35 protein-coding genes and 1 rRNA gene are annotated in these 45260 nt (G+C 73.5%); 18 read left to right on the top strand and 18 right to left on the bottom strand.

The features are described from left to right. The 3 genes from ACIQWA_RS38915 to ACIQWA_RS38905 form a co-directional block, all read left to right on the top strand. Positions 1–96 (top strand): acyl-CoA dehydrogenase family protein (locus tag ACIQWA_RS38915; RefSeq protein WP_157849844.1); only part of this gene is annotated, 96 nt, incomplete at its 5' end. A gap of 214 nt (positions 97–310) precedes the next feature. Further along, positions 311–1177, top strand: coding sequence for an oxidoreductase (locus ACIQWA_RS38910; protein WP_402491360.1), 867 nt, complete (start codon positions 311–313; stop codon positions 1175–1177). A gap of 127 nt (positions 1178–1304) precedes the next feature. Then, entirely contained in the window at positions 1305–1772 is a 468-nt protein-coding gene (locus ACIQWA_RS38905) for a GNAT family N-acetyltransferase (protein ID WP_402491357.1), read from the top strand. Positions 1773–1875: 103 nt separating this feature from the next. On the opposite strand, the gene ACIQWA_RS38900 is transcribed toward ACIQWA_RS38905, so the two are convergent. After that, a complete protein-coding gene (locus tag ACIQWA_RS38900; protein WP_402491354.1) occupies positions 1876–2472 on the bottom strand; it encodes an NAD(P)H-dependent oxidoreductase in 597 nt (198 codons plus the stop codon). Positions 2473–2605: 133 nt separating this feature from the next. Here ACIQWA_RS38900 and ACIQWA_RS38895 point away from each other — a divergent pair, with 133 nt between their 5' ends. Further along, on the top strand, positions 2606–3055 hold the full coding sequence (locus ACIQWA_RS38895) for a MarR family winged helix-turn-helix transcriptional regulator (RefSeq protein WP_402491351.1): 450 nt from the start codon (positions 2606–2608) through the stop codon (positions 3053–3055). A gap of 21 nt (positions 3056–3076) precedes the next feature. Here ACIQWA_RS38895 and ACIQWA_RS38890 read toward each other — a convergent pair whose 3' ends face one another. After that, on the bottom strand, positions 3077–3448 hold the full coding sequence (locus ACIQWA_RS38890) for a MerR family transcriptional regulator (protein ID WP_402491349.1): 372 nt from the start codon (positions 3446–3448) through the stop codon (positions 3077–3079). 82 nt (positions 3449–3530) lie between these two features. On the opposite strand from ACIQWA_RS38890, the gene ACIQWA_RS38885 reads away from it, so the two are divergent. The 3 genes from ACIQWA_RS38885 to ACIQWA_RS38875 all read left to right on the top strand — a co-directional run bounded on the left by ACIQWA_RS38885 (position 3531) and on the right by ACIQWA_RS38875 (position 6215). Continuing rightward, the gene (locus ACIQWA_RS38885) at positions 3531–4634 is read left to right on the top strand and encodes an alkene reductase (RefSeq protein ID WP_402491346.1); all 1104 of its coding nucleotides are present in this window, start codon (positions 3531–3533) and stop codon (positions 4632–4634) included. Between the two features lie 73 nt (positions 4635–4707). Continuing rightward, entirely contained in the window at positions 4708–5208 is a 501-nt protein-coding gene (locus ACIQWA_RS38880; RefSeq protein ID WP_402491343.1) for a peptidylprolyl isomerase, read from the top strand. 173 nt (positions 5209–5381) lie between these two features. Further along, positions 5382–6215 (top strand): arylamine N-acetyltransferase, encoded by an 834-nt coding sequence (locus ACIQWA_RS38875; RefSeq protein WP_402491340.1) that lies wholly within the window; start codon positions 5382–5384, stop codon positions 6213–6215. Positions 6216–6254: 39 nt separating this feature from the next. On the opposite strand, the gene ACIQWA_RS38870 is transcribed toward ACIQWA_RS38875, so the two are convergent. Then, complete coding sequence (locus tag ACIQWA_RS38870) at positions 6255–7538, bottom strand: LCP family protein (RefSeq protein ID WP_402491337.1); 1284 nt, start codon at positions 7536–7538, stop codon at positions 6255–6257. Between the two features lie 179 nt (positions 7539–7717). Between ACIQWA_RS38870 and ACIQWA_RS38865 the strand changes: the two genes are divergently transcribed. The 6 genes from ACIQWA_RS38865 (at position 7718) to ACIQWA_RS38840 (ending at position 14004) form a co-directional block, all read left to right on the top strand. Further along, positions 7718–7795 (top strand): putative leader peptide, encoded by a 78-nt coding sequence (locus ACIQWA_RS38865; RefSeq protein WP_350509645.1) that lies wholly within the window; start codon positions 7718–7720, stop codon positions 7793–7795. A 48-nt stretch (positions 7796–7843) separates the two neighbouring features. After that, positions 7844–8398, top strand: coding sequence for an NADPH-dependent FMN reductase (gene ssuE / locus ACIQWA_RS38860; protein ID WP_360244294.1), 555 nt, complete (start codon positions 7844–7846; stop codon positions 8396–8398). A gap of 255 nt (positions 8399–8653) precedes the next feature. Next, positions 8654–9439 (top strand): ABC transporter ATP-binding protein, encoded by a 786-nt coding sequence (locus ACIQWA_RS38855; RefSeq protein ID WP_402491333.1) that lies wholly within the window; start codon positions 8654–8656, stop codon positions 9437–9439. Positions 9440–9458: 19 nt separating this feature from the next. Then, positions 9459–12026 carry an ABC transporter permease gene (locus tag ACIQWA_RS38850; RefSeq protein ID WP_402491330.1) on the top strand — a complete coding sequence of 856 codons (2568 nt, stop codon included), beginning with the start codon at positions 9459–9461 and terminating at the stop codon, positions 12024–12026. Positions 12027–12321: 295 nt separating this feature from the next. Continuing rightward, positions 12322–13362 carry a glycosyltransferase family 2 protein gene (locus tag ACIQWA_RS38845; protein WP_402491327.1) on the top strand — a complete coding sequence of 347 codons (1041 nt, stop codon included), beginning with the start codon at positions 12322–12324 and terminating at the stop codon, positions 13360–13362. Between the two features lie 27 nt (positions 13363–13389). Then, positions 13390–14004, top strand: coding sequence for an acyltransferase (locus ACIQWA_RS38840; RefSeq protein WP_402491324.1), 615 nt, complete (start codon positions 13390–13392; stop codon positions 14002–14004). Here the strand turns inward: ACIQWA_RS38840 and ACIQWA_RS38835 are convergent, their stop codons facing one another. The 3 genes from ACIQWA_RS38835 to ACIQWA_RS38825 all read right to left on the bottom strand — a co-directional run bounded on the left by ACIQWA_RS38835 (position 14005) and on the right by ACIQWA_RS38825 (position 17761). Next, entirely contained in the window at positions 14005–15516 is a 1512-nt protein-coding gene (locus ACIQWA_RS38835) for an LCP family protein (protein ID WP_402491321.1), read from the bottom strand. Between the two features lie 149 nt (positions 15517–15665). Then, positions 15666–16934 carry an LCP family protein gene (locus ACIQWA_RS38830; RefSeq protein ID WP_402491318.1) on the bottom strand — a complete coding sequence of 423 codons (1269 nt, stop codon included), beginning with the start codon at positions 16932–16934 and terminating at the stop codon, positions 15666–15668. 35 nt (positions 16935–16969) lie between these two features. Next, positions 16970–17761 (bottom strand): TIGR03089 family protein, encoded by a 792-nt coding sequence (locus ACIQWA_RS38825; RefSeq protein WP_360244315.1) that lies wholly within the window; start codon positions 17759–17761, stop codon positions 16970–16972. A 104-nt stretch (positions 17762–17865) separates the two neighbouring features. On the opposite strand from ACIQWA_RS38825, the gene ACIQWA_RS38820 reads away from it, so the two are divergent. Continuing rightward, positions 17866–19011: a peptidoglycan recognition protein gene (locus ACIQWA_RS38820; protein WP_402491315.1), complete on the top strand. Its 1146-nt coding sequence runs from the start codon at positions 17866–17868 to the stop codon at positions 19009–19011. 72 nt (positions 19012–19083) lie between these two features. Beyond that, on the top strand, positions 19084–20004 hold the full coding sequence (locus ACIQWA_RS38815) for a DNA-3-methyladenine glycosylase family protein (protein ID WP_402491312.1): 921 nt from the start codon (positions 19084–19086) through the stop codon (positions 20002–20004). A gap of 327 nt (positions 20005–20331) precedes the next feature. Here the strand turns inward: ACIQWA_RS38815 and ACIQWA_RS38810 are convergent, their stop codons facing one another. After that, the gene (locus tag ACIQWA_RS38810; protein ID WP_402491309.1) at positions 20332–21912 is read right to left on the bottom strand and encodes a S8 family serine peptidase; all 1581 of its coding nucleotides are present in this window, start codon (positions 21910–21912) and stop codon (positions 20332–20334) included. A gap of 266 nt (positions 21913–22178) precedes the next feature. On the opposite strand from ACIQWA_RS38810, the gene ACIQWA_RS38805 reads away from it, so the two are divergent. Continuing rightward, the gene (locus ACIQWA_RS38805) at positions 22179–26906 is read left to right on the top strand and encodes an ATP-dependent helicase (protein WP_402491306.1); all 4728 of its coding nucleotides are present in this window, start codon (positions 22179–22181) and stop codon (positions 26904–26906) included. Between the two features lie 97 nt (positions 26907–27003). On the opposite strand, the gene ACIQWA_RS38800 is transcribed toward ACIQWA_RS38805, so the two are convergent. The 9 genes from ACIQWA_RS38800 to ACIQWA_RS38760 form a co-directional block, all read right to left on the bottom strand. Then, positions 27004–27264, bottom strand: a complete 261-nt coding sequence (locus tag ACIQWA_RS38800; RefSeq protein ID WP_402491303.1) for a hypothetical protein — start codon at positions 27262–27264, stop codon at positions 27004–27006. A gap of 102 nt (positions 27265–27366) precedes the next feature. After that, the gene (locus ACIQWA_RS38795; protein ID WP_030290911.1) at positions 27367–27735 is read right to left on the bottom strand and encodes a helix-turn-helix domain-containing protein; all 369 of its coding nucleotides are present in this window, start codon (positions 27733–27735) and stop codon (positions 27367–27369) included. A 318-nt stretch (positions 27736–28053) separates the two neighbouring features. Beyond that, positions 28054–28539, bottom strand: a complete 486-nt coding sequence (locus tag ACIQWA_RS38790) for a CinA family protein (protein WP_402491300.1) — start codon at positions 28537–28539, stop codon at positions 28054–28056. An 18-nt stretch (positions 28540–28557) separates the two neighbouring features. Further along, positions 28558–29196, bottom strand: a complete 639-nt coding sequence (gene pgsA / locus ACIQWA_RS38785) for a CDP-diacylglycerol--glycerol-3-phosphate 3-phosphatidyltransferase (protein WP_360245498.1) — start codon at positions 29194–29196, stop codon at positions 28558–28560. Continuing rightward, complete coding sequence (gene rimO / locus ACIQWA_RS38780; RefSeq protein WP_360245495.1) at positions 29193–30698, bottom strand: 30S ribosomal protein S12 methylthiotransferase RimO; 1506 nt, start codon at positions 30696–30698, stop codon at positions 29193–29195. The genes pgsA and rimO overlap by 4 nt, the downstream gene beginning before the upstream one ends. 97 nt (positions 30699–30795) lie before the next feature. Beyond that, positions 30796–31656: a helix-turn-helix domain-containing protein gene (locus tag ACIQWA_RS38775; protein ID WP_402491297.1), complete on the bottom strand. Its 861-nt coding sequence runs from the start codon at positions 31654–31656 to the stop codon at positions 30796–30798. Positions 31657–31975: 319 nt separating this feature from the next. Beyond that, positions 31976–34672: a DNA translocase FtsK gene (locus ACIQWA_RS38770; protein ID WP_402491294.1), complete on the bottom strand. Its 2697-nt coding sequence runs from the start codon at positions 34670–34672 to the stop codon at positions 31976–31978. A gap of 149 nt (positions 34673–34821) precedes the next feature. After that, positions 34822–35457 carry a response regulator gene (locus ACIQWA_RS38765; protein WP_360245486.1) on the bottom strand — a complete coding sequence of 212 codons (636 nt, stop codon included), beginning with the start codon at positions 35455–35457 and terminating at the stop codon, positions 34822–34824. Between the two features lie 297 nt (positions 35458–35754). Beyond that, positions 35755–40275 (bottom strand): HAMP domain-containing protein, encoded by a 4521-nt coding sequence (locus ACIQWA_RS38760; RefSeq protein ID WP_402491363.1) that lies wholly within the window; start codon positions 40273–40275, stop codon positions 35755–35757. A 588-nt stretch (positions 40276–40863) separates the two neighbouring features. Here ACIQWA_RS38760 and ACIQWA_RS38755 point away from each other — a divergent pair. Together ACIQWA_RS38755 and ACIQWA_RS38750 are read left to right on the top strand one after the other, a co-directional pair. Then, positions 40864–43425: a SpoIIE family protein phosphatase gene (locus tag ACIQWA_RS38755; protein ID WP_402491290.1), complete on the top strand. Its 2562-nt coding sequence runs from the start codon at positions 40864–40866 to the stop codon at positions 43423–43425. A 266-nt stretch (positions 43426–43691) separates the two neighbouring features. Continuing rightward, on the top strand, positions 43692–44255 hold the full coding sequence (locus tag ACIQWA_RS38750; RefSeq protein ID WP_360245480.1) for a GPR1/FUN34/YaaH family transporter: 564 nt from the start codon (positions 43692–43694) through the stop codon (positions 44253–44255). 11 nt (positions 44256–44266) lie between these two features. Here the strand turns inward: ACIQWA_RS38750 and ACIQWA_RS38745 are convergent, their stop codons facing one another. Both ACIQWA_RS38745 and rrf read right to left on the bottom strand, forming a co-directional pair. Beyond that, positions 44267–45112, bottom strand: coding sequence for a phosphatase PAP2 family protein (locus ACIQWA_RS38745; protein ID WP_402491287.1), 846 nt, complete (start codon positions 45110–45112; stop codon positions 44267–44269). 61 nt (positions 45113–45173) lie between these two features. Next, a 5S ribosomal RNA gene (gene rrf, locus ACIQWA_RS38740) occupies positions 45174–45260 on the bottom strand; the annotation flags it as partial.

Genomic DNA, 45260 nt, shown 5'->3' with positions numbered 1-45260 from the left:
CCGGTGGAGCGGATGATGCGGGACGCGAAGATCACCCAGATCTACGAGGGCACCAACCAGGTCCAGCGGATCGTGATGGCCCGCAACCTGCCGTAGCCGTCCGGTACTTCGCAACGGCCCCCGACCGCCGCCGTGCGGTCGGGGGCCGTTCGTCGTCCGGCTGTTGGTCCGGCCCTGGTCCGGCTGTTGGTCCGGCCCTGGTCCGGCTGTTGGTCCGGCATCCGACTCTCCTGGACGAACGGGTCGCCGAATGTCATAAATGATCGTCAACTCGTTTGCCGAGCACGATCATTGCGGGAGACCACGGATCATGAGCAGCACCCCCGGGCAGCGCACCGACGCCAAGGTCTGGCTGATCACCGGCGCCAACTCCGGCTTCGGCCAGGCGATCGCCGAGGCCGCGCTGGCGGCCGGCGACACCGTCGTCGCGGCGGCCCGCCGCCCCGAGACGCTGGCCGAACTGGCCGCCGCCCACCCGGGCCGGCTGGTCCCGGTGCAGCTGGACGTCACCGACCAGGAGCGGATCCCCGCCGTGGTCGCCGAGACCGTGCAGCGGCACGGGCGGATCGACGTGCTGGTCAACAACGCCGGGCGCGGCCTGATCGGCGCCGTCGAGGAGACCACTGACGCGGAGCTGCGCGACCTCATGGAGCTGCACTTCTTCGGCCCGGCCGCGCTCACCCGGTCCGTGCTGCCGCACATGCGGGCCCGGGGCACCGGCGCCGTGGTGCAGATGAGCAGCATGGGCGGCCGCTTCTCCTTCCCCGGCGTCGGCGCCTACTCGGCCACCAAGTTCGCCCTGGAGGGGCTGTCCGAGGCGCTGGCCCAGGAGGTGGCCGGCTTCGGGATCAAGGTGCTGGTCGTCGAACCGGGCGCGTTCCGGACCGGTTTTGCGGGCGGTGGCGCGCTGGCCCACTCCGCCCCGATCGAGGCCTACGAGCCGCTGGTCGGCCCGGTCCGCACCGGCCTGCCGGACTCCGACGGCAAGCAGCCGGGCGACCCGGCGAAGGCCGCCGCGGCGATCCTGACCGCCCTGGCCGCCGAGCGGACCCCGCTGCGGCTGGCGCTCGGCACCGACGCGGTGGACGCCGTCCTCGGCCACCTGGACGGCGCCCGCCAGGAGACCGAGGCCTGGGCGGCGGTCGGCCGCGGCACCGACTTCCCGGCCGGGGCCTGATCCCCGTCCGGGCCGCCGTCGGGTCTGGATCCCCGCCCGGCGGCCCGCCGGGTCTGAATCCCCGCCCCGGCGGCCGCCGGGGAAATTCGGGCGACGGCGGGCAGCCCGGCTGCCTAGGCTGCCCGCCATGTCCGACAAGATCAGCCTCGCCCGGCTCACCCCCGAGAACATCGACGCCGCCCTCGCCCTGCGGGTCCGCCCCGACCAGGAGGGCCTGGTCGCCCCGGTGGCGAAGTCGCTGGCCGAGGCGTACGTGTACGGGGACGCGGCCTGGCCCCGGCTGATCGTGGACGGCGGCCGGCCGGTCGGCTTCGTGATGGCCTTCTTCGACCTCCGCTTCCACCCCGAGCGGCCCGACGACCGCCTCCGCTCCGGCCTGTGGCGCCTGCTGGTCGACGCCGGGCAGCAGGGCGGCGGCTACGGCCGGTTCGCGGTCGAGCAGGTCTGCGCGGAGATCCGCCGCCGAGGCGGCACCCGGGCGACGGTCACCTACCACCCGGGCCCGGACGGCCCCGCCGGGTTCTACGCCCGGCTGGGCTTCCGCCCGACCGGCGAGCTGAGCGGCGACCAGGCCGTGGCGGAGCTCGACCTGTAGCCGCGTCGCCCGAGCCCCTTCGCCCGAGCCCCTTCGCCCGAGCCCCTTCGCCCGAGCCCCCTCGCCCGAGCGCCTTCGCCCGAGCCCCCGCGCCCGGGCCGGCTCAGTCGAGCAGCGCGGCCGCCTGCTCCCGGGCCTGCCGCAGCCATTCGGCGCGCTCGGCGGCGGGGGCGCCGGTGACGGTGCGGAACACCGTCCGCCGTACGTCGGTGACGCCGACGTACGGCAGCACGCAGGCCGCCCAGATCCGCTCCAGCGGGTCGCCGAACTCCTCGCGCTCCCGGGTCTCGGGGGTGTCCGAGGTGTTCAGCACCAGGGCCCGCCCGGCGCGCAGCAGTCCGGCGGGTTCGCCGTCGGCGGTGCCGAGCTTGTACGCGACGCCGGGGACCAGCACCCGTTGCACCCAGCCCGCCAGGACCGCGGGCGGCATGCCCCACCAGTTGGGGTGGATCAGCACCAGGGCGTCCAGGGTGGCCACCTCGGCGCGGTGCGCGGCGAGTTGCGGGTCGGTGGCGGCCCCGGCGTCGTCGACCGTGCCGGTCTCCCCGGCGGTGAGCAGCGGCGCGAACCCGTCGGCGTACAGGTCGTGCGCCCGGACCTCGCAGCCGCGCCCGCGCAGTTCGTCCACCACGGCCTGGTACAGCGCGTGGTTGAAGCTGCCCGGCCGCGGATGCGCCAGGTAGACCCCGATCCGTGTCATGTTCCGCCCCCCTCAGGCTGGTTGGAGGCCGATGCTACTGGTCGGCCGTTCCGGTGGCGGCCTGCGGCCCGCGGGGCGCCCGTCGACCCCGGCACTGTGTGCACACGCACGCAACCTCGGTACGATGAACGGCATGGACCGCGCCGATCTCTCCCTGGGCCCCCTGTCGGAGCAGGACCACGCCTTCTACGGCCTGGTCTGGGCCGGCACCACGCTGGCCGCCCGGGTGGACCGGGAGCTCGCCCGGGTACACGGGCTGCCGCTGTCCTGGTTCGAGGTGATGCTCTGGCTGGCCGGGCAGCGGGAGCCGGTGGCGGCCTCCGACCTCGGCGCCAAGACCATGCTGAGCCGCAGCCAGGTCTCCCGGGTGGTGGACGCCCTGGCCGGGCGCGGGCTGGTGGCCCGTACGCCCTCGGCCTCGGACGCGCGCTCGGTGCGGATCGAGCTGACCGAGCAGGGCCGTGCGCTCTTCGCCGAGGCGGACGCCACCCGGCGGGCCGTCCTGGCCCCGGTGTTCACCGACCGGCTGGACGCGGCGGACATCGCCGCCCTGGAGACGGTGTGGCGCAAGCTCAAGGCCTGAGCCCCGCCAGGGGGCGGGCGGCTACGCGGCGGCGGACCGTCCGGCGGCGCCGGCGATCACCTCGTCCAGCACCTCGCGGGAGCGCAGCAGATCGGTGATCATCCGGTCGATCCGGTCCCGCTCCGACGTGAGCTCCTCGACCAGCAGCGGGGTGGCGATCTCGTTCGGGCCGCCGTCGGAGTCCCGCATGCAGGGGAGGATCTTCTGGATGGTGCGGCTGTTCAACCCGGCGGCGAACAGCTCCTGGATGTGCACCACCCGGTCCACCGCCATCTCCGGGTACTCCCGGTGGCCGCCCGTGGTGCGCCGGGCGGCCAGCAGGCCCTGCTGCTCGTAGTAGCGCAGTGAGCGCTCGCTGACGCCGGTACGCCGGGCCAGTTCGCCGATCCGCATGCCGTCACCCCGCCGTTCCTGCCGAGGGCCTGAGAGCCGAAGCCTTGAACCTGACACCGATGTTAGCTTCTACCGTTCCGGCATGACGACGAACACGGAAACCAGCAGCCTCTTCCAGCCCACCCGCCTCGGCCCGCTGTCGCTCCCCAACCGCCTGGTGATGGCCCCGATGACCCGCACCCGGGCCGACGCCGACGGGGTCCCCGGCCCGCTGATGGCCACCTACTACCGGCAGCGCGCCGGCGCCGGGCTGATCATCGCCGAGGCCGCCACCCCGAACCCGGTCGGCCGGACCTACGCCAACATCCCCGCCGCGTACGCCCCCGAGCATGTCGCCGGCTGGCGCGGAGTGACCGGTGCGGTGGCCGGGGCCGGTGGCCGGATGTTCCTCCAGCTCCAGCACGGCGGTCGGATCGGCCACCCGGACAACAGCGGGCTGCACCCGGTGGCGCCCTCACCGGTCGCACTCCCGGAGCCGATCCACACCCCGGGCGGGCCGCGCGAGTCCGTCGTCCCGAGGGAGCTCACCGTCGAGGAGATCCGGCGGACCGTGGCCGATTTCGCGGCCGCCGCCCGCAACGCCGTCGAGGCGGGCTTCGCCGGGGTCGAGGTGCACGGCGCCAACGGCTACCTGCTGCACCAGTTCCTCGCGGCGAACACCAACCGGCGCACCGACGCCTACGGCGGCCCGGTCGCGCACCGGATCCGCTTCGTCGTCGAGGTGGTCCGGGCGGTCGCCGCCGAGATCGGCCCCGAGCGGGTCGGCCTGCGGCTCTCGCCCGGCAGCACCCTCCAGGGCATCGCCGAGGGCGACACCGCCGAGCTCTACCGCGCCCTGGTCGGCGAACTCGCCGGGGACGGCCTGGCCTACCTGCACCTGGTATTCGCCGACCCGGCGGACGCCGTCTTCCAGGAGATCCGCAAGACCTGGCCCGGTGCCCTGATCGCCAACCCCGCGCTCGGCTGGGGTGGGCCGCTGCCCGAGGACGGCGGCCGGGCCGCCGCCGAGGCGCTGCTCGCGGCCGGCGCCGACCTGATCTCCTTCGGCCGGGGCTTCCTGGCCAACCCCGACCTGGTCGAGCGCCTGCGCACCGGCGCCGCGCTCAACCCGCTCCGCGACGGGCTGATGTACTCCGACGGCCCCGAGGGCTACACCGACTACCCCGCGCTGGACGGACGAGTCTGATAACACGCCGCCGTGACCTCGCGCCCTACGGGGGTGGCGCGCGACGCGCGGCCGCTCGTGCCATGATCCCTGCATGGGTTCCAACGTTTTCTTCGACATCACCATCAACGACGAGCCGGCGGGCCGCATCGTCTTCAAGCTGTTCGACGACGTCGTCCCGAAGACCGCCCGCAACTTCCGCGAGCTGGCCACCGGCCAGAACGGCTTCGGCTACGAGGGCTCCGGCTTCCACCGTGTGATCCCCGCCTTCATGCTGCAGGGCGGTGACTTCACCAACCACAACGGCACCGGTGGCAAGAGCATCTACGGCGAGAAGTTCGCGGACGAGAACTTCCAGCTCAAGCACGACCGCCCGGGCCTGCTGTCGATGGCCAACGCGGGCCGGAACACCAACGGCTCGCAGTTCTTCATCACCACCATCGTCACCGACTGGCTGGACGGCAAGCACGTCGTCTTCGGCGAGGTCGTCGAGGGCATGGACATCGTGAAGAAGATCGAGGGCCTCGGCTCGCAGAGCGGCCGCACCTCGGCCACCATCAAGATCGCCAAGTCCGGCGTGGTCGAGTCCGTCTGACCGCAGCCCTCCTGGGCCCCTGACGCACACCACCGCCCCGGAGCGGGGAGTCGGATCTGCCGATCTCCCGCTCCGGGGCGGTGGTGTCTCCCGGTGCTGTCTCTCCCGGGGGTGCGCGCCCTAGGCCGAAGGACCGATGCCGGCAGCCCGCCGACCGGGTGGAGAATGGCCGGGTGGATCATGAAAACGCGTACGAGGAACTGCCCCCGGCCGTACGGGCGGCCTACCTGGAGCGGATCGGGGTGCCGGATCCCGGGGCGCCGTCGGCGGCGGGCCTGGCGCGCTTGCAGGAGGCCCATCTGCGGGCCGTCCCGTTCGAGAACCTGAGCGTCCACCTCGGCGAGCCGATCGTGCTGGACCCGGCGGCGCTGGTGGCGAAGGTCGTGGACCGTCGGCGCGGCGGCTTCTGCTACGAACTCAACGGCGCCTTCGCCGAGTTGCTGCGCTCGCTGGGGTACCGGGTGAGCCTGCTGGCCGCCCGGGTCTTCGGCGGGGAGCAGCCCGGGCCGCCGTTCGACCACCTGGCGCTGCGGGTCGACCTGGACGAGCCCTGGCTGGCCGACGTGGGGTTCGGCCGGTTCACCCGGCTCCCGGTGCGCCTGGACGGGCGCGCCGAGCAGTCCGACCCGCACGGCACGGTGCTGCTGCGGCCGTACGGCGACGACGGCGACCTGGACGTCCTGCTGGACGGGGTGCCGCAGTACCGGATCGGCCGACGCCCGTACCCGCTGGCCGACTTCGTGCCGACCTGCTGGTGGCACGCCACCTCGCCGAAGTCCCCGTTCGCCCGGGGGACCACCTGCTCGATGCTCACCGCGGACGGCGGCCGCGCCACCCTCAACGGCACCCGGCTGGTCCGCACCGCCCCCGACGGCACCCGCACCGAGGAGGAACTCACCGAGGCCGCCGCGCTGTCCGCGTACCGCGAGCACTTCGGCATCGTGCTCGACCGGCTGCCGGTGGCCGCCTCCGCCGGAACGAGCGGCAGCCCGACGGGCCCGGCCTGACGGCCGCCGGGGCCTGTCCGACGGACAGGCCCCGGGCGGCTACTTGAACTCGGGCACCGCGGTGTCGTTCTTGAAGGCCTCGAAGACCTGCTTGGACTTGGCCGCGTCCCACTGCACCGCCGACTCGCCGGTCTTGGTGTGGAAGTCGGCGTTGCCGATCGGGACGGTCATGCTCCTGCCGCCGCCGCCGTTGACGTCCTTCATGGCGAGGAAGAGCGAGCCCAGGTCGGTCAGTCCGCAGTCGTCGTCGACGATCAGGGTGCCGAGCGCCGAGTCGACCAGCGGGTAGAAGGTGAACGGGTTGAGCACGGTGCCCGGGGAGGCGGCCTGGTGGGCGAGGGCGCCGAGGAACTTCTGCTGGTTGCGCATCCGGCCGAGGTCCTGGTCGGCCATCTGGTGGCGCTGGCGGACGAAGGCCAGGGCCTGGGTGCCGTTGAGGGTCTGGTCGCCGGCCTTGAGGTCGAGGCCGGAGTCCTTGTCCTTGATGTCCTGGTCGATGTGCAGCTGGACGCCGCCGACGGAGTCGACGATGCCCGCGAACCCGGCGAAGCCGATCTCGGCGTAGTGGTCGATGCGGATGCCGGTGTTCACTTCGACGGTCTGCACCAGGAGCCGGCCGTTGCCGGTGGCGAAGGCCGAGTTGATCTTCGAGGTGGTGGCCTTGACGGTCTTCCCGGCGCTCGTCCTGAACTCGGGGATCGGCACCCAGGAGTCGCGCGGGATGCTCATCAGCGTGTTCCCGTGGTCCCCGATGTGCAGGATCATCATCGAGTCGCTGCGCTTGCCCTCGACGTCGTGGCCGGTGTGCATGGTGTCCATCTGGGACTCGCTGAGGCCCTCGCGGCTGTCGGAGCCGACGATCAGCCAGTTGGTGCCCTTGCCGGCGGCCGGGCGGCCCGGGTAGTCGGCCAGCACGTTCTCGTGGTTGAGCTTGGAGTCCGCCCAGAACCAGGTGGAGACGCCGGTCACCATGACGGCGATCAGCAGGCCGAAGACCGTCCACTTGACGATCCGCCGCCGCGGCCAGCGCCGGGCCTGCGTACCGCCCGGCCGCGCACCGGCGGGGCCGCCGGGTCCACCGGGGCCGCCGGGCCGGCCCGGTCCGCCCGGGCCGCCGGGGCCCGGCCGTCCGGGACCGCCGGGGGTGCCCTGCGGCGGGACGCCGCCGAGGCGGTGCGGCGGTTCCGGCTGCCGGGGGGCGGGCGCGCCGGCCCCGCGCGGGTTGAGGGAGGCCGGCAGCGGTGGCTCGGACGCCGCGCCGCCGCCGTTGCCTCCGTAGGGGTTGCCTCCGCCGCCCGGGCGGCCCTCCTGCCACGTGTTCATGCCGTCGAGGATGCCCGACCCCGGTCCGGCTGACTCCCCCCGGGGGGCCCGGCCGGGCCTCTTGTAGCAGTTTTGATGCACGTACCGGATCGTTCCGGCGTGAAACGCGCCCGTCACCGTCGTTCCGGCTGCCGAAACGATTCTTGACCGGTTCGAACGCACCGTGTTTGCATTTCGACATGGATCAGAGTTGGGCACTCACGCGTCGGCGCCACGTCGACCTCCAGCGTGTGTCCGGTTCGCTCTGTCGTCGTTGAAGCGCGCCCGTCGAGACCACCGACCCGCTTCCAGCCAGAGGTGAACCCATGGCCACCGTCCTGTCCGTTTCCGGCTCCCCGTCCGCCACCTCCCGTACCACCCGGCTGCTGCGCCACGTCGACGCGCGCCTGGTGGACCGCGGCCACCACGTCATCCCCTTCGAGGCCCGCAGCCTGCCCGCGCAGGCCCTGCTGTCCGGCGACTTCGACCACCCCGGGATCGTCGCCGTCACCGAGCTGTTCGCCCGCGCCGACGGCGTCGTCATCGGCACCCCCGTCTACAAGGCCGCCTACTCGGGCCTGCTCAAGGCCCTGCTCGACGTGCTCCCGCAGTACGCGCTGGCCGGCAAGGCCGTCCTGCCACTGGCCACCGGCGGCTCGCCCGCCCACGTCCTCGCCGTCGACTACGCGCTGCGCCCGGTGCTCAGCTCGATGGGCGCCGGCCACATCACCCAGGGCTGGTTCGTGCTCGACCGCCACATCACCGCCGGGGAGGACGGCCGGACCCTCGTCGAGTGCGAGACCGACGCCCAACTCGTCCCCGTCGTGGAGGGGTTCGCCGACGCCCTGGAACGGCTGGCCGCACCGGTGCTGACCGGCTGACCCGCCGCCGGCCCGACCCCGTACGGGGCGCCCCCGAGAAGGCTCGCGGCACCCCCTAGGGGAAAGGGGTGCCGCACCCGTAGAACCTTGGTTGCAGCGCTTCATTCCGACGGAGGACGAGCCGTCCGGGACCGGCTCCTAACGTGGTTCCTACATCCCCGCCCCACACAAGGCGGCCCGATCCGATCGGGTCCGCCGGCCGACCGCATCGGGAGGGTGGGGGTCGACGGGTGGGCCACTTCTTAGGAGACTCCAGTGACGACGGCAGCAGCCGTGTACGACCCCCAGCTTCCCGGCGGAGCGTCCGCCGTCGCCGCCTCGGCCCGCCAGGTGACCAAGGCCTACGGTTCGGGCGAGACCAGGGTGACCGCGCTCGACGCGGTCGACGTGGACATCCAGCGCGGCCGCTTCACCGCGATCATGGGCCCCTCCGGCTCCGGCAAGTCGACCCTCATGCACTGCCTGGCCGGGCTGGACACGGTCACCAGCGGTCAGATCCGGATCGGCGACACCGAGATCACCGGCCTCAAGGACAAGCAGCTGACCCGCCTGCGCCGGGACAAGATCGGCTTCATCTTCCAGGCGTTCAACCTGCTGCCGACCCTGAACGCGCTGGAGAACATCACGCTGCCGATGGACATCGCCGGCCGCAGACCCGACCAGGCCTGGCTGGACCAGGTGGTGGAGACCGTCGGCCTGGCCGGCCGGCTCAAGCACCGCCCCACCCAGCTCTCCGGCGGCCAGCAGCAGCGCGTCGCGGTGGCCCGCGCCCTGGCCGCCCGCCCCGAGATCATCTTCGGTGACGAGCCCACCGGGAACCTGGACTCCCGGGCCGGCGCCGAGGTGCTGACCTTCCTGCGCCGCTCGGTGGACGAACTGGGCCAGACCATGGTCATGGTCACCCACGACCCGGTCGCCGCCGGCTACGCGGACCGCGTGCTCTTCCTCGCCGACGGCGTGATCGTCGACGAGATGCACGCGCCGACCGCCGACTCCGTCCTCGAACGCATGCGCCGTTTCGACGGCAAGCGCACCAGCTGAGCGGCGGGACGACGAAACCATGCTGCTCAAGACCTCACTGCGGAGCTTCTTCGCCCACAAGGGCCGGATGGCGCTCTCGCTGATCGCCGTCGTGCTGTCGGTCGCCTTCGTGTCCGGCACCCTGGTGTTCTCCAACACCGCCACCAGCACCTTCTCCAAGCTGTTCGCCGCGACCGCCTCCGACGTCTCGGTCCAGCCGCCCAAGCCGGCCGAGGACGAGGATCCGCAGCCGGGGAGCAAGCCCGCCACCGTCCCTGCCGCGCTCGCCCAGCAGGTGGCCGCGCTGCCCGGCGTGAAGACCGCCGTCGGCCAGGTCATGGTCGGCAACGCGATCCTGGTCAACCCGGCCACGGACAAGCTGGTCGGCCCGACCAGCGGCGCGCCGACCCTGGTCGGCAACTGGACCGACACCCCGCGCAACGCGGTGAAGCTCACCTCCGGGCACGTCCCGCAGGGCTCCGGCGAACTGGTGCTGGACGCGGACACCGCCAAGAAGGCCAAGCTGGCCGTCGGCGACCGGATCCGGGTCGACAACGCGGGCGGCCAGCACCCGTACACGATCGTCGGCATCGCCACCTTCACCACCACCAACCCCGGTGCGGCGCTGGCCTTCCTGGACACCCCGACCGCCCAGCAGGTGCTGCTCGGCGAGCCGGCCTTCACCTCCGTCGAGGCCTACGGCGACGGCAGCCGCACCGACGACCAGCTCAAGGCCGACGCCCTCGCCAAGGTCGGCGGCGGCTACCAGGTCAAGACCGCGGCCGAGCAGAAGGACGAGAACACCAAGGCCATCGGCAGCGGCCTCGACTTCATGAAGTACGCGATGCTCGGCTTCGCCGGGATCTCGCTGATCGTCGGCGGCTTCCTGATCATCAACACCTTCTCGATGCTGGTCGCCCAGCGCACCCGTGAGATCGGCCTGCTGCGCGCCATCGGCGGCAGCCGCGCCCAGGTGAACGGCTCGGTGCTGGTCGAGGCGCTGATCCTGGGCGTGCTCGGCTCGACCCTCGGGGTGGCGGTCGGCCTCGGCGTCGCCGTCGGCCTGATCAAGCTGATGAACGCGATCGGCATGGACCTCAAGGCCAGCGACCTGGTGATCGGGCCCGACGTCTTCGTGGCCGGCTACGCGGTCGGCATCCTGATCACCGTCGTCGCCGCCTGGATCCCGGCCCGCCGGGCCAGCCGGATCGCCCCGATGGCGGCCCTGCGCGACCACGGCACCCCGGCCGAGGCCCGCTCCAACGTCGTCCGGACGATCCTCGGCCTGCTGCTCACCGGCGGCGGCGCCGGCCTGCTGGTGCTCGCCGGCCAGTCGGACAAGGCGGGCACCGGCGGGCAGCTCCTGGGCCTGGGCCTGCTGCTCACCCTGATCGGCTTCGTGGTGCTCGGCCCGCTGCTGGCCACCGTCGTCATCAAGGTGCTCGGCGCCCTGCTCCCGGCCCTGTTCGGGCCCTCCGGCAAGCTCGCCCAGCGCAACGCGATGCGCAACCCGCGCCGGACCGGTGCCACCGCCGCCGCGCTGATGATCGGTCTGGCGCTGGTGATCGGCTCCTCGGTGTTCAGTTCCTCGGCGGTGACCTCGGCGAGCGAGCAGATCGACCGCTCGGTGGGCGTGGACTACATCATCTCCGGCGGCCCGACCGGCGTCACCGGGGAGATGATCGACGCGGTGAAGCGGACCCCGGGCATCGACCACGTCACCACCCAGGTCGGGTTCGACAACGGGCGGATCCGGCTGGCCGACGGCCAGAAGGCGCGGACCAGGCTGACCGCGGTGCCGGCCGGCTTCTTCGGCACCGACTTCCACGCCACGGCCGTCGCCGGCTCGGTGGACTCGATCGGGACCGGCTCGCTGGGGATCGGCGAGACCTTCGCCAAGGACCACAACCTGAGGCTCGGCGACCAGGTCACCGTCGACTACGGCAGCGGCCGCACCCAGCAGCTCCCGGTCGGCGTGGTCTTCAAGAAGGGCGAGCTGTTCGGGGACGGCTCCTTCGTCGGCCTCGACACCGCGACCAAGGTGGTCCCGGCCGCCGACCAGACGGTCGGAACCTTCTTCGCCAAGGCCACCCCGGGCACCGACGTCGCCAAGACGCTCACCGCCCTGGAGGACGCGCTGCGGCAGTACCCGCAGCTGACCGTCAAGGACCAGGCCGGCTACAAGGAGCTCGTGCAGTCCCAGGTCAACACCCTGCTCTACCTGATCTACGGCCTGGTCGGCCTGTCGATCACCGTCGCGGTGCTCGGCGTGGTCAACACCCTGGCCCTCTCGGTGGTGGAGCGGACCCGCGAGATCGGCCTGCTGCGGGCGATCGGGCTCTCCCGCCGCCAGCTGCGCCGGATGATCCGGCTGGAGTCCGTGGTGATCGCCCTGTTCGGCGCGGTGCTCGGCACCGGGCTGGGGCTGGCCTGGGGCGTCACCGCCCAGCGGGTGCTGCGGGACCAGGGCCTCGGGACGCTCTCCGTCCCGACCACCACGGTCGTCGTGACGCTGGTCTCCTCGGTGGTGATCGGTCTGGTCGCCGCCCTCGTACCGGCCTTCCGGGCCGGACGGATGAACGTCCTCGCGGCCATCGCGACGGACTGACCCGGCGACGGGGGACGTCGGGTCACCCCACGGGGGAAACGGGGGAACGGGGGGAACGGGGGCGGGGGCCGGGTGCGCACGAGCACCCGGCCCCCGCGCCGTGCGTGCCGTCCGCCGTTCACCGGGCCCGCCGAACCCACCCCGAATCTGCACGCTTCCCCCGCCGATTCGGGCCCCGGCGCCCGGGGCGGTACGGTGATCCCGATCACGGCACCGGCGCCGCCCTCCAGGGGTGCTCGGAGCCACCGGACCGGGACAAGACGGATATGCGTCGACACCGGTACGGTTGGCCCCGATGAACACCAAGGCTGCTGAGGAGCTGCCGGCTGTTTCCGTGATCATGCCGGTGCTCAACGAGGAACGACACCTGCGCACGGCGGTCCGGCGCATCCTGGACCAGGACTACCCCGGACCGATGGAAGTGGTGATCGCCCTCGGCCCCTCCACCGACCGCACCGCCGAGATCGCGGCCGAGCTGGTGGCCGAGGATCCGCGGGTGCGCACGGTGGAGAACCCCACCGGCCGCACTCCCGCGGGGCTGAACGCCGCGATCCGGGGCTCGCAGTACCCGATAGTCGTACGGGTGGACGGCCACGGGCTGCTCACGCCCGGCTACATCGCCACCGCGGTCCGGCTGCTCGGCGAGATGGACGCCGCCAACGTCGGCGGCATCATGCACGCCGAGGGCGAGACCGAGTGGGAGAACGCGGTCGCGGCCGCGATGACCTCCAAGATCGGTGTCGGCAACGCGGCCTTCCACACCGGCGGCCTGGCCGGCCCGGCGGACACCGTCTACCTCGGGGTGTTCCGGCGCGAGGTGCTGGAGCGGCTCGGCGGCTACAACGAGGAGTTCATCCGCGCCCAGGACTGGGAGCTGAACTACCGGATCCGCCAGGACGGCGGCCTGGTCTGGTTCACCCCGCAGTTGAAGGTGACGTACCGGCCGCGGCCGTCCGTCAAGGCGCTGGCCAAGCAGTACAAGGACTACGGCCGGTGGCGCCGGGTGGTCACCCGCTACCACCGGGGCTCGGTCAACCTGCGCTACCTGGCCCCGCCGAGCGCGCTGCTCGCGGTGGTGCTCGGCCTGGTGCTGGGCGTCGCCGTCCACCCGGCCTTCCTCGCGGTGCCCGGCGTCTACCTGCTGGGCATCCTCGGCGGTGCCGCCGTCGAGGGCCGCGGCCTGTCGTTCCGGGCCAAGGCGCTGCTGCCGGTGGCGCTCGCGACCATGCACCTGAGCTGGGGCTTCGGCTTCATCACCTCGCCCCGCTCGCTGGCCCGCCGGGTGATAAGGAGCGTCGGCCCGTCCTCGAAGGACGTGCTCTCCCGGGCGAGTTGACGGCCGGACCGGCTACCGTCGGTCCGCATGGGGACAGTTGAGGACGGTACGGCCGCGGCCCGGATCGAGCCGGGCGCGGACGTCGACGAACGGGCCGTGCTCGGCGCCGGGACGCGGGTCTGGCACCTCGCCCAGGTCCGCGAGGACGCGGTGGTCGGCAGCGACTGCGTGATCGGCCGCGGCGCCTACCTCGGGCCGGGCGTGCGGATCGGGGACCGGGTCAAGGTCCAGAACCACGCGCTGGTGTACGAGCCGGCGGTGGTCGAGGACGGGGTGTTCATCGGCCCGGCCGCCGTGCTGACCAATGACCGCCACCCGCGCGCGGTCACCCCCGACGGCCGGCTCAAGGGCCGAACCGACTGGCACGCGGAGCCGGTGACGCTCCGCCAGGGCTGCTCGATCGGCGGCCGCGCGGTGCTGGTCGCCGGGGTGACGGTCGGCCGCTGGGCGCTGGTCGCGGCCGGGGCCGTGGTGCACCGGGACGTTCCGGACTTCGCCCTGGTGGCCGGGGTGCCCGCCCGCCGGATCGGCTGGGTCGGCCGGGCCGGTGAACCGCTCGGCCCGTCCGGCCAGGGGCTCTGGACCTGCCCGCGGACCGGCGAGCGGTACCGCGAGACGGACGGAACCCTCGCCCCGGTGTAACTACTTGGCGCACACGTCGACGTCGTCCGCCTGCACCCGCTGGAGGTCCTTCGGGGCCTCGGTCGGCTGCTGCGCGGGGGCCGTCAGGACGTCCTTGCCGAGGACCACCAGCAGCGGGTCCTTCGGGCCCGCCTTCGGGTTGGGCTTCACGGCGTCGGCGGGCAGTCCGAGGGCGGCGGCCAGCGCCGCGGCCTCGGCCTCCTGGCCAGCCGGGTGGGACACCGTGGTGGTCGCGGCCGGGGGCGCGTCGGGGCCGACCGCGGCCTTGGCGAAGCCCTTGCCCTTGAGCTTCTCCACCGTCGGCCCGGACTGTCCGCGGGTCCCGCTGCCGTTGCGCACCGTCACCTGGACGCCCTTGGCGTCCACCGCCGGGGCGGTGGTGCTCGGCGCGGCCGAGGCCTCCGGGGGCGCGGCCGGAGCGGCGGAAGCGGCGGAAGCGGCCGTTTCGGTCAGCGAGCGGTCGCCCGCGATCATCGAGAACACCTGCCCGGCGTCCGGCTGGCGCAGGATCAGCCGGTCCTTGTCGCTGGGGTCGTCCAGCACCGGGACGGTGGTGAAGGTGATGTTCTTGGTGTCCACCTTGCTGATGTCCTGGGCCAGGTTCTTGAGCTTGTCGACGCTGCCGATGCCGGAGTCCACGGTGAGCGCCTTGGTGGCGGCGTCGGCGAGCTGGTAGAGCTTGCTCGGGCTGGTCAGGGTGTCGTCGCTCTTGATCTTGCGGATCATCGAGCTGATGAACTGCTGCTGGAGCGGGATCCGGGTGAGGTCACCGCCGAAGCCGACCGCGTGCCGGGTGCGGACGAAGGCCAGCGCCTCCTCGCCCTGGACGACATGGCGGCCCTTGGCCATCTTGAGGTGCGAGTCCTTGTCGTCGATGTCCTTGGCCGCGCAGACCTCGACCCCGCCGACGGCGGTGGAGAGCGTCTTCACCGCCTCGAAGTCGACCTGCACGAAGTGGTCGACCCGGATACCGGTCAGCTTCTCCACCGTCTTCCAGGTGCAGCCGGCGTCGCGCCCGCCCTGGCCGAGGCTGGTGTTGAACATGTCCCGCGCCGTGCCCGGGATCTTCCTGCCCTTGTCGTTCTGGCACTCCGGTATCGGCACCATCAGGTCGCGCGGGATGCTGACCACGGTCGCGTTGGAGCGGTCCTTGGCGACGTGGAACAGCAGGGTGGTGTCGGCGTGCCCGGTGCTGCCCTCGTCGCCGTACTCGCGGCCGAGGCCCTGCCGGCTGTCGGTGCCGATCACCAGGATGTTCAGCGCGTCCCCGGCGGCCTTGGGCCGCTCCTCCTCGTTGCCCAGCTGGACCTTGACCGAGGTCAGGTTGCTGTTGAAGTGCTGGTACAGGTAGTAGGCCCCGCCGCACCCCGCGACCATCACCAGGGCGCCCGTCCCCGCCGTCCACTTGAGCACCCGGCGGCGGCGCTGCCGCTTGGCGGCCGCGGCCCGGCGCTTGGCTTCCCGTCGACTCTCCCCGCTGAACCGACCGGTGTTCGTTTCGTCCTGCTGCACGGGGATTCCCTACGTCCGGCCGGTCACGGAGGCCGACCCGTCGGGCGACGGGTCGATCCGGACACACTAGACGAGCCGAACGGGGGAATTGTTCCGAGTGTGAGCTCAGTCATGTTTGAGCAATGAAAAAGCAAAGCCCAGCGGCGAGTTCAGTGCTGGGCGCAGGCATCCACGTCCGCGGTACGTCCCTCGAAAGTGGGCGAGGCGCCCGCCGAGGGTGACGCCGTGGCCCGGTCGGAGCCGGCCCCAGCCCCCGCTCCCGCCCCCGCCCCCGCCCCCGCCCCTGCTCCCGCCCCCGCCCCCGCCCCCGCGTCCGGCGCGGGCGCCGAGCCGGGCGGCCGGAGGGCCAGCGGCCGGTCGGCCCGCAGCGCCTCGAACAGCTGGGTGGTCTGCGGCTGGACGAACTCGTCCCGGTCCGAGTCGTAGCGGTACGGGCGGCGCGGCGCCGTCAGGAACACCACGTCCCGGGAGGGGATGCCGCGCAGGTCCTGGGTGAGGTCGTACAGCGCGCCGAGCGAGGACAGGCCACCGTCCGCCTTCACCGAGGAGGTGGCCGCGTCCAGCACCGGCCACAGCTTGGCCGGGTTCAGCAGCACCCCCTGCGACTGCACCTTGCGGATCAGCGAGGCCAGGAACTGCTGCTGGCGGCCCATCCGCTGGGTGTCGCTGCCGTCGCCCAGGCTCTCCCGGGCCCGGACGTAGCCGAGCGCCTGCTCGCCGTGCAGCAGCTGACGGCCGGCCGGGAGGTCCAGCTTGGCGTCCTTGTCGTGGATCGGCTGCGGCACGCACACCTCGACCCCGCCGATCGCGTCCACCATCGTCTTGAAGCCGCTGAAGTCGAGGATCACGTAGTGGTCGATCCGGATGCCGCTCAACTGCTCGACGGTGCGGATCGAGCAGGCCGGACCGCCCAGCTCGAACGCCCAGTTGAACTGCATCGTCCCCGGCTTGCTGCGGCTGCCGTCCGGCTTCTCGCAGGAGGGCACGGTGACCATCACGTCGCGCGGGACGGAGACCGCCGTCGCGTGCTTCCGGTCGCCGGCCAGGTGCAGCAGGATCGTGGTGTCCGAGCGCTGGGCACCGGCCTCGCCGCCGTAGGAGGAGTTCGAGCCGGAGCGGTCGTCACTGCCGATCAGCAGGATGTTCTCGGCGCCCTCGGCCCCCGGCGCCCGGCTCGGGCGCTCGGCCTCCAGCTCGGCGAGCAGCCGGTCGGTGGCCGAGTCCGTCCTGATGTTGCCGTCCAGCTTGCGGTAGGCGATCCAGAGCAGCACGCCGGTGGCGACCAGCAGGAACGCGACGGCGCCGGCGGTGATCATCAGCCACCGCCGGCGCCTTCGCGGGCGTCCCGGTCCGCTCGGGGGAGCGTGCTCCGGGGGAGTCTGGTCGGTCGGGGGGTGCTCGGTGTCGTCCTCGGCCATGGCAGGGATCCCTACCCGCCGGGACCGTCCCGGGGTCAGCCGAGGCGCACAGTCACCCGTTCGGATTCGGAGCGCTTCTCCCACTGCCCGGCGTCCAGCCCCTGGGAGTTGCGGCACAGCACCACCGAGGCGCCGGCCGCCAGCGGGGCCAGCAGGCCGGCCTCCAGGCCCGTCCAGTCGTCGAAGGAGAGGGTGGACATCACCCGGTCCCCGGGCTTGAGGCCGATCCGCGCGGCGCCCTCCCGGGCCAGCGCGACGGTCTGCTCACCGGTCAGTTTCAGCGGCAGCCCGTCCACCGAGGTCTCCAGCGCCTGCCCGTCCGGGGCGACGGGGGAGTACGGCGCGAAGCGGTCGCCCTGGCCGGGCACCTCGGCGGCGTAGTCCAGGAAGCCGTCCGGGCGGTGCGGGAAGCGGCCGCCGAGCGGGCGCAGGGCGAGCGCGACCCGCTCGCCCCCACAGGCCTGGGCGGCCTCCAGGCCGTCCGGACCGCTCACCACCAGGTCGGCGTCGGCCGGGTCGCCGGCCGGCACCGCCGTCACACCGACGGACCAGCAGGCCAGCAGCCAGACGGCGCTCTGCCAGTGCGCGGGCAGCAGCAGCACGGCGCGGTCGTCCGGACCGGCGTTCAGCTCGTCCTGGAGGAGGTTGGCGGTCTTGGCGACCCAGTTGTCGAAGGTCCGGGCGGACAGCTCCACCCGTTCGCCGGTGGCGTCGTCGTAGAAAGTGACCAGCGGGGCCGCGGGATCGACCGAAGGGGTGCCGCCGCGCAGGTATGCGTGCAGCAGCTCGACGGGGGTGCGGGCATCGGCAGCGAATGGCGCAGTCATGGTGCGCCCCAGCCTACGGCCTTCGGGTGGTAGGCCGGGAGGGGTGGCCGAGTGGGCGCGGGGCGGCGTGGCGGGCGGTCCGGTTTGCGGCGACGATCCCCTTCATGCACCTCTCCATCAAGGCCGCGCGCCTCCCGCTCCCGGCCGCGCTGCTCGCCGGCTGCACCGCCGCCCTGCTGCTCCAGCCCGCTCCCGCCGCCTCCGCCGTGCCCCTTGCCCCAGGTGGCGAGCACCGTGACTTCCCCGGCGGCGGCCGGACCGTCTCGCTCCGGCTCCCCGACGGGCACGGGCTCCCGGCGAGCACGACCGGGCCCTTCGAACTCCTCGGCGTCGGCTGGGACGGACTGGCCGGAGCGCTGGACGGCGGCAGCCTCCGGGTCCGCACCCGGGACGCGGGCACCGGCCGCTGGAGCGACTGGCACACCCTGGAGACCGACACCGACGACGGCCCCGACCGCGCCCCGCACGGCGCCACCGCCCCGCTGTGGACCGGCCGCAGCGACGGCGTCGCCGTCGAGTTCCGGCCCGGCCCGGCCGGACCGCCGCCCGGACTGCGGCTCGACCTCGTCGACCCCGGCGCCGGCGCACCCGCCCCGGCCGCCACCCGGACGGTGCCCGCGGCACCCGCCGCCGAGGACGGCCACCAGGCGCCGCGCCCGGCGATCGTCACCCGGGCCGGCTGGGGCGCCGACGAGTCCCTGCGCGACCCGGGCTTCGAGTACACCGGCCCGGTCCGCGAGGTCTTCGTCCACCACACCGCGACCGCCGCCGACTACGCCTGCTCCGACGCCCCCCGGGTGATCAGGGGCATCTACCAGTACCACGTCAGGACCAGCGGCTGGCGGGACATCGGCTACAACTTCCTGGTCGACCGCTGCGGCACGATCTACGAGGGCCGGGCCGGCGGCGTCGACCAGCCCGTCCACGGCGCCCACACCCTCGGCTTCAACACCGACTCCTCCGGCGTCGCCGCGATCGGCACCTACGTCGACGCCACCCCGCCGCAACCCCTCCTCGACGGCCTCGCCGCGATCGCCGCCTGGAAGCTCGGCCTCACCGACCGGCCCGCCGACGGCCGCACCAGACTCACCTCCGCCTCCGACGCCAGCCGCTACCCCAAGGGCACGGTCGTCGACTTCGACGCGATCTCCGGCCACCGCGACGCCTTCAACACCGAATGCCCCGGCAAGGCCCTCTACACCCGGCTCCCCGAACTCCGCACGGCCGCCGCCCTGCTCCAGGCTTCCTAGCGCCCGCCCTCGAACTCCTGCCCCCGCCCCACGTATCGTTCATGGCCTCAGGCACCCCAGGAGGCGACGGCAGTGACGGGCGGCGAAGCGGTACGGCGCTGGCGGCCGGGCTTCCCGCTCGACCCGGTCCGGACCCTGCTGCCGCTGCGCCGGGGCCCCGCCGACCCCTCGTACCGCACCACCGGCGACGGCGCCGTCTGGCGCGCCTCCCGCACCCCGGCCGGCGTCGGCACCCTGCGGGTGCTGCCGCGCCCCGGTGCGGGCGAGGTGGAGGCGACCGCCTGGGGCCCGGGCGCCCAGTGGCTGCTGGACCGGCTGCCCACCCTGCTCGGCGCCGAGGACCACCCGGAGGCGCTGGTGCTGCCCCCCGGCCCGCTCCGGGACGCCCAGCGCCGCACCATCGGGGTGCGGCTCACCCGGACCGGCCTGGTCCTGGAGTCGCTCGTCCCCGCGATCCTGGAACAGAAGGTCACCACCGACGAGGCCTACCGCGCCTGGCGCACCCTGCTGCGCGACTTCGGCACCCCGGCCCCCGGCCCGGCCGAGGGCATGCGGGTGGCCCCGTCGGCCCGCGACTGGGCGATGATCCCGAGCTGGGAGTGGCACCGCGCGGGCGTCGACCCCAAGCGCTCGGCCACGGTCCAGCGCGCCGTCCGGCTGGCCCCCCGCCTGGAAGAGGCCTCCACCATGGCCCACGAGGAGTCCTTCGCCCGCCTGACGGCCGTCCCGGGCATCGGCACCTGGACCGCCGCCGAAACCCTCCAGCGCAGCAACGGCGACCCGGACGCCGTCTCGGTCGGCGACTTCCACCTCCCCAACCTGGTCGGCTGGGCGCTGGCCGGCCGCCCCCGCAGCGACGACGCCCAGATGCTCGCCCTGCTGGAGCCCTACCGCCCCCACCGCCACCGCCTCTGCCGCCTCCTCCTCGCCACCGGCACCCACGCCCCCCGCTACGGCCCCCGCCTCACCCCCAACGACCACCGAACCCGCTGACCCGAAGCCCCACACGGGCGCGCGGCCCAAAGCCCGCGCGCCCACACCAAAACCCACCCCCGCACCAACCAACCCACCCCCACCACCCCCTCCCCTCACCCGCCCAAGGCGAGAGGGACGCGCTGCGGGAGGGGGCGGTGGAGGGGGTGGGTGCGGAGAGGGGCGTGACGGGTGATTTTCAGACCGCCAACGGCGAGCACCCCCCACCATGAGGGTCGGCGGTCCGAAAATCACCCAGCCCCCGGAGCGCCCACCCCCGGAACCGCCCCCGGACCCACCCACCCTCCCGAAAGCCCACCCCCACACCCCAGCCCCGCGCAGCGGCCTTCACCGCGGCACAACCACCACCCCCACCCCGAAGTACTGCCGATCCCCACACCCCCGACCCCCCACCGAACACCCCCCACCCACCCCACCTGCCCCAGCCGCCGCCCCCGCCACCACGCCCGCCAACTCCCCCGCCCCGGCCCCCGGGTGCAGCGCCGCCGCCACAGCGACCGCCCCCGTCACATGCGCCGCCGCCATCGAGGTCCCCGCCAGCGCCGCGTACTGCCCACCCGGCCAGTCCGAGACGATCGCCCCCTGCGGCCCCCCGTCCGGGTCGCCCCCGGGGGCCGCCAGCGAAACCCTGCCCCGCCCGTAGTTGGTGTAGGAGGACGGCCGCCCGTCCCGGTTGACGGCCGTGACGGTGAGGACCCCGGGCAGCTCGCCGGGAAGGCGAATGCACTCGGTGCCCAGGTGGCGAGTCAGGGCCGGCCCGGAGACCCGGTCGTTGGGGCTGCGCTCGTCGGTCCGGGCCGCGCCGAGGTCCTGTCCGTCGTTGCCGGCCGAGGCCACCACCACCGCCCCCTTGCGCTGGGCGTACGCGACCGCCCGCCCGACGGCCGCGATCAGGGCCGCCTGGTCCTGGTCCTCGGGGCAGTTGTACTTCCACGGGTCGGCGAAGTAGCTGTCGTTGACGGCCTTGGCCCCGTGGTCGGCCGCCCAGAGCATCCCGCAGACGATGTTCTCCGCGTAGTACTGCCCGAGCGGCCCGAGCAACCGCACGGCGGCGATCCGCACCCCGGGAGCGACCCCGGTGACACCCTGCCCGTCGCGGGCCGCGCCGATGATCCCGGCGACGTGGGTGCCGTGCCCGCTCTCCACCACCCCGGGGTCGGGCCGCCAGGCGCCGGTACGGGAGTCGGGGCGGCCGTCGGCGCAGGAGGCCGAAGCCTTGGGGTCGACGGCCGCCCGCAGGTCCGGGTGGGTGTCGTCGACGCCCGAGTCCAGTACGGCGACCAGCACCTTGCGCATCGCCTCGACCCCTGGCGCACCGCCTCCCGCACCGCCTCCGGCGGTGTCCCCGGTCCGCCCCGGCTCCGCGTGCACCATGCTCAGGTTCCACGCCGCGCCCTCCCCCGGATCCGGAACCGTCGTCGTCCCGCCGTCCCGCCCCTGAACACCCCACCCCCCACCCCCAGCCGTGCCACCCCCAACAGCCCCAACAGCCCCGACACCCCCACCATCCCCGACAGCCCTAACACCCCTATCAACCCCAGCACCCCCGCCCACCGCATCCCCCGCCGCAAAGTCCCCCGCCCCGTCCACCGCCCGCGGCGGCCCCACCACCGGCGCCGTCCGGGTGGCCCCGACCGCCGCGATCCCGGGCCGGGCCCGCACCCGGTCCGCGAAGCCGCCGGTCGCGTACGCCAGCACCGCCCCGATCTGCGGGTACTCCTGCACCACCTGCCCGCCCGCCGCCCGGCTCTCCGCCCCGGCCAGGGCGGCACCCGCCGCATCGTCCTGCCGGGCCAGCACCAGATAGCTGAGGTACGAACGTCCGGGCCCGGAGGCGTACGGCAAGGCACCGCCGAGCACCAGCGCCGTGAGCAGCATCGCCAGCAGCGCCCGGGTGGGCCCGCACACCCTGCGCCGACGGCTCCCCGGCCGCCGACCCCCGTGAACGGCCCCGGACCGGTGCGCCTGCGCCATCCCACGCCCTCCGCTCATCGGTCCGGTCTCGGTCACGGATTGATCACGCGCCCGATTCCTCACCATATGAGCGGATCATCATTCCCGCTCCCGCAGTTACACCCACCCCAACCACCCACCCCAACCACCCACCCCAACCACTCACCCCGTAACACCCCGCCACCACCCCACTTGTCAGCCCCACCCGGCACCATGGGGACATGGCGCCCCCGCACCCGACCCCACCCGGCGACCCCACCCCCGCCGACTCGCCCAACCCCGGCGACCCCGCCCCCCTGGCCGGCTTCGCCCCCGCCACCCGGGCCTGGTTCACCGGCGCCTTCTCCGCCCCCACCGCCGCCCAGTCCCAGGCCTGGCACGCCATCCAGCAGGGGACCGACGTCCTGGTGGTCGCCCCCACCGGCTCCGGCAAGACACTCGCCGCCTTCCTCGCCGCCCTCGACCGCCTGAGCAGCACCCCGCCCCCCGCCGACCCCAAGCGCCGCTGCCGGGTGCTCTACGTCTCCCCGCTCAAGGCCCTCGCGGTGGACGTCGAGCGAAACCTCCGCGCCCCGCTGACCGGCCTGCGCCAGGCCGCCGTCCGGCTGGGCCTGCCCGAGCCCGAGGTCCAGGTGGCGATCCGCTCCGGCGACACCCCCGCCGCCGACCGCCGCCGCTTCGCCACCCACCCGCCGGACATCCTGATCACCACCCCCGAGTCACTGTTCCTGCTGCTCACCTCGGCCTCCCGGGAGGCCCTGCGCGGAGTGGACACGGTGATCCTGGACGAGGTGCACGCGGTCGCCGGCACCAAACGCGGCGCCCACCTGGCCCTCACCCTGGAGCGGCTGGACGAGCTGCTGGACCGCCCGGCCCGCCGGATCGGCCTGTCCGCGACGGTCCGCCCGGTCGAGGAGGTGGCCCGCTTCCTCAGCCCCCAGCGCGGCGCCGTCGTCGTCCAGCCGCCCGCCGCCAAGCAGTTCGACCTCTCGGTGGTCGTCCCCGTCCCCGACCTGGACGACCTGCCCGCCGCCCCGGCCACCGGCGGGGCCGCCGGCTCCGACCCGCAGCGTCAAGCCTCGATCTGGCCGCACGTCGAGGAGCGGATCGTCGACCTGGTCGAGGCGCACCGCTCGACCATCGTGTTCGCCAACTCCCGCCGCCTGGCCGAGCGTCTGTGCAACCGGCTGAACGAGATCGCGTACGAGCGCGCCACCGGCACCGCCGCCCCCGAGGCGCACGCCCCGGCCGAGCTGATGGGCGGCTCGGGCGCCGCCAGGGGCGTGCCCCCGGTCATCGCCCGGGCCCACCACGGTTCGGTCTCCAAGGAGCAGCGCTCCCTCGTCGAGGAGGAGTTGAAGGCCGGTCGGCTGCCCGCCGTGGTCGCCACCTCCAGCCTGGAGCTGGGCATCGACATGGGCGCGGTGGAACTCGTCGTCCAGGTCGAGTCCCCGCCCTCGGTCGCCTCCGGACTGCAGCGGGTCGGCCGGGCCGGTCACCAGGTCGGGGCCGTCTCCACCGGCGTCTTCTTCCCCAAGTACCGGGGCGACCTGGTGCAGTCCGCCGTGGTCACCGAGCGGATGCGGGAGGGCCGGATCGAGGCCCTGCGGATCCCGCGCAACCCGCTGGACGTGCTGGCCCAGCAGTTGGTCGCGATGACGGCCCTGGACTCCTGGCCGGTGGACGAGCTGCTCACCGTGGTCCGCCGCGCCGCGCCCTTCGCCACCCTCCCGCAGTCCGCCTTCGACGCCGTGCTCGACATGCTGGCCGGCCGCTACCCCTCGGACGCCTTCGCCGAGTTGCGCCCCCGCCTGGTCTGGGACCGGGTGGCCGGCACGGTCACCGGCCGCCCCGGCGCCCAGCGCCTGGCCGTCACCTCCGGCGGCACCATCCCCGACCGCGGCCTGTTCGGCGTCTTCATCGCCGGAGCAGACCCCAAGAAGAAGGGCGGCGGCCGGGTCGGGGAGCTCGACGAGGAGATGGTCTACGAGTCCCGCGTCGGCGACGTCTTCACCCTCGGCACCACCTCCTGGCGGATCGAGGAGGTCACCCACGACAAGGTGCTGGTCACCCCCGCCCCCGGCATCCCCGGCCGGCTCCCGTTCTGGAAGGGCGACACCCTCGGCCGCCCGCTCGAACTCGGCCGCGCCCTGGGCGCGTTCACCCGCGAGCTGGGCGCGCTCACGCCCGAGGCCGCCACCGCGCGCCTCAAGCGGGCCGGCCTGGACGACTGGGCGGCGGCCAACCTGCTGGACTACCTCGCCGAGCAGCGGACGGCCTGCGGCCACCTCCCGGACGACCGCACCATCGTGGTCGAGCGCTTCCGGGACGAACTGGGCGACTGGCGGATCGTCATCCACTCCCCCTTCGGCGCCCAGGTGCACGCCCCCTGGGCGCTCGCCCTCGGCGCCCGGCTGCGCGAGAAGCACGGCCTGGACCCGCAGGTCATGCACGCCGACGACGGCATCGTGCTCCGCCTGCCCGACGCGGACCTGCTCGCCCCCGACTTCGATTTCAGCGGCCCCTCGGACCAGGCGGGTTCCGACGAGGCCCCGGTCGGCGCCGACGCCGCCCTGTTCGAGCCGGACGAGATCGAGCAGCTGGTCACCGAGCAGGTCGGCGGCTCCGCCCTGTTCGCCTCCCGCTTCCGCGAGTGCGCCGGCCGCGCCCTGCTGCTCCCCCGCCGCAGCCCGGGCCGCCGCACCCCGCTGTGGCAGCAGCGCCAGCGCGCCGCCCAACTGCTCGAGGTCGCCTCCGAGTACGGCTCCTTCCCGATCGTCCTGGAGGCCGTCCGGGAGTGCCTCCAGGACGTCTTCGACGTCCCCGGCCTGGTCGAGCTGATGGCGGACCTCGAATCCCGCGCCGTCCGCCTGGTCGAGGTCACCACCCCCGAGCCCTCCCCCTTCGCCCGCTCCCTGTTGTTCGGCTACGTCGCCCAGTTCCTCTACGAGGGCGACTCCCCGCTCGCCGAACGCCGGGCCGCCGCCCTGTCGCTGGACTCCCGGCTGCTGTCGGAGCTGCTCGGCCAGGCCGAGCTGAGCGAGCTGCTCGACCCGCAGGTGCTCGCCGAGCTGGAGGCCGAGCTCCAACGCCTCACCCCCGAGCGCCGGATCAGGGACGCCGAGGGCGTCGCCGACGCGCTGCGCCTGCTCGGCCCGCTCACCGAGGCCGAGTTGACGGCGCGCGGTGCCGAGCCGCTCTGGCCCCTGGAACTGGAGGCCGCCCGCCGGGTGATCCAGGTCCGGATCGCCGGCGAGCAGCGCTGGGCCGCGATCGAGGACGCCGGACGGCTACGCGACGCCCTGGGCACCCCGTTGCCGGTGGGCGTCCCGGAGGCCTTCACCGAGCCGGTCAAGGACCCGTTGGGCGACCTGCTGGCCCGGCACGCCCGCACCCACGGCCCGTTCACCGCCGCCGAGGCCGGCGCCCGCTACGGCCTCGGCACCGCCGTCGTCACCGGCACCCTGCACCGGCTCACCGCCGCCGGCCGCCTGGTCCAGGGCGCCTTCCGGCCCGCCGAGAGCCATACCGCCACCGCCGAGTGGTGCGACGCCGAGGTGCTGCGCCGGCTGCGCCGCCGCTCGCTGGCCGCGCTGCGCCAGGAGGTGGAGCCCGTCCCGCCGCGCGCCCTGGCCGCCTTCCTCCCGCAGTGGCAGCACCTGGCCGGCCACCGGCTGCGCGGCCCGGACGGCCTGCTCCGGGTGGTCGAACAGCTCCAGGGCACCGCCCTGCCCGCCTCCGCCCTGGAGAAGCTGATCCTCCCGGCCCGGCTCGCCGACTACTCCCCCGGCCTGCTGGACGAGCTGATGGCAGCCGGCGAGATCGGCTGGTGCGGCGCCGGCGCCCTGCCCGGCAAGGACGGCTGGCTCAGCCTGCACCTGGCCGAGAACGCCCACCTGCTGCGCCCGGAGCCCGTCCCGCCCGCGCTCACCCCGCTGCACAGCGCCCTCCTGCAGGCCCTGGCGGGCGGCTACGGCCTCTTCTTCCGCCAGCTCGTCCAGCAGCTCCCGGAGGAGACCCCGGAGCCCGAGGTCGTGACGGCCCTCTGGGACCTGGTCTGGGCCGGTTACGTCAGCAACGACACCCTGGCCCCGCTGCGCGCCCTGCTCGGTTCCGGCCGGACGGCGGGCGCGACCGCCCACCGAGCCCCCCGGGCGACCCCGCGCGGCCGCTACGGCGGCGCCGGCCGCGCTTTCGGCCGGGCCGGCGGGGCACTGCGCAGCGGCCCGCCGACGGTGGCCGGGCGCTGGTCGCTGCTGCCCGCCTTCGCCACCGATCCGACCGTCCGGGCGACGGCCCGGGCGCAGAGCCTGCTGGACCGGCACGGTCTGCTGACCCGCGGCACGGTGGCCGCCGAACGGGTGCCCGGCGGCTTCGCCGGGGTGTACCGGGTGCTCGCCGCGATGGAGGAGCGCGGCCGGGCCCGCCGGGGCTACTTCGTCGAGGGCCTGGGCGGGGCCCAGTTCGCCATGGAGGGCGCGGCCGACCGGCTGCGCTCGGTCAACGGCCGGCTGGAGCGGGCCCGGGCCACCGAGTGGCCGGCCGCCCCGGCCGCCGAGCCGCCGCAGCTGCTGGTGCTGGCCGCCGCCGATCCGGCGAACGCCTACGGCGCCGCGCTGCCCTGGCCCGAGCCGCCCGCCGCCACGGGTGCCACGGACGCCAAGGCGCACCGCCCGGGCCGCAAGGCGGGCGCCCTGGTGGTCCTGGTGGACGGTGAGCTCGCGCTGTACGTGGAGCGGGGCGGCAAGTCCCTGCTGGCCTGGCCGGAGGACGACGCGACCCTGGCCCTGGCCACCGGGGCACTCGCGGGGGCGGTCCGCGCGGGGGCGCTCGGCAGCGTCACGGTCGAGCGGGCCAACGGCCGGCCCGCCCTGGGCTCCGAGCTCGGCCGTGCCCTGGAGGAGGCCGGCTTCCACGCCACCACCCGCGGGCTCCGGCTGCGCCCCTGAGGCGTGTCCGGTGGATCGGGCCGGGCCGCAGGGTCCGGAACCGGAGAACGCCGGAGGCCGCGGAGTCAACGACCCCGCGGCCTCCGGCCACGTCTTTTCACCCGATCGGCGGAGGCTGCGCCTCCACCCGGCCCACGGCCTCCTCGCGCGGGCGCCGGGCCGGTCCGGTCGCGTTCCGGTCGGCATGGACCGGAATCAGACCGAGCCCCCAGCCGCCGGCCGCCAGCAGGCTGAGCACCGCACTGTCGGCGAGCTGCCCCCGGACGGCCACCGACCACCAGGCGAGCCCGCCCGCGAGTGCCACCAGGACCCAACGGGCCGGCCAGGGCACCAGCCGCCGCAGCCGTATTCGGGCCACCGCGCACACCGTCGCGAGTCTCCGCACGACCGCCCTCCTCCGCTCGCCCCGGGGTTCCTCGGGCCCGTCGTGGGACGGGCACCCGGGAGGTGCGAGGCCGGGTCAGGCAGCGACCACGTCCATCGCGGCGGCCTTGGGCGACATGTTCGCCCGGTCGGCGCCGGGGGCGGGCAGCGGAACCGGTTCGAGTACCGGCCTCAGCAGATCACCTTCGGAGAGGGTGGCCATCGCCGCAAGTTCGGCGAGCGACAGCTCGTCGCTGACCTCGCGCATGACCTCGGACATCCGGACGTCGAGTGCGTCGCAGATGGCGGAGAGCAGCTCCGAGGAGGCCTCCTTCTGTCCCCGCTCGACCTCGGAGAGGTACCCGAGCGAAACCCTGGCGGCCGCCGACACCTCGCGGAGTGTGCGGCCCTGGCGTTGGCGCTGCCGACGCAGTACATCGCCCAGTAGGCGACGGAGCAGGATCATCGGTGCCTCCCTCCTCGGACTGCGGATCGAGATGTCACGCCCCCACCGTACCGCCTTGCCCGCTTCGCGTGCGGGGACCCTGGTCGTGTTCACTCTGGGCTGCAAGGCCGTCCCCCTCCTCGTGCCGGTGTCGTACCCGGGTTCGCGGGCCCCTCGTGGTACCCGACTCGGCCCGCCCGGCCACCGTCACGCAACTCGTTCGCCACCTGGTTTCTGCCCAACCAGGCCGTTGGATGTAACACGATCCTCCAGCTGTGTCATACCCCGCGCGCCGGTTCGGCAGATCTCGGTTGGGTGGAGATCCGTCCGCGGGCCCCGTCATCGAGCGAGCCGGCCGACGAGCAGCTGCAGTGCGGCGGTCACCGCACCGTGACGGATTGTGGCACGGGCGCCGGACAGCAGGGGCGAACTGACCAGAGTTCCCCCCGGACCTGCGACCGCCAGGTGTACCGTGCCCACCGGCTGCCCGTCCTGCGGCTCCGGGCCTGCCACGCCGGTCGTCGCGAGCCCGTACGTGGCCCCCAGCAACCCGCGCACGCCCTCGGCCATCTGCCGGGCCACCACCGGGTGAACCGGACCGTACACGTCCAACAGGCCCTCGTCCACACCGAGCACCGAGGCCTTCACCTCGGTCGCGTAGGCGGTGACCGACCCGCGGAAGGTCGCGGACGCCCCCGGGACGTCCACCAGGGCGGCGGCCAGCAGCCCGCCGGTCAGCGACTCGGCGACGGCCAGCGTGCCGCCCTCGGCCCGCAGCGCCGCGTGCGCCCGCTCGGCCAGCCCGTACAGCTCGTGGTCCGTCACCCTTGCCCCCTCCGTCCGCTAGCGGTCCGCGCGCTCCGCGGCCGTGCCCTCGCGGCGCAGGCGCAGCGCCTGGCCGATGTAGTCCAGCGCGGTGCCGATGGTCAGCAGCACCGCCGCGGCCATCAGGACCGCCCGCCCGGTGGCCAGCCAGCCGGTCAGCGGCAGCACGTACATGCCGACCGCCGTGCCCTGGGTCAGCGTCTTGAGCTTGCCGCCGCGGCTGGCCGGGATGACGCCGTAGCGGATCACCCAGAAGCGCATCAGGGTGATGCCGAGCTCGCGGGCCAGGATCACCACGGTGACCCACCAGGGCAGGTCGCCGAGGACGGAGAGGCCGATCAGCGCCGAGCCCATGATCGCCTTGTCGGCGATCGGGTCGGCGATCTTGCCGAAGTCGGTGACCAGGCCCTTGCGGCGGGCGATCTCGCCGTCGAACAGGTCGGTGATCATCGCGATCGCGAACGCCGCCCAGGCGACCGCGCGCCACTTGGGATTGTGCCCGTCGTCGGCGAACAGCAGGGCCACGAAGACCGGGACCAGCAGCACCCGGACCATGGTGAGCACGTTGGCGATGTTCCAGACCCCCGGCGCCGGCGGAACGGCGGCCGCCGGTCTGCCCGGGTGGGCCGCGGCCGGGGCCCCGGGCCCCTTGGTCATTCCCCGGCTCCCGGAGCCTCGGCCCCCGACATCGCGGGCCGTCGCACCTGTTCCAGCGCCTCGGCGATCAGGTCGACGCCCTCGCTGGCCACCACGGTGGCCCGCCAGAACTGCCCGACCCGCGGGTCCTCGACACCGTGCAGGGTGGTCAGGCCGTCCGTCTCCGGGGCCTGGTGGGCGGAGCGGCCCTCGACCACGCCGTCCTCGATCGACTCGATCAGCACCTCGACCTCGGTGCCGATCCGCTGCTCGGCCCGCTGGGCGGTCATCTCCTCGGCGAGCCGGCTCAGCCGGGCCAGCCGGTCGGCGACAACGTCCTCGGGCAGCTTGCCGTCGTAGGTCGCCGCCTCGGTGCCGTCCTCGTCGGAGTAGCCGAAGACGCCGATCGCGTCCAGCCCGGCGTGGGTGACGAAGCGCTCCAGCTCGGCGAAGTCCTCCTCGGTCTCACCGGGGAAGCCGACGATGAAGTTGGACCGGGCGCCGGCCTGCGGGGCCTTGTCCCGGATGGTCCCGAGCAGCTGGAGGAACTGGTCGGTGGAGCCGAAGCGGCGCATCCGGCGCAGTACGGCGGGCGCCGAGTGCTGGAAGGACAGGTCGAAGTAGGGCACCACGTCGGTGGTCCCGGTCATCGCGTCGATCAGGCCCGGGCGCATCTCGGCCGGCTGCAGGTAGGAGACCCGCACCCGCTCGACGCCCTCGATCGCGGAGATCTCGCCGAGCAGGGTCTCCAGCAGCCGGATGTCGCCGAGGTCCTTGCCGTACGAGGTGTTGTTCTCGCTGACCAGGACGATCTCGCGGACGCCCTGCCCGGCCAGCCACTGGGCCTCCTGCAGCACGTCGGACGGCCGGCGGGAGATGAAGGAGCCGCGGAAGGCGGGGATGGCGCAGAAGGAGCAGCGCCGGTCGCAGCCGGAGGCGAGCTTGACCGAGGCGACCGGGCTGTCGTCCAGCCGCTTGCGCAGGGTGCGCGGGCCGGAGGCCGGGGCGAGGCCGTCGGGCAGGTCGGTGATCGGCTCGGCGGCGGCCTCGGCGCCGTGGCCGGGCAGCGCGACGGACTCGGCGGCCGACTGCCGCTCGGCCGGGCTGATCGGCAGCAGCTTGCGGCGGTCGCGCGGGATGTGCGGGGCGTGGTGGCCGCCGGAGAGGATGGTCTGCAGGCGGTCGGAGATGTCGGAGTAGTCGTCGAAGCCGAGCACCCCGTCGGCCTCCGGCAGCGCGTCGGCGAGTTCCTTGCCGTACCGCTCGGCCATGCAGCCGACCGCGACGACGGCCTGGGTGCGGCCGTGCCCCTTGAGGTCGTTGGCCTCCAGCAGGGCGTCGACGGAGTCCTTCTTGGCGGCCTCGACGAAGCCACAGGTGTTGACGACGGCGACATCGGCCTCGGCGGCATCGTCGACGAGCAACCAGCCGTCGGCTTCCAGTCGCCCGGCGAGTTCCTCGGAGTCCACCTCGTTGCGGGCGCATCCGAGCGTGACAAGGGCGACAGTGCGGCGTTCAGGCATAGGCCCAAGATTAACGCGCGGCCTCCGGTGCCGTTCGCCCCGGAGGCCGCGTGCCACGGATCAGCTGATCATCGACGGCCCTCGGCGGGCCCTGTGGTCAGCCCGCCTGCGGGTCGCCGGGGGTGTACGTGACGTGCACCACCTGGCCGTCCTTGCCGAGGACGCCGAGGTCCTTGCCGTTGACGTACGCGTGCACGGCCCCGCCGTTGCCGAGCACCAGCTTGATCTGCTTGGGGTCGGTGAAGGTCTGGTCCTGGCCGTCACTGATGTTGTTCTGGAACAGCGACTTGCCGCTGCCGTCCGTCGCGGAGACCCAGCTGGTGCCCTCGGCGACCAGCTTCACGGTGACCTTGTCGGCCGGGACGGCGGCGATCGCGGCGGCGCTCGGCGCGGGCGCCGGCGGCTGGACGCTCGGCGTGACCGGGGCGACCGAGCCGGTCCCGGAGCCACTGGGCAGCGGCGCGCTGGCCGAGCCGGTGGTGCCGTGGCCGCTCTTGCCGCTGACCAGGTTGAAGCCGATCAGCGCCACCACCGCGACGATCGCGGCGACCATGGCGGCCGCCCAGTTCGGCCGGCTGCGGCCGGGGACCTTGATCGGGCCGCTGTCCATCAGCTGGGTGGCGGGGCGCTTGGAGGCCGGCGAGCCGCCGTGCGCGGCGTCGTAGCGGGCGACCAGGGCCTCGCCGTCCGCGCCGACCGCGTGGGCGATCGAGCGGATGTGCCCGCGGGCGTAGAAATCGCCGCCGCAGCGGTCGAAGTCGTCCTCCTCGATGGCATGGACGATCGGCACCCGGACCCGGGTAGCGGTACTCACCTGGTCCACCGTGAGTCCCGCCCCGATCCGGGCGGCGGACAGCACCCGGCCGATGCTCGGGGCATCGGCCGCCTGCACCACGTCGTCGGTCGGCTCGACGGACGACGGGGCGTTCTCGCGGTCGGAGGACTTGCCGATGGTCACGGGGCACGCCTTTCGAGCGGATGGCCACCTGCTGGAGAACAGTCTAGGGGCGGGGACGGATCGTTTCTCAAGCGGAACGGGCCCGAATGCGCGTGCCCGGCCCGGCCGGGCGCCCGCCCCCCGCTGAACGGTCGTCAGCGAGGGCACGCCGGGGAGGCCGGAGTGCGCTTTCCGGCCAGTGACGCCGCGTACGCACATTCGGTTCCCGGTACCGCGCCTACCCTCCTCCGAACGAGTGAACCCACCCGGAGGGCACGACCCGTCAGCCCTGCGGGCCCGGTGCCCGGCCGCGCAGGCGTGCCCGGCCCCGCGGCCCGGCTCAGCCCCGCAGGGTCACCAGCACGCCGTCCAGCTCGTCCGGCTTCACCAGCACGTCGCGGGCCTTGGAGCCCTCGCTCGGGCCGACGATCCCGCGCGACTCCATCAGGTCCATCAGCCGGCCCGCCTTGGCGAAGCCGACCCGGAGCTTGCGCTGGAGCATCGAGGTCGAGCCGAACTGGGTGGAGACCACCAGCTCGGCCGCCTGGATCAGCAGGTCCAGGTCGTCGCCGATCTCCTCGTCGATCTCCTTCTTGGGCCCGCCCCCGACCGTCACGTCGTCCCGGTAGACGGCGGTCAGCTGGTCCTTGCAGTGCTGCACCACCTTGGCGATCTCCGCCTCGGTGACGAACGCGCCCTGCATGCGGATCGGCTTGCTCGCGCCCATCGGGAGGAACAGCGCGTCGCCCTTGCCGATCAGCTTCTCCGCGCCGGGCTGGTCCAGGATGACCCGGGAGTCGGCCATCGCGGAGGTCGCGAAGGCCAGCCGGGACGGCACGTTGGCCTTGATCAGGCCGGTCACCACGTCCACCGAGGGCCGCTGGGTGGCGAGCACCAGGTGGATGCCGGCCGCCCGGGCCAGCTGGGTGATCCGGACCACCGAGTCCTCGACGTCGCGCGGCGCGACCATCATCAGGTCGGCCAGCTCGTCGACGATCACCAGCAGGTACGGGTACGGCCGCAGCTCCCGCTCGCTGCCCAGCGGCGGGGTGACCTTGCCGGCCTTCACCGCCGCGTTGAAGTCGTCCACGTGCCGGAAGCCGAAGGCCGCCAGGTCGTCGTAGCGCAGGTCCATCTCGCGCACCACCCACTGGAGGGCCTCGGCGGCCTTCTTGGGGTTGGTGATGATCGGCGTGATCAGGTGCGGGATGCCCTCGTACGCGGTCAGTTCGACCCGCTTGGGGTCGACCAGCACCATCCGCACCTCGTCCGGGGTGGCCCGGGCGAGGATCGAGGTGATCAGGCAGTTGATGCAGGAGGACTTGCCCGCACCGGTCGCGCCGGCCACCAGGATGTGCGGCATCTTGGCGAGGTTGGCCATCACGGTGTGGCCCTCGACGTCCTTGCCCATGCCGACGACCATCGGGTGGGTGTCCTCGGCGGCCGTGCGCGAGCGCAGCAGGTCGCCGAGGTTGACCATCTCGCGGTCCCGGTTGGGGATCTCGATGCCGACCGCGGACTTGCCCGGGATCGGGCTGATGATCCGCACGTCCGGGCTGGCCACCGCGTACGCGATGTTCTTGGCGAGCGCGGTGATCCGCTCCACCTTGACGGCCGGGCCGAGCTCGACCTCGTAGCGGGTGACCGTCGGGCCGCGGGTGAAGCCGGTGACCCTCGCGTCCACCTTGAACTCGGCGAAGGTGCTCGTGAGCTGGGCGACCACCTCGTCGTTGAGGGCGCTGCGGGCCTTGGCCGGGCCGCCGCGCTCCAGCAGGTCGAGCGAGGGCAGCGCGTAGGTGATCCCCTCGCCGAGCTGGAGCTGCTCCATCCGCACCGGCGCCGGGCCGTGCTCCGCGGGCGCCCCCGGGCCGCCGCTGCGGGCGGCAGGCACGGCGGGCTCCTCCGGCGCCGCGGTGAGGTCCTTGACCTGGTGCATCATGTCCGCCACCGCCGAGGAGGCGGGCACCCCGTAGACCAGGGCGCCGTCCAGGTCGGCGGCGGCGCCGGCGGCCAGGTCGCGGGTGGCGTACGGGTCCAGCGGCTCCTGGTCCAGCGGTTCCTTGTCCAGGGAGATGCGGCGGACGGCCTCCGGCTGCCCCTCCTCGTCCTCGACGGACGGCTTGCGCCGACGGCGGCGCCGCCGGGCGGCCACCTCGTCGAGGGGGCCGTCGTCGGTGTCGAGGGTGTAGGGCAGCGCCTCGGGGTCGGCGTCCTCCGGCGGATCGGTGGACAGGTCCCGCTCCGGCGTGCGCCCCCAGCGCAGTTCGTCCTCGGGCCCCGGCTCGACCACGCCGAGCCTTATCCCCAGCCCGCGCACCCGCTCGCCGATCCGGTTGACCGGGGTCGCGGTGACCACCAGCAGGCCGAAGAAGGCCAGCAGCAGGAGCAGCGGCACGGCCAGGACCGCGCCGGCGGCGGCCATCATCGGGGTCGAGGCGGCCCAGCCGATGATCCCGCCGGCCGCCCTTATCCGGGAGGCGCCGCTGCCCATGGTGGGCGCGCCGCAGCCGATGTGGACCAGGCCGAGGATGCCGATCAGCAGGGTGCTCAGCCCGATCACGATCCGGCCGTTGGCCTCCGGGAGCTCCGGGTGGCGCCAGAGCCGGACGGCGATCGCGGCCAGCAGGAACGGCACCAGCACGTCGAGCCGCCCGAACAGCCCGGACACCACGGCGGTGGCCGCGCCGTTCAGCCAGCCCTCCGAGCTGAACCAGGTGCCGGCCGCGACCACCAGCGCCAGCGCGAACAGCAGCAGGCCGATGCCGTCCTTGCGGTGGTCCGGGTGGAGGTTCTTGGCGCCGTCGCCGAAGCCGCGGAAGATCGCGGCGATCGGGCTGGCGAGGGCGTTGAGGGCGCCCATCACGAGCCCCCGGCGCGGCGGGGGCGGCGGGGCCGACTTGGCCGCCGTCCGCTTCGCGGGGGCCCGGCGGGCGGCCGCCTTCTTGGCGGGCGGCTTGCCCGGGGCCTTGGCCGCGGCCTTCTTGGACGGTCCCGGACTCGGTTTGCGTGCGGCGTTTCCGGGCGTACGAGTGGCCATGGGTCAGCAGCCTACCGGGGTGGGGGACCACTGCCCACGTGGCCGAGCCCCGGCGCCGGGACGTGTCGCAGACACACCGTCACGCTGACCCGGTTTCACCCGGGCGCAGCAGCAAAACCACCCGGAGGAGTGAACATCCGGGGCTCGACCTACGGCGTACCGGGGCGCATCGCGTCGAGGGCCCGACGCAGTCCGGCGAGCTTGCGCTCCAGGTGCGCCGCGGTGGCGGCCACCCCGGCGTCCTCGGCCCCGTCCAGCTGCTTGCCCAGCGCCTCCGCCTGCTCCTCGACCGCCGCCAGCCGTGCGGACAGCTCGCCGAGCAGCGCCCCGCCGAGGGCCGGCTCGCCACCGCCCGCCTCCAGCTGCAGCCGCAGCAGCGCGGCCTGCTCCTTCAACTGGCAGTTCTTGACGTACAGGTCGACGAAGACCGAGACCTTGGCGCGCAGCACCCACGGGTCGAAGGGCTTGGAGATGTAGTCCACCGCACCGGCCGCGTAGCCGCGGAAGGTGTGGTGCGGGCCGTGGTTGATCGCGGTCAGGAAGATGATCGGGATGTCCCGGGTGCGCTCGCGGCGCTTGATGTGGGCGGCCGTCTCGAAGCCGTCCATCCCGGGCATCTGGACGTCCAGCAGGATCACCGCGAAGTCGTCCGTCAACAGCGCCTTGAGCGCCTCCTCGCCGGAGGCGGCGCGGACCAGCGTCTGGTCCAGGGCGGAGAGGATCGCCTCCAGCGCCAGCAGGTTCTCCGGCCGGTCGTCGACCAGGAGGATCTTCGCCTTCTGCATCGGGGCTCGCCCTCCTGTCGCCTGCCTGCCGCCCGGTGCGGGCACTCGCGTACTGCCCACCGCTACCCCGGTCATGCTAGCCGCACCCCCTCGCCCGGCACATCGCTCCGTCGGGACCCGATCCGGAGCGGCGCACAGCCGGTGCTCCGGCGCACGCTCAGCAGCGTGTCGCCGTCCGGTCACTGTTCGCAACGCTCGGTGACCCTACCGGGTTCCCGGGCCGGTCCGCCAGCAAACCGGCCGACCGGCAGGCGCGAACCCCGGGGCGGGCCCCGGGGTTCGCGCCAGGCGGCGGACTCACGCGCGGTCGCCGTTCAGCCACTCGGACATCACCGACAGCAGGTGGTCGGTCTCCACCGGCTTGGTGATGTGGTCGGTGGCTCCCGCCTCCAGGGACTTCTCCCGGTCGCCCTTCATCGCCTTGGCGGTCAGCGCGATGATCGGCAGGCCGGCGAACTGGGGCATCCGGCGGATCGCCTCGGTGGTCGCGTAGCCGTCCATCTCCGGCATCATGATGTCCATCAGGACCAGCGCCACGTTCTCGTGCTGCTCCAGCATCTCGATGCCCTCACGGCCGTTCTCCGCGTACAGGACGGTCAGCCCGTGCTGCTCCAGCACGCTGGTCAGGGCGAACACGTTGCGCACGTCGTCGTCCACGATCAGCACCTGCTGGCCGTCGAAGCGGGTGTCGCCGCGGGCCGGCCGGGGCTGCTGCGCGGGCTCCACCGCGCGCGGCACCGCGGCGCTCTCCAGGGCGGCGCTGCGGCGGCGCTCCACCGCCCCGCGGCGGCGCTCCTCGGCCATCTCCCGGACCTCCTGGGCCCAGTGGTCGGCCGGGCTCTCACCGACCGGCACCGGCAGGCCCACCGGGGTCACCCCGACCGAGGCGCGCAGCGCGGGCGGGTTCACCGGGCCCGGGCGCTCCTGGGGCCGCTCGGCGGTGGCCTCCGGGGCGTCGGTGCGCAGCGGCAGGTAGAGCGTGAAGGTCGAGCCCTTGCCCAGCTCGCTCTCGGCGTGGATCTCCCCGCCGAGCAGCCGGGCGATCTCGCGGCTGATCGACAGCCCGAGGCCGGTGCCGCCGTACTTGCGGCTGGTGGTGCCGTCGGCCTGCTTGAACGCCTCGAAGATCTCCCGCAGCTTGTTGCCGGGGATGCCGATGCCGGTGTCGGAGACCGAGAAGGCGATCAGCTCCTCGTCCGGGCCCTGGATCGAGCCGAACTCCAGCAGCCGCTCGCGCACGTGCTGGGGGACGTCCCGGCCGGCCGCGCTGATCGAGAAGTCGACGCCGCCGGAGTCGGTGAACTTGACGGCGTTGGAGATCAGGTTGCGCAGCACCTGCTGGAGCCGCTGCTCGTCGGTGTGCAGGGTGACCGGCAGGGCGGGCGAGACCCGGACCGCGAAGTCCAGGTTCTTGTCCAGGGCGACCGGCTGGAAGGTGGCCTCGACGTAGTCGACCAGCTGGACCAGGGCGATCCGGGCCGGACGGACGTCCATCTTGCCGGCCTCGACCTTGGACAGGTCGAGGATGTCGTTGATCAGCTGGAGCAGGTCGGAGCCGGCGCCGTGGATGGTGTCGGCGAACTCGACCTGCTTGGGCGAGAGGTTGCCCTCGTTGTTGTCGGAGAGCAGCTTGGCCAGGATCAGCAGCGAGTTGAGCGGGGTGCGCAGCTCGTGCGACATGTTGGCGAGGAACTCGCTCTTGTACCGGGAGGCCAGGGCGAGCTGCTCGGCGCGCTCCTCCAGGACCTGCCGGGCCTCCTCGATCTCGCTGTTCTTGATCTCGATGTCGCGGTTCTGCTGGGCGAGTTGCTCGGCCTTCTCCTGCAACTCCTCGTTGGTGCGCTCCAGTTCCTCCTGGCGTGCCTCCAACTCGGCGGATCGCATCGAGAGTTCGGCGGTGAGCCGCTGGGACTCCAGCAGCAGGCCCTCGGTCTTGGTGTTGACGCTGATGGTGTTGACGGTGACGCCGATCAGGTCGGCGATCTGGTTGAGGAAGTCCAGTGCGACGGTGGTGAAGGAGCTGAACGTGGCCAGCTCGATCACGCCCAGCAGCCGGCCCTCGAACTGCACCGGCAGCACCACGATGTGGGCCGGCGAGGCCTCGCCGAGGCCGGTGGCGATCTTGAGGTAGCCGGGCGGCGCCTCCTTGACGATGATCGCCCGCTTCTCCACCGCCGCCTGGCCGATCAGCGACTCGCCCGGCCGGAAGGTGGTCGGCATCGCCCGCCGCTGGTAGCCGTAGCTGCCGATCAGCCGCAGCACGGTGTCGTTCTCGTCGTCGTCCTCGGTGATCAGTTCGGCGGTCCGCCCGGCCGGCTGGGCCAGGAAGAAGGCTCCGTGCTGGGCGGAGACCACCGGGGTCAGCTCGGTCATGATCAGCGAGGCGACGGCCTCCAGGTCCCGGCGGCCCTGGAGCAGGCCGGAGATCCGGGCCAGATTGGTCTTGAGCCAGTCCTGCTCCTGGTTGGTGCGGGTGGTCTCGCGCAGGTTGGCGATCATCTGGTTGATGTTGTCCTTGAGCTCGTCGAGCTCCCCGGCGGCGTCCACGTCGATCCGCAGGCTCAGGTCGCCCCTGGTCACCGCGGTGGCGACCTGGGCGATCGCGCGCACCTGCCGGGTCAGGTTGTTGGCCAGCTCGTTCACCGACTCGGTGAGGTCCTGCCAGGTGCCGTCCACCCCGGGCACCCGGGCCTGGCCGCCGAGCCGCCCGTCGGTGCCCACCTCGCGGGCGACCCGGGTGACTTCGTCCGCGAAGGCGGAGAGCTGGTCCACCATGGTGTTGATGTTGGTCTTGAGCTGGAGGATCTCGCCGCGCGCGTCCACGTCGATCTTCTGCGAGAGGTCGCCGCGGGCGACCGCGGTGATCACCAGCGCGATGTTGCGGACCTGGCCGGTGAGGTTGTTGGCCATCTGGTTGACGTTGTCGGTCAGGTCCTTCCAGATGCCGGCCACGCCCGGCACGCTCGCCTGACCGCCCAGGGTGCCGTCGGTGCCCACCTCGCGGGCAACGCGCGTGACCTCGACCGCGAACGCGGACAGCTGGTCCACCATGGTGTTCAGCGTCCCGGCGAGCGTCGCGATCTCACCCTGGGCGTCGATGGTGATCTTCTTGGAGAGGTCGCCGCGGGCCACCGCGGAGGCGACCTCGGCGATGTTGCGGACCTGGCCGGTCAGGTTCGACGCCATGAAGTTGACGTTGTCGGTCAGGTCCTTCCAGATGCCCGACACCCCGCGCACCCGCGCCTGGCCGCCCAGGATGCCCTCGGTACCCACCTCGCGGGCGACGCGGGTGACCTCGTCGGCGAAGGCGGAGAGCTGGTCGACCATGGTGTTGACGGTGGTCACCAGCTCCAGGATCTCGCCCCGGGCGTCGACGGTGATCTTCTTCGACACGTCGCCGCGGGCCACCGCCGTGGTCACCTCGGCGATGTTGCGGACCTGGCTGGTCAGGTTGTTGGCCATCAGGTTGACGCTGTTGGTCAGGTCCTTCCACGTCCCGGACACCCCGGGCACACTGGCCTGACCGCCGAGGATGCCCTCGGTGCCGACGTCCCGGGCGACCCGCGTGACCTCGTCGGCGAAGGCCGAGAGCTGGTCGACCATGGTGTTGATGGTGTTCTTCAACTCCAGGATCTCGCCCCGGGCGTCCACCTGGATCTTCTGCGACAGGTCGCCCTTGGCGACCGCGGTCGTCACCTGGGCGATGTTGCGCACCTGATCGGTGAGGTTGTTCGCCATGAAGTTGACGTTGTCGGTCAGGTCCCGCCACACCCCGGCCGCCCAGGGCACCTGCGCCTGACCGCCGAGCCGGCCCTCGGTGCCCACCTGGCGGGCCACCCGGGTCACCTGTTCGGCGAAGCCGGAGAGCTGGTCCACCATCGTGTTGATGGTGTTCTTGAGCTCCAGCATCTCGCCGCGCGCGTCCACCTCGATCTTCTGCGAGAGGTCCCCGCGCGCCACCGCCGTGGTCACCTGGGCGATGTTGCGCACCTGGCCGGTCAGGTTGTCGGCCATGAAGTTCACCGAGTCGGTCAGCTCGCGCCAGACCCCGGCCACGCCCGGCACCTGCGCCTGACCGCCCAGCCGGCCCTCGGTGCCGACGTCCCGGGCCACCGTGGTCACCTGGGCGGCGAAGCCGTTCAGCTGGTCCACCATCGTGTTGACGGTGTTCTTCAACTCCAGCATCTCGCCGGCCACGTCGACGGTCACCTTGCGGGACAGGTCGCCCTTGGCCACCGCCGTGGTCACCTGGGCGATGTTGCGCACCTGCGCGGTCAGCCGCCCGGCCATGGTGTTGACCGAGTCCGCCAGGTCCTTCCAACTGCCCGACACGCTACGGACCTTGGCCTGCCCGCCGAGCTTGCCCTCGGTGCCCACCTCGCGGGCCACCCGGGTCACCTCGTCGGTGAACTCGGAGAGCTGGTCCACCAGCCCGTTGACCGTCCGGCCGATCCTCAGGTACTCGCCGCGCAACGGGTGACTCACCCCGTTGCTGTGCAGCGAGCGCAGCTCCATCTTCTGGTCCAGGTCACCCTCGGCGATCGAGGTCAGCACCCGCCCCACCTCGGCCATCGGCCGGGCCAGGTCGTCGATCAGCGCGTTGCAGTTGTCGACCGCCGCCATCCAGGCGCCCTCGCCCGCACCGGTCTCCAGCCGCTCGTTCAGCCGGCCCTCGCGGCCCACCGCCCGCCGCACCCGGGCCAGTTCACCGGTCAGGTGCTGGTTGCGCTCGGCGACCTCGTTGAACACCGCGGCGATCTCCGCCAACGGCCCGTCGCCCGGCACCGTCAGCCTGCGGCGGAAGTTGCCGTCCCGCATCGCGGTCAGCGCGGCCAACAGCTTGCGCAGTTCGGCGGGCTCCGCGCTGCGGCTGTAGCCCGCTCGCCGGCCGGCCGCGATCCGCGGCGCGGTCCCGGACCGCCCGCCGCGCGGAGCCTGCGGCGTCGTACCGGTGGCGTCCTTGGTGGCGTCCTTGGTGGCCGAACTCAACGGGCCCCTCCCACATCGTGTGAACTGTCCGGTGACCCGCCGCACCGGAAACGGCACGGGACCGGGGCACCGGCCCGGCTGGGCTGCGTACCGGCCGGCCCTCACGGCCCACCGGCACCCACACGACCGTACTGCTCCCACCGGCCGTCGCGGACCCCCCAGTCTGGCAGCACTGGCGCCGGGTATACGGCCGGTTGCACACGGTTGTCCCCGCACCGTCCGAAACAGGTGGGCAGAATCACCCTCCGGTGCCTGTTTCACCGCCCCGCCCCCACGGGGTACCGAGCGGAAAGTAGGGTGGAGCGCTGCACCGGGCCACGACCCGACCCGACGACGCCGCCCACCGACGGCACGCACGGGGAGGTCGGCACGAGCCCCGGACAGTCAGGGCCAGAGCAGCAGAGGAGAAGTGGCAACGTGGTCACCGCGCGCGCAGCCGCCACCTTCGACCCCGACGGCCGGTCCGCGGCCGCCGCCCGGGGCTTCGTCCGGGACGCGCTGCTCGGCTGGGGCCTGCCCGAGGTCGTCGACGACGCCGTCGTCCTGGTCAGCGAGCTGGTCACCAACGCCGTCGTGCACGCCGGCACCGCCGCCGAGGTCTGCTGCCTGCGCGAGGAGGAGAGCGTCCGGATCGAGGTCACCGACCACCACCCCGAGCGCGGCCTGCCCTCGCTCGGCGACGGCCCGGTGTCCGCCTCCGAGCGCTTCGCCGACCCCGACGGCGAGGGCGGCCGCGGCCTGCTGATGTGCTCCGCCCTCGCCGAGCGCTGGGGCGTCGAGTACGCGGCCGGCCAGAAGACCGTCTGGTTCCGGCTCGCCCTGCCCGCCCACGTGGCCGGCACCCGCTACGCCGTCCCCGCCACCCCCGGCAGCGACCTGCCCAGCAGCCCCGGGCCGCTGCACGTCGCCGTCGTCCAGCTCGACGAGGACGGCCGCGTCCTGGCCTGGAACCCGGACGCCGAATCCCTCTTCCGGTACCCCGCCGCCACCGTGCTGGGCCGCCCCTGGGCCGACCTCGCGGTCTGGCCGCAGTCCCCCGGCCGCGGCCTCGGCCTCACCGACACCCTCCGGCTGGCCCGCTGGGAGGGCGACTACGCCGTGCGCCGGGCCGACGGCGAGGAGGTCGAGGTCTACGGCCTCCAGGTGCGCGTGCGCGACACCGAGGGCGTCGCCTCCACCCTGTGCCTGCTCGTCCTCGAACCCGACCGCGCGGTCCTGCGCTCCCCCGCCCGCGCCCTGCCCGGCGAGCGCCCCGACCCGGCCGGTCCCCGGCTCGACCTGCTGGCCGGACCGGTCGCCACCGACGACCTGGAAACCCTCCTCCAGCGCACCGTCGAACGCGCCCGCGACCTGCTCGACGCCGACGCCGCCTACCTGCTGCTCACCACCGACGACGAGGCCGAGTTCGAGGTCCGCGCCGCCACCGGCCTGACCACCGGGCACCGCCGGCACACCCGCTTCCCGGTGGGCACCGGCAACCGCTACGACTCCGCCCGGCTGCCCACCGTCCACGAGGACCTCGCCGCCCGCCCCACCGGCCTGCCCCTGCTCACCGGCAGCGGCATGCGCTCCCTGGTCACCGTCCCGCTCAAGGTCGAGGGCCGCCTGATCGGCTCGCTCGGCATCGCCACCGCCGCCCCCGGCCGCTACGACAACGAGGACGCGCTGCGCCTCCAGTTCGCCGCCGACCGGGTCGCCCTGGCCGTCGAGAGCACCCGGCTGACCGAGCTCGAACGGCTGCGCCGCGGCTCGCTCTCCTTCCTCGTCGAGGCCTCCGACCTGCTGGCCGGCACCCTCGAACACGAGCAGACCCTGGCGCTGATGGCCCAGATGGCCGTCCCCACCCTCGCCTCCTGGTGCGCCGTCTACACCAACGGCGACCACAGCTCCTCGGCCGGCCTCGCCTTCGTGCTGCACGAGGACGAGGACCGGATCGACCCGCTGCGCGACCTCCTCGACAAGACCCCCTCCCCCGAGACGGGACCCACCCACGGCGTCCGCTTCTGGACCGCGCCCGCCGAGACCGCCGGAGCCCGCGGCCTCACCGACAGCCCCGAACTCGCCGGCCTGCTCGGCGAGACCGTCGTCCTGCCGCTGACCGCCCGCAACCGGGTGATCGGCCTGCTCGCGCTCGGCGTCCCGGCCGGCGTGCGGTTCCGGCAGGAGATCCTCGAACTCGCCGAGGACCTCTCCCGCCGGGCCGCCCTGGCCCTCGACAACTCCCGGCTCTACTCCGAGCGCACCGCGACCAGCCAGGCCCTCCAGCGCAGCCTGCTCCCGCCGGACCTGCCCGAGATCCCCGGCGTCGAGGTCGACGTCTACTACCAGGCCGCCGGCGAGGGCAACGAGGTCGGCGGCGACTTCTACGACCTGTTCACCATCCGCGAGGGCACCTACGGCTTCGCGATCGGCGACGTCTGCGGCACCGGCCCCGAGGCCGCCTCCGTCACCGGCCTGGCCCGGCACTCGCTGCGCCTGCTCGCCCGCGAGGGCCTGGACGCCCCGCAGGTGCTGCGCCGGCTCAACGCGGCCATCCTGGACGAGGGTTCGCGCAGCCGCTTCCTCACCCTGCTCTACGGCGAGCTGACGCCCCGCCCGGACGGCAGCACCGAACTGTCCCTGGTCTGCGCCGGCCACCCGCTGCCGCTGCGACTGCGCACCGACGGCCAGGTCGACCGGGCCGCCACCCCGCAGCCGCTGCTCGGCGTCCTGGACGACCTCGAACTCACCGCCGAGCACCTGGTGTTGGCACCCGGCGAGGTCCTGCTCTGCGTCACCGACGGCGTCACCGAGCGCCGCGAGGGCCGGCGGATGCTCGGCGACGACGGCCTCGCCGAGGTGCTCACCGGCTGCACCGGGCTGACCGCCGGTGCGGTCGCCATGCGGGTACAGCGCGCGGTCGAGCGCTTCGCCCCCGAGCCGCCGTCCGACGACATGGCGATCCTGACGCTCCGGGTCCCCACCCAGCGTCAGTCGTGAGCGTTCCACAGCTGACATCATCACAAATTGTTATGTTCACAAGGGTACAAGCGGGCACGGCCGGGTAAACCGATCTCGCCGGGGAATCCCCCGGCGGGGACGTGACCAGCGGCTCTCCGCAGGCCCGTCGCTTCTGACCTCACTTCTGACCGCAGCCCGCGCACGCTCACAGCCGTGCGCCCTCGGCGCGGTCGCGCGCATCCACCCATCGAACGACACCAAGCGTCACTGCGCCCTGCGCGCGCCCAGAGTGAAAGGAGCCTCCGGTGAGCAACGACGCTACCGGGGCAACGAACGCCCGCTCCACCGGAGCCGACGCGGGTAACCTCGGCTACCTCGCCCTCGGCCTGACACTGCTCGCCTACGGTCTGCTCTCCACCGGGATCCTGCACAACACCGGTGCCGGGGACGCGGCCCACCTCGCCCACCTGCTCGGCGGCGTCACCCTCTTCATCGCGGGCCTCTGGCAGCTCCGCGGCGGCGAGGGCTTCACCGGGACCGCCTTCACCAGCCTCGGCGCCTTCTGGGCGACCTGGTCGATGGCCGGCGGCGCGAGCAAGAACGCCGCGGGCCTGTTCCTGCTCGTGTGGGCCCTGCTCGCCCTCAGCCTCACCGCCGCCAGCTGGGGCGCGGGCCTGTTCAGCCGTGCCGTCTACGGCCTGTTCACCGTCTCCCTCGTACTGGACGCCATCGCCGTCCTCGGCAGCTACAGCGGCCTCGGCAAGGCCGCCGGCTGGGTCGCCGCCGTCTCCGGGCTCATCGCCTGGTACTGGGCCACCTCCCGGCTGAGCAACGGATCCTGGGGGAAGGTCGCCCTGCCGGTCAAGTGACCGGCCGGGGCTCAACCGACCTGCTGGGGCCGCTCCTCGGCACCGGCCCGGGGCCGGGTCTCCGTCTCGACGGGGGCCCGGCCCCGTCGCCGTGCCGCCAGCGCCAGCACGGCGTAGGCGAACAGCAGGATGGCGACGGCGACGATGCCGTCCGCCCAGAAGTGGTTGGCCGTCACCACGACCACCGCGACCGTCAGCAGCGGGTGCAGCACCACCACCCAGCGGAACGGGCTCGGCGACACCCGCACCACCGCGACCGCCGCCAGCACGCACCAGGCGACGTGCACCGACGGCATCGCCGACAGCTGGTCCGCCACCACCACCCCGCCGACCGCGCCGCCGTACACCGACTGCCCGTACTGCGCGGCCACGTCCACGAAGCCGCTCTGCGGCAGCATCCGCGGCGGCGCCACCGGGATGAACTGCACCAGCAGACAGACCGCCGTGGTGATCACCACCGTGTTGCGCACCCACGCGTAGCGCTCGCGGTGCCGCAAAAAGACCCAGAGCAGCACACCGAGCATGACGGCGAAGTGCATCACCGCGTAGTAGTAGTTCGCCAGCCGCACCAGCACCGGGTACGGCGTGACCGCCGCCTGCCAGGAGGCCTCGTCCGGCAGGCCGATCGCCTGCTCGGTCCGGTGGATCCAGCTCGCCCGGTCCAACGCGTGATCGGCGCTCATCACCGACAGGTGCCCGACCAGCTGCCAGAGGGCGAACAGTGCCAGCAGCGTGCCGGCCTCCCGCAGCAGCGCCGACGCCCCCGGCTTCCGGACCCTCGCAGCGGCGTACGCGCCTCCGTACAGGACGACGGCGGCGCCCCCGGCGGTCTGCCAGGTCAGGGTCAGGTTCTGCATTGGCAGAGGGTAACGCAAAAAGACCCCCTCCCGAATGGGAGGGGGTCTTTTTGGAATGATTGTTCGGCGGCGTCCTACTCTCCCACAGGGTCCCCCCTGCAGTACCATCGGCGCTGTGAGGCTTAGCTTCCGGGTTCGGAATGTAACC

The sequence above is a fragment of the Kitasatospora sp. NPDC098652 genome (assembly GCF_044760155.1).
In the GTDB taxonomy this organism is placed as follows: domain Bacteria; phylum Actinomycetota; class Actinomycetes; order Streptomycetales; family Streptomycetaceae; genus Kitasatospora.
Note: the sequence above shows the minus strand (reverse complement) of the source record. Positions and strands in the feature narration are given on the sequence as shown.

Bases quoted from the DNA above. Each gene is read 5' to 3' on its own strand.
- ACIQWA_RS38765 (WP_360245486.1), bottom strand. From the start codon at position 35,457: ATGCAGAAGGCGAAGATCCTCCTGGTCGACGACCGGCCGGAGAACCTG.
- ACIQWA_RS38890 (WP_402491349.1), bottom strand. From the start codon at position 3,448: ATGCGGATCGGCGAACTGGCCCGGCGTACCGGCGTCAGCGAGCGCTCA.
- ssuE (WP_360244294.1), top strand. From the start codon at position 7,844: ATGGCCACCGTCCTGTCCGTTTCCGGCTCCCCGTCCGCCACCTCCCGT.
- ACIQWA_RS38840 (WP_402491324.1), top strand. From the start codon at position 13,390: ATGGGGACAGTTGAGGACGGTACGGCCGCGGCCCGGATCGAGCCGGGC.
- rimO (WP_360245495.1), bottom strand. From the start codon at position 30,698: ATGCCTGAACGCCGCACTGTCGCCCTTGTCACGCTCGGATGCGCCCGC.
- ACIQWA_RS38745 (WP_402491287.1), bottom strand. From the start codon at position 45,112: ATGCAGAACCTGACCCTGACCTGGCAGACCGCCGGGGGCGCCGCCGTC.
- ACIQWA_RS38825 (WP_360244315.1), bottom strand. From the start codon at position 17,761: ATGACTGCGCCATTCGCTGCCGATGCCCGCACCCCCGTCGAGCTGCTG.
- ACIQWA_RS38760 (WP_402491363.1), bottom strand. From the start codon at position 40,275: ATGCGGGACGGCAACTTCCGCCGCAGGCTGACGGTGCCGGGCGACGGG.
- ACIQWA_RS38865 (WP_350509645.1), top strand. From the start codon at position 7,718: ATGGATCAGAGTTGGGCACTCACGCGTCGGCGCCACGTCGACCTCCAG.
- ACIQWA_RS38830 (WP_402491318.1), bottom strand. From the start codon at position 16,934: ATGGCCGAGGACGACACCGAGCACCCCCCGACCGACCAGACTCCCCCG.
- ACIQWA_RS38885 (WP_402491346.1), top strand. From the start codon at position 3,531: ATGACGACGAACACGGAAACCAGCAGCCTCTTCCAGCCCACCCGCCTC.
- ACIQWA_RS38900 (WP_402491354.1), bottom strand. From the start codon at position 2,472: ATGACACGGATCGGGGTCTACCTGGCGCATCCGCGGCCGGGCAGCTTC.
- ACIQWA_RS38850 (WP_402491330.1), top strand. From the start codon at position 9,459: ATGCTGCTCAAGACCTCACTGCGGAGCTTCTTCGCCCACAAGGGCCGG.
- ACIQWA_RS38820 (WP_402491315.1), top strand. From the start codon at position 17,866: ATGCACCTCTCCATCAAGGCCGCGCGCCTCCCGCTCCCGGCCGCGCTG.
- ACIQWA_RS38795 (WP_030290911.1), bottom strand. From the start codon at position 27,735: ATGATCCTGCTCCGTCGCCTACTGGGCGATGTACTGCGTCGGCAGCGC.
- ACIQWA_RS38870 (WP_402491337.1), bottom strand. From the start codon at position 7,538: ATGAACACGTGGCAGGAGGGCCGCCCGGGCGGCGGAGGCAACCCCTAC.
- ACIQWA_RS38770 (WP_402491294.1), bottom strand. From the start codon at position 34,672: ATGGCCACTCGTACGCCCGGAAACGCCGCACGCAAACCGAGTCCGGGA.
- ACIQWA_RS38845 (WP_402491327.1), top strand. From the start codon at position 12,322: ATGAACACCAAGGCTGCTGAGGAGCTGCCGGCTGTTTCCGTGATCATG.
- ACIQWA_RS38880 (WP_402491343.1), top strand. From the start codon at position 4,708: ATGGGTTCCAACGTTTTCTTCGACATCACCATCAACGACGAGCCGGCG.
- ACIQWA_RS38905 (WP_402491357.1), top strand. From the start codon at position 1,305: ATGTCCGACAAGATCAGCCTCGCCCGGCTCACCCCCGAGAACATCGAC.
- ACIQWA_RS38805 (WP_402491306.1), top strand. From the start codon at position 22,179: ATGGCGCCCCCGCACCCGACCCCACCCGGCGACCCCACCCCCGCCGAC.
- ACIQWA_RS38895 (WP_402491351.1), top strand. From the start codon at position 2,606: ATGGACCGCGCCGATCTCTCCCTGGGCCCCCTGTCGGAGCAGGACCAC.
- pgsA (WP_360245498.1), bottom strand. From the start codon at position 29,196: ATGACCAAGGGGCCCGGGGCCCCGGCCGCGGCCCACCCGGGCAGACCG.
- ACIQWA_RS38910 (WP_402491360.1), top strand. From the start codon at position 311: ATGAGCAGCACCCCCGGGCAGCGCACCGACGCCAAGGTCTGGCTGATC.